Origin of the sequence: uncultured Granulicatella sp. (genome assembly GCF_963516875.1) — a bacterium.
Classification (GTDB): domain Bacteria; phylum Bacillota; class Bacilli; order Lactobacillales; family Aerococcaceae; genus Granulicatella.
In genome coordinates, this window is record NZ_CAUQCL010000012.1 from 1 (window position 1) to 53,729 (window position 53,729).

Here is a 53,729-nt window from a genome sequence, read left to right on the forward strand (position 1 = left end):
ACACTAAAATAGGGTTGGTAGATTTTCTCCATCAACCCTATAAATTATAGAACCACTTTTCTTATCAACTTTACTCGTAGGTGCTTACCTATGTACTTCTGCTCCAATTTTTGCTCAAGAAACAACTGATGCTAAACAAGAGTTAACGAGTAAGGTAGCAGTTTCTACTTCAACTATTAAAAATCAATGGAAACAAGTAGATGGTGCTTGGTACTACTACAATGAACAAGGCGAGAGCTTAAAACAAACATTCTGGAATTCCTACTACTTCCATAAAGACGGAAAAATGGCAAGTAGCGAATGGATTTTTGAAAATAATCATTGGTATTATGCAAAGTCTTCTGGAACTTTAGCTCAAAATGAATGGATGACGATTAACCAATATTGGTATATTTTTAATGCACAAGGAATTCTATTAACGAATCAATGGAAAGATGCGTACTATTTAAAACCTTCTGGTGCAATGGCAGAAAACGAATGGATTTTCGATGCTACCTATCAATCATGGTTCTACCTTACATCTAATGGACGTTTTGCTCAAAACACTTGGAAAGATGATTATTACTTAAAATCAGGTGGATACATGGCAAAAAATGAGTGGGTTTATGATTCTTCTTATCAAGCATGGTTCTATCTAGATAGAAATGGGCTATATGTAACAGGTTCTCATATCATTAATGGCGCTCTTCATAGCTTTAAAGAAAATGGTGAATGGATTCGAGAAATTAAAGAGAACACCGTTTCAAATGAATTACCATTTGCCACAAGTAACTATCAAAAAGTGATTTTCCTAGACCCTGGTCATGGTGGTAAAGATCCTGGCGCACAATATTTAGGATTAAAAGAGAAAGACTTAACCCTTCAAGTTTCTCAGCAATTAAAAACTAAACTTGAATCACTAGGTTATACAGTTATTATGAGCCGTTCAACAGATGTTTTTGTTGATTTCGTGACTGAACGTTCTAAAATGTCGAATGAAACAAATGCAGATATGTTTATTAGTATTCATTTTAATGCAACAGGTCATGGACTAGATAGTGGTGAAGATGGGATTCAAACATATACGTACTTACCAACTGGAAATATTCCTTCTATCATTAATAAAAAATGGCATGATAATCCTACTCGATTGAAATATAGTTATAAACTAGGTTCATATATTCATCAATCAGTTTTAGCAACGACTCAAGCAAAAGATGCTGGATTATTATCGAAGAGTTTTGCCGTATTACGTGAAACGAACAAACCTGCTGTTTTATTAGAATTAGGATACATGGACGATTCAAAAGAATCTCAAAAAATCCGTACAAAAGAATACCAACAAAAATTAGTAGACGGAATCGTTCAAGGAATCCAACAATATTATAGTAATTAAGAGAAAAACCCGAGAAAGCAATCAAGCATTCTCGGGTTTTATTGTTGTACGAGCAAAAAAAGCACCAGCTTTTTTTGCAGGGAAATTTGAAACCTTAGGCTCAAATTTTAGCCAAGAGACAGCATAGCTGGCTACTGGCGTCCTAGTACTATAGGAAACCCCATTCTTGTACGTACTTCCCTCCCTTCCCCCACGAAGATAAAAATAAACTTTCCCATAGTACGAGCAATAAAAGCCAATTGGCTTTTATTACAGGGAAAATCAAGACTCTAGGCTTGATTTTTAGCTATGAGACCCCACAGGGGACTGCTAGCGTCCTAGTACTATAGGAAAGTTAATTTTTATCTATCGTATTCAATCCACTCCGCCATGTCCTTCGCCAACGGAGCCTTCACACACATCTTCTCACCCGTCATCGGATGAACAAAATCTAACTGACTACAATGAAGCGCCTGCCTCACCAGTGGCTCAATCTTCTCTCCACCATATAAATCGTCCCCTAATAATGGACAACCTAACCAACTAAAATGTACACGAATCTGATGTGTACGCCCCGTATGCAAACGAATCTTCACCAATTGACTATGCTGATACGTCTCTTCTAACCAATACTCCGTTAAAGAAGGCTTCCCATCCGGTCTTACACAACGATTAATAATTGAATCATCCGTTCTTCCAATAGGCGCATCAATGAAATCATGTTCTTTCAAAACATCCTGTTTCGTTACAATTGCATGGTATGTTTTCTGAATTGTTTTATTCCGAAGCGATTGATCCATCCAAGCATGAACTACACGATGCTTGGCAAACATCATCACTCCTGTTGTATCCCGATCTAATCTCGTGACAACATGAGTCACACAATCTTGGGTTCTTGTTGATTGTAAATAACCTTTTACACGATTCGCCATGGATTGGTCTGGATGTAATTGTGACGGTATCGAAGCTGTTCCTTGTGGCTTGTTCACAATTAGTAAGTAGTCATCTTCAAATAAAATATCCAAAGGAATTTGACTTGGAACAACGGTTTCATGCTCTCCTTCAGGAGGTATGACCATTGTGAGTACATCACCAGGTACTAATGTCTTCAACACAATTTCTTCTCGACCATTGACAAGTAATTTCCCATTTCGTTTGACATGGGCTAAAAATGTTTTTGTAATTCCCTTTTCTTGTAAAAAACTACGCATCATCATAGGAGATGAATACGGATAAGTCCATGTTAAATTCAATGATTTCCCTCATTATCTTTCTTCTAATTCTATTTCTCTTGCTCCAATAAAGGAGTTTTCGACTCTATCCCAAAAATGAGTATGACGATAGCGTACAAATGAAACACGTTTTTTACTAATATGCAAATGTGCTTTGACAATATCATTCGCATCATATGTTAAATGATCCATCGATAACACCATTCCATTTTCACTATGTGGTAATAAAGTTAACACTTCTTCAGGTGCAAAAATCATCGGCGAACTTAATGTACGATACACTCGATTATTAATCGAAGCCATTTCTGTCATTTGCATCACTTCTGCTCTTGGATGAACAATAGCTCCTCCTAATGACTTATTCACTCCAGTTGAACCTGTTGGAGTTGAAACACATACGCCATCTCCTCTAAAGTTCTCAAATACTTCACCATTAATTAAAACTTCACATACAAGAGTGCCATTTACTTTACGTAAAGTTGCTTCATTTAAAGCAATATGATTCTCTACTGTTCCATCTTCTTTTTCCAAAGTCACATCTAATAAAGGATAGCTCACGCTTTCTCCTTGATCATGCTTCAAGCTTTCAATTAATTCTCCAGCTTGAAAATCACGCCAATCTGTATAAAAGCCTAAATGACCTGTATGAATCGCTGCAAAACGAATATGATCTAGTTGTGATTTGTAATGGTGGACAGCACCTAGTAAAGTTCCATCTCCCCCAATTGTAATCACAACATCTGGATTTTCATCATCTCGTTCAAATTCTTTTTGGCAACATAAATTTAAAAATTCTTCTGCTACTTTTTGGCTTTTTTCTGATTGATTATAAAATAACCCTACTTTCATCCAATCACCTCACCCTCTATTTATTTCCTAACAGCAACACTTATGATTTTCTTTTACGTTGATTTTCTTTATTTGTTGAGAAAATATATTGTGCTTCTTGAATTTCTTCTCGAATTTGCGACATTTCTTCATCTAATAAGAAGGCCGCTTCTGCTGCTCTTTCTAAACGTTCATGAATAATTTCTGGAAATTCTCCTTTATACTTATAGTTTAAAGAATGTTCAATCGTTGCCCAGAAATTCATCGCTAATGTACGAATTTGAATTTCAACTAAAATTTTTTCTTCCCCTTCAATTCTTTGAACAGGATATTCTAAAACGACATGGTATGAACGATAACCACTTGCTTTCTTTTGATGGATATAATCACGTTCAATAATAATTGTAAAGTCATTTCGTTGACGAAGTAATCGTACCACTTCAAAAATATCTTCTACGAATTGACACATAATTCGTAATCCAGCAATATCTTGAACTCCTTCTAAAAAGTCTTCTGTTAAAATTTTTCTCACTTGCATTTTTTCGCGAATACTTTCAGGAGTTTTCACACGTCCTGTTATAAATTCAATCGGTGCATGTTTTCCTTTTTGGCGATATTGAAGACGAATCCCTTTTAATTTAATTTTTAATTCTTCAATTGCTTGATTATACGGTGCTAAAAAAGCATCCCAATCTTCTACATTTGGTAAATATTTTTCTTCCATTTACTCACCTACTTTTTTCTCATCCTTACTATCATAGCATATTTTTTACTGAGTCTAAAAGAAATTTGAGTAATCTTAAAAAATCCTAAATGGTTTTTATTTGTAATTCTCAAAAATTTAAGCTAAAGTAAAAAAAGTTTTGGAATAGAAAGAGGTTGAATCATGCCCCATTTAGAAAAAGAATATAAAAATCTTCTAACAAGAGAACAATATGACGCTTTAAAAGAAGAATTTAAATCTATTTTCACAAAAGAGATTACACAAACGAATCAATATTATGATTGTCATCAACAATTAGAAAACAATCGTTCTGCACTTCGAATTCGTCTTATTGAAGGACAATCAACTGGCGAAATTACATTAAAAATCCCTCAATCAGACTGCGAAGTCATTGAAATTACAGAAGAATTACCAGCAGAACAATTACAATGGTGGATTGAAGAAGATATTTTCTTGCTTCCTACTAGCATTAAGTTAGCACTGGAAGAACAAGGAATTCATTTATCGAATATCTCACCTACAGCTACTCTAACAACTCATCGATTAGAAGGGAAATTAAACCCTGGCTGTTTACTTGTTCTAGATGAAAGTCATTACTCAGGTCAGACCGACTATGAAATTGAAATGGAAGTCGAAGATTTAGAAAAAGGAAGAGAGATCTTTTTAGAAATCTTGAATCGTCATGGAATTGAACCACTTAAACCTATCAGTAAAATTAGACGTGCTTTACGTGCGAGTGAAAAAAATTAGAAAATTCAAGGCTTTTTATTCATATTTTTTTCAAAATTCTGTTACAATAAGATTACAGTATAAAGAAAGGAGATTTAGTTCGAGGTGAAGACTAATGAGAATAGTGAACTGAGTCGTATTCATCCCACTTCTTCAACTGAGAGAATTTTTGATTGTTATCTTTTCATTAATCCACTTGGGAAACAATGTTATAAATGCGAACAAGAAGTTATGAAATTTATTAAACGGACTCCTCATAAAGTACATGTCCATTTCCTTCCTTTTCATAATTTCAAATCGGTTACTCAGTATATGAAGAATAATCAATTAAATGTTAAAAATATTGACTTACGAAACGAAATCTATACAAAAATCTATGACGCTTCGCTATCCTATAAGGCAGCTCTACTACAGGGAAAAAAATTAGGTAGAGCCTTTTTAATGGAATTGCAAACACAACTACATCTTCTTCATAAGGAATATACTCCTGAATTGTTACAGGAAATTATTCAAATTATTGGACTGGATGAAAAGATGTTTTACGAAGATAAAGCGAGTAAACTCGTTCATCAAGAGTATGAAAAAGATCAACAAATTGCTCAAGAAATGATGGTAGAAATGAATCCATCGCTCGTTATTTTTGACAATTTAAATCAACAATACGGTGTCATCTTACATCAAAATATTAATGCAGATATTATTGAACATGTCTGCGAAAACTTACATCATGACATAGGAGTATGTCCAAAAAAGACACAACGTCATCAAACATGTTGCGTCATCAAAATGGTACATTAATTTTTAAAAGAGGCTGACTTTTCAGTCTCTTTTTATTACTCGGAGGTTATTATGGCAACATCAGTATTATTATTAGACGAACAAACCATTCAACACTTAGGGGAAATTTATCACGAGGCTATCCATCAAATCCCTCCTCATGCAAATTATCAATTAAAACTTCCTTCTTTATCAGTTACAGCTTACAAATCCGGTAAAGTTGTTTTACAAGGAACAGCTGTAGATGAATTTATCCAAAAACATGATTTAACAGCTTTAACAAGTACGAAGAAAACAAACTATGATACAAAGGGACTTCCAGAAGGCTTTTCAAATTGGAGTGTCATTGGTAGTGACGAGGTTGGAACAGGAAGTTATTTTGGTCCATTAACCGTTGCTTGTGCATTTGTTCCAGAAAATCTTATTAAAGAATTACAACAACTAGGTGTTAAAGATTCAAAAAATTTAACCGATGCTCAAATCCAAGAAATCGTTCCGAAAATTAAAGAATTAATTCCTTACAAATTACTTACTTTATGGCCTGAAAAATATAACGAAGTACAACAAACAAAAAATTTAAATGAGATGAAAGCTCTTCTTCATAATCAAGCAATTAAATTACTATACCAACAAATCAATCCTGATTTGCTTCAAGCTATATTAATTGATGAATTTTGTTCTCCATCGAACTATTATCGTTATTTAGGAGATCAATCTGCTCCTCTTAAATCAATTACATATTTTAAAACAAAAGGTGAAAGCCATCATATTGCAGTAGCTGCAGCATCAATGATTGCTAGAGATGCATTTTTAGAAGGATTAAAAACATTGTCTAAAGAATATGGATATCCTCTACTATCTGGTGCTAACGCATCCGTAGATGAATTAGCTAGTAAGATTTTAGAATACGATGGTATGGAAATACTCAGTAAAGTTGCTAAATTACACTTTGCCAACACACAAAAAGCCATTGATTTAACAAAATAAAACCATAACGAATATAGGCGTACAATCAAGAGCAAACACCTGATTGTACGCCTGTTTTTATGTTCTCTAATATTTTTCTTTACATCGTAGTAAAGGAGTTTTTTACTATAGTAGTACTAAGACGCCAGTAGCCCCTTTCGGGTCTCTTGGCTAAAATTTGAGCCTGGAGTCTCAAATTTTCTTGTGATAGAATCTGTTATCACAGCTTCTATCACTCGTACTACTATAAAAACTCCTTCTTTTACTCTATCTAATAAGTATTCGTTAAAGTGAAAATAAGTTATTACGTAATTTCATGCATATCGTTTCAAAAAATTTTTTCCATTTCATAGTAGCACGACACATGAGACCGAAGGTCTGCTGCCGTCTTAGTACTACTATACAAGAAAATATTTTTTTAACGCACTCTCATACATATCGTTCCAAGTGGAAATGATATTTTATAGTAGTATGAGCAATAGAATCTATCACATAGATTCTATTGCAGGGTAATTTGAGACCTTAGGCTCAAATTTTAGCTATGAGACAGCAAAGCTGGCTGCTAGAGTCCTAATACTACTATACAAAAATATCAATTTCCACACCCTCTACTTCTTAATAAAACGTGATAACACGACACTTGCAATAACAATAACTGTCACAATAATCCCTAACACAATTCCCCAACCATGTGCAAGACCCGTTAAAGGAACCGTAATATTCATCCCAAAAAATCCCGTTACAATATTTGGAATCGTTAATAAAATTGAAATAATCGTTAATAATTTCATAGTATCGTTCAAATTATTATTCAACACATTATTATAAGTACCCGATAATTGTTGTAAAATCTGAAGATTAATCGAAGTCATTTCCACTAATTGCTTTGCTTCAATTAAACTATTTTCTAATTTTTCTTCTTCAGCGAACTCTAATTCCTTAAATAATACTTGAGTCTTTAATTGCTCTAACACAATCGCATTTTGCTTTGTTGCAGAAACTAAATAAACACTCCCAATCTCTAAATCAGACAATGCAAATAAATTTTTCTTCGTTGTTTTATGTCTTAATTTATGACTAAGAATTTCCTGTTCTCTTTTCAAACTTTCAATCTTAGGAAAATAATTTTCAGTAATCATCATTAAACTAGAAAATAAAAAAGTAAACACAGAAATATCCGGTCTCTCTTCCCATTCTTTCCTCATTGCCTCCACGATATAGGCATTATGTTGATTAGAAATCGTAATGATTTGATCTTTTCGAACGATAAAAGTCATTGGAACGGTCTCATACCGATTTTCTCTCTTAGTTTGTTTAATGACATTATAAATCACTACTAATGTTTCTTTTGGACGACAATATTCAATATGTGCTCTTTCGTTTTCATCTAGCGCATACTCTAACATTTCTTTATCAAGCTGATATGTATGATAAACAGAAGAAGCAGCACTAATTTCTTCTGAATTTATATTTATCCACGCACACGAGTTCCCAAAATTTTGTTCAACCATAACTATCCCCCTCCATTAATCTACGTAAGTGTATCATAAATGAAACAATCCCTAATCTAAAAATGCTCAAAAATAAGATAAAAAAATATAAAAAGACTTTCCATAGCAGTATGAGCAATAGAATCTGTCTAACAGATTCTATTGCAGGGAACTTCGAGACCAAGGCTCGAAGTTTAGGCATGAGACTCGCAAAAGCGAGGCTGCTGCCGTCCTAATACTGCTATATCAGGAAAGTCTATTTATATTATGTTACTCTTCGTTCAACAACCCTTCTAATTGTTCTAGTCGTTGTTCGAATACATTCATTGCATCATATAGATATTGAGTTTGCGTCATATCTACCCCAGCTTTTTTCATAACCTCAATCGGTTTGTCGCTACGACCAGCTCGTAAGTAATTCAAGTATGCCTCTAAATCCTCAGGAGTACCATGTAAAATCTTATCTGCCAAAGCAGTCGCAGCAGCCATACCAGTTGCATATTGATATACATAATAATTCATATAGAAGTGAGGAATACGAGTCCACTCATACGCAATCTCCTCATCTTGAATCACATTTGCATAATACTTTTTATTAATATTCGCATAAATCTCAGCCATTGCCGCTTGAGTTAATGGCTCACCATTTTGATCCGCCACATGAATTTGATGCTCAAACTCAGCAAATTGAGTTTGACGGAAAATAGTCGATTTAAAACGATTTAAATAATTATTTAAAATATAAATTTGACTCTCTTTATCCGTATGTTTCTTCAATAAGTAGTCTGTCAATAAGTTTTCATTCGTTGTAGAAGCAATTTCCGCTAAGAAAATTGAATAATCCCCATATTGGAATGGTTGAGTATGACGAGTGAAATAACTATGCGCACTATGTCCTAATTCATGAACTAATGTAAAGAAATTACTTAAATCATCATGCCAGTTTAATAAAATATATGGTGCTGTTGTATACGCACCTGATGAATAACCACCACTACGTTTCCCAATATTTTCTGCAACATCAATCCAACGTTGTTCATAGGCTTGTTTAAGAATATCTTGATATTCTTCCCCTAATGGTTTCAATGCTTCAAAAGTTGCTTTAGAAGCTTCTTCATAGTTGTATTTAATTGGCGCTTCACCTGTAATTGGAACATGCAAATCATACATATGTAATTCATCTAGTCCTAAAGCTTTTTGTTGTAAAGCGATATAACGATGTAATAATGGTAATTTTTCATTAACTACTGTCAATAATGCATCATATACTTCTTCAGGAACTTGGTTAGCAGATAAAGCTGCTTGACGACTTGATTCGTAGTTATGAGCCAACGCTTTAAAATTATGAGCTTTCACTTCTGAACCTAGAGTGCTTGCAAATGTATTTTTAAATTGAATATATGGTTTATATTTAGTTTCAAATACATTTTTACGAACTTCACGATTAGTTGACTCTAAGAATGTGATATAGTTTCCGTGAGTTAATTCCACTTCTTCTCCATTTTCATTCTTAATCGTACCAAATTTAAGATCCGCATTATTTAAGAAATTAAATGTTTTTGATGGTCCTGAGAATACTTCATTTGCTTTCGATAATAAAGCTTCTTCTTTATCCGATAAAACATGTCCTTTTAATACACGAGCTGCTTCTAATGCCACACGGTATTCTTCTAGACGTGGTTCTTCTTTAAAGAATTGTTCAAATTCTTCATCTGATTTTTCTAAAATCGCTGGTTCAAACCATGATGTTGCACCTGATACTTCAACATATACTGAAAATGCACGTTGATTTAACACTTGATTTTCATCATTTGTAGTATCTTGGTCAGCTTTTAAATGTGAATATACATAAGCTGTTTCGATTCTTTCTTCTACTTGATAAGATAATAATAAGTAGTTATATAAATCAGTCCCTGAATTCAAAGCTGTTTCTTTGCTAGCAGCAAGTACAGGAATTTTTTCTGATACGAAAGCTAAATCCGCTTCAAAACCAGAGTTGTCTGGATAGATTAATGTTAAGTCCCATGTTAATTCAACAGGAACTTCTGAACGAGTTAATGGTTTTTTATCACTCATTTGTTCTCCCACCTTTACTTTTAAGATATGAAACTATTCTACTATGAAAAGGTAAATTTATAAAGCAAAAATCCTTAAAAATTAAGACTTTCTTATCATCTTCTATTCTCATTTTACTAATTGAGAATGATTTTCACTCTCATCTAGTTTAGAATTATTCTAATCTAGAAAAATTTATGCTATGATGTATTCAACAAATAAAACATGAGGTGAATAAATGATGAACATTTTAGAACAAAAACAAATTCGATATACTATTACTTGCGGAACATTGATTATCTTAGGACTAGCTGCTAGCTTCCATGGATTGAATCTAGTATCTGTACTTTGCTACTTAGCAGCTTTCTTAGTGGGAGGATTCCACTCTGCTATTGAAGGCATTCAAGAAACTTTCCAAGAACAACATTTAAACGTTGACTTATTAATGGTATTAGCAGCCATTGGTGCTTCTATCATTGGTTACTGGTTAGAAGGAGCTTTATTAATTTTTATTTTCTCATTAAGTGGAGCTCTAGAAGAATATGCAATGGCAAAAAGTGAAAAATCAATGACAGAATTATTAAACTTACAACCAAAAACTGCTACTCGTATCCGTGATGGTCACTACGAAACAGTAGACGTTGAAGACTTAGCTATTAATGATGTAATTTTCATAAAAAAAGGGGAAGCTGTTCCAATGGACGCTATCCTAACAGATGGTGAAAGTTTATTCGATGAAAGTATGATTAATGGTGAGCCACTTCCAGCTAACAAAAAAGTTGGCGAAGAAATTTTTGCAGGAAGTATTAATTTACACCAATCTTGTACAGCTACTGTTCACAAAAATGCTGATGAAACGGTTATGGCTTCTATTATTCGTTTAGTAGAAGAAGCTCAAGAACAAGAAACAAAAACAAGTAGTTTCTTAAACAAAATTGAAGATCAATATGTAAAATTTGTATTAGTATTCGTACCATTAGCAATTGCTCTATTCTACTTTGGATTCCAATGGACTTGGCAAGAATCTTTCTATAGAGGAATGATTTTATTAACAGTAATGTCTCCATGTGCCTTAGTTGCATCTGCTAGCCCTGCGATTTTAGCAAGTTTATCCAATGCAGCAAAACAAGGGATCTTATTAAAAGGTGGAGAAGCTTTAGAACAATTATCTTCCATTGAATCAATTGTTTTAGATAAAACTGGTACATTAACAAAAGGAAAACCAACTGTTCAAAATGCGGTGATTGTAACTGAAAACGAAGAAGAAGTTCATGCTATGATGTATGAAATGGAAATTCGTTCAACTCACCCATTAGGAAAATCAATTACAGCGTATACACAAGCTTACAAAAATTCTGATCCAATAACATTTGACAGCTTTGAAGAAGTAATTGGAAATGGATTAGTTGCAACAGCTCAAGGTTCAACTTGGAAAATTGGTAAATTAGCTTGGATTGATCCAGAATGGAAACAACACACTGCGTTAGCAACTGAAATTGAAAAACACTTAGAAAAAGGTGAAATTGTTTTAGCAATCGAGAAAAATGGACAATTCATTGGTTTCTACGCCATTACAGATGAAATTAAAGAAAGTAGCCAATCTGTATTACACTACTTTAACAAAGAAAAAATTCAAACGATTATGATGACTGGTGATTCAGAATCAACTGCCGAAGCTGTAGCAAAACACTTAGAAATCTCTGATTATCAAGCAAACTGTTTACCTGAAGATAAAGCAACTTATGTTAAGAATTTATCTGATAAAGGTGTTTCTGTAGCCATGGTTGGGGATGGTATTAATGACGCTCCTGCTCTTGCAAATGCAACCGTTGGGATTGCTATTGGTGAAGGAACTGCTTTAGCAATTGAAGCAAGTGATATTGTGTTATTGAAAAATAATTTATCATTAATTAAATATGGTCACGAATTATCTAAAAAAATGAAGAGCATTATTTTACAAAATATTGTGTTCTCATTATCAGTCATTACGATTTTAATTTTAGCAAATGTTTTCCAATTCATTAACTTACCTTTAGGCGTTATCGGACACGAAGGAAGCACTATCTTAGTAATTTTAAATGGATTACGTTTACTAAAAAAACTGTAAAAAACATATGACTCATAATAGTAGCTAGGACGCAAGCAGCCAGCAAAGCTGTCTCATTGCTAAATTTCGAGCCTTGGTCTCGAAATTTCCTGTACTAGAAGCCACTCGGCTTCTAGTACTTTTGCTACTATTAGAAGTCATTTTTTATTTGGTCTATAAATTAATAATACACTTAGTAGTAAAGCATAAACTAAAGAAAATAAAAAAACTTTCCAATGTAGCGTTAGTATGAGACTCGCTTTGCGAAGCTGCTGGCGTCCTTCGCTACATTAGAAAGTCCTATATTATTTACTATTTATCCAAAACTTCGTATTCTACTTCTTCACCAAAGAATTCGTCATATAATGCTTGAATCGCACGTTGTTCGTACTCTTCTCTAATACCAAACATCATAGAAACTTCAGATACCCCTTGGTTGTACAATTCAATATTGATCTGTTCACGGGCTAATGTGCTAGCAACACGAGCAGTTGTACCGACCATGCTAACCATTCCTTCCCCAACTAACATGATTAAGCATAATCCACGTTCATAGTATGCTTCATCCGCATTTAGTTCTACTTTCAAACGATGTACAATACGATCTAATATTTCATCCGTAGCATCTTCTCCACGAATAATAATGGTTGCATCATCAATCCCTGTTGGAATATGTTCTACACTTACTCCTTCATCTTCGAATAATTGTAATGTTTTTCTTAAAAATCCAATTTCGTGGTTCATTAAATATTTTTGAATATAAATACTTACAAAACCTGATGAACTTGCAATACCAGAAATAATCGAAGGAGAATTTACTTTCCCTTTCATAATGTAAGTTCCTTTTGCAGAAGGATTATTCGTATTACATACATGAACCGGAATTCCTTTTTTAATGGCTGGTAATAAGGCTTCAGTATGAAACACTGAAAATCCTGCGTAAGACAACTCACGCATTTCTGTATAAGATAATACATCAATTCCAATTGGTTTATGAACTAATTTTGGACTTGCTACAAAGATTGCATCCACATCTGTAAAGTTTTCATACTCTTCAGCTGAAACTGCATTCGCTAGAATAGATCCCGTAATATCTGACCCACCACGAGAGAACGTTACAACTTTTCCATCTTTTGTTACTCCAAAGAAACCTGGGAATACAATAATCTCTTTTTCTAATTGTAAGTATTCTAATTCCTTATACGCTTCTTCCAATACTTGTGCATTTCCTGGAGTATCACTTACGAATAAATTCGCTTCTTTAGGGCTAATATATTTTGCTGGTAATCCTTCTTTTGTAAAGTAGTCTGCAATTAATTTTGCATTATTATCTTCCCCACTTGCTTTATATGCATCCATTAAATAAGCTGGTTCTAATTCACTCTCTTTTAATCTTGCAAAATGTTGACGAATGTTATCCATTACATCTGAATTTAATTGTAATTCATCATAAATTTCTTGATAACGTTCTAAAATCACTTCTAAAACTGCTTCATCATATTGTCCTTCAATATGAGAAGTTGCTAATTGGATTAATAAGTCCGTTACTTTCTCATCGTCTGAATGACGTTTCCCTGGAGCAGAAACAACAACAATTCTTCTTGTTTCATCTGCTTGAACAATTTTCAATACCTTTTTAATTTGTTGACTATTGGCTAATGAACTTCCGCCAAATTTAATTACTTTCACTTCGACACCTCATTTAGATGATTAACTCTATTTTCTTTTCATAATGGTAACAGAATAGCAAATTCTTTTTTGAACTGCAATTAATTTCACTCGATTTCCATCAAAAAGTGTATTTATTTTATAAACAAGTGTTTACATTTTGAGTTACACTCCCTTTCGTCCTAAGTTGTATATTTCTTGCATTAAAATCTATAATCCGTTATGCTAATAAGACAAAAACATCCAAAAGGAGAGAATACTATGTCAAAAATGTTGCACACATGTGTTCGTGTTAAAAACTTAGAAGAGAGTTTAGCTTTCTACCAAGAAGCATTTGGCTTTAAAGAAACTCGTCGTAAAGATTTCCCAGAACACAAATTTACAATCGTTTATTTAGCTTTTGAAGGTGATGATTATGAATTAGAATTAACGTATAATTACGGACATCCAGGATATGAAATCGGAGATGGTTACGGTCATATTGCAATTAGTAGCAATGATTTAGAAGGATGGCATGCTGAACACGTAGCAAAAGGCTATGATGTTACAGAATTAAAAGGACTTCCTGGAAATCCAGCAAACTACTATTTTGTTAAAGATCCCGATGGATACAAAATCGAAATTATTCGTCAAAAATAATCCCCATTAAGGAGTACATTTATGAAACCTGAAGAATTATATGTACATGCAAAAAAAGCATTGGAGTATTCTTATTGTCCCTACTCTAACTTCCCAGTAGGGTGTGCCATTTTATATAAAGATGGAACAGTGATTACTGGAGTTAACGTAGAAAATGTTTCTTTTGGAGCAACAAACTGCGCAGAACGTACAGCTTTATTTACCGGAGTAACAAAAGGCTATCAAAAAGAAGATGTGGAAATGCTTGTTGTGGCTGGTAAAACAGACTACTTCCTTCCTCCATGTTGCTTATGTCGCCAAGTTTTAGTAGAGCTATGCCCTGCTGATACTCCAATTTACCTTTCTAATAATAAAGGGGAATTAAAAGAAACCATTTTACGTGACTTAGTTCCACTAGCATTTACTGAAATGTAATCACCTAGCACCTTTTGGGGTGCTTTTTATATTACAAAAATTTTGGATATTTAGTGTTTTTACGTGACAGCTACTCTCTTGTCTGCTATAATACTATCTATGCGATGAGGCGACAAGCAGACAAAGAAGTCTGCTAAGTCAAGTGGAACAGATGTGCTTGCACACTACCGGATGTAGCTGTTTGTTCATGTGTGATGTGAACACCATGACACATATACTAGTATATGCCACTATAAAAGGATTAGAGATTTCTAGTCCTTTTTCTTTTGTCCACTTGCATTCTATGATACAATACAACAGAGAAAATCAATTCTGATTGATAAAGGAGAATTTACGTGAAAAATTGCCCATTCTGCCACGAATTAATTGAAGAGAAAGAACCACTATGTCCTTTTTGTGGCACTGTACAAGATGAACATTTAAATGAAAATTCAACAACAATCCAAACATCCTTATTTGATGAAGATAATAAAATTACTCAACCAAGTTCTGTAGAAAACAGGAGTGATCAAGAATATCGCATCAAAAATAACCAAGCGATTTATTCAAGCTTTTGGAGAAGTATTACTCGTTTCTTTAGCTTCTTCTTTGGAAAACTAATCCATCCAACCAATAATTATTCAAGAAAACGTCAAAATAGTCGATTATTTGGTTACATTATGATTTTTGTTTCAACCTTATTATCTTCTTATATTACAACGCATGGAATTCGTGCAGTTTTATCTCAATACCAATTACTGGCGGATATTTCTATCCTACCAAGTTTAACGGTTACTCCGAATTATATTTTAGTTTTCTTAAAACTATTATTATTCTATGCTGTATTTTATTTTGGATTCCCAGTCATTGCCTTTGGAGTAAAACATATTTTGTTGAAACGACAACATGTATTTCATTATTGGTTAACACAATATGAATCCATGAATGCATTAGCGATTATTTTATTATTTATTACAGCATTTATGACATTTGTATCTCCAATTGCTTTAATAGTCGTTATTTTATTCTTCTTTACATTACATTTGTTTACTTTTATCGTAACTTTTGTAATTTCAATTGCTCAAGAACAAAATGATACTCAATTAGATACTCCATACATCGCTTTAATTGGTTTATGTATTCAATTAATTATTGTTTTAAGTTTATTATTTATTTTATTTTAGACAGCAAAAAGTCCATAGATTCGCTCTATGGACTTTTTTGTTACTCACTATTTTGAACTAAAAATAGCATTGAATATTTCTTTAAAAAATGCCACGATTTTATCCAACCAACCTTCACGATTGGCTTGATCTACTAATTGACCAATTTTTCCTTTTACAGTATTGGATAATGAATTTAATTGTTCTAATACTTGTTTGGAATCAATCGCACTAGTTTGTTGATAACTTAAGGCAAACTGAATAATATTATTCACTTGAGTTGGACTAATGACTTTATCTAATCCATATTTTTTCAATGCCTCGTTTACAATTCTTTCAACATCTTCTTTTGTAGCTACTTGACCTTGTTTTTCTTTTATTTCTGCTAGAGATTTCTTAATATCAATCATTGCTTGATCTAATTTTGCAGCATCAAAACCTTTTTCTTTCGATTGTTCTTGAGCAATTTGATTCGTTAATTCTAGCTCTTTTTGAGCAACTGCTGTACGTTTTTCATCTAATACAATACCATTTGCTTCAAAAGCTTTATACACACCTGTTAAGGCAGATTCACCGGTAACTTTAGATACAGCTGCTACTTCAATTTCCGCATCCGCTACTCCTGCTGTAATCGCAGCATTGGCATATTGTTCAGAAGTAACAAGAGTAATATTTTTTGGAGTAGCAATATGAACCTTTACCCCTTCTCCTTTATTTCTCTTTTGAACCATCACCGATGAAATCATTACTGAAGTATTTGCTTCGCCAGCACCTAAGTATTTCACTAAGTCTTCTCCAGTAGCTTTTGTTGTTGTAACTGTATTTTCATCCTTAATTCCTAATAATTTAGATGTTTCTTTCATTTGTTGGTCATTTAAACCACCACCATATACAACGGTTGGTTTCCCCCATTTCTCATTAATGACTGTTGTATCAATTGCATATACTTGTTGAGAAACAAGTCCTACTAACATCATCGCAACAACTATAGGGCGAAAAAATTTTCTCATGTCATTAACCTCCTTTGACAATTTTATCTTACTCTATTTTTTTGAATAAATGTGGAGATTTTTATTAAGAATTTATAAAAATGCCACTACGCTTTTTACGTAGTGACACTTTTTTAACGATTAATTTGCATATGTTTTTCTTGTATTTCTTCTTTCATTGTAATGATATAAACAGCTATTAAAATAAAGATAATCCCTACCATATCAATCATTTGAAAGACTTCTCCTAATAATACAATCGAAAAGAATACTGAAGAAATCGGCTCAGCTGAAGCTAATAAACTTCCTTGTACAGGTCCAATTAATGCTACTCCTTCTAAATATAAAGTGTACGCTAGAATTGTACCTACTCCAATAATTCCAAAAAAAGCAAATAATGTATAAGGTTGCCATTGAACACTATATTGCCAACTCGCACTTCCGATATAAAATAAAATTCCACCAGATAATAGTCCTAAGCCTGTTACAATTAAACTTCCCCATTGCTGAATTAATTTACCTGGTAACAAAGTATATAATGCATAAGTAAATGCGGAAATAATCCCCCAAAACAATCCAGTCGAACTAATGGATAAGTTAAATGGATTCCCATGAGTTGCAATAATAAATGTACCTACTAACGCACAAAATATTGCGACAAATTCCATTACCGTTGGTACTGTTTTCTCTTTTAAACTTACATAAATGACAATTAAAATCGGACAAGTATATTGCAATACAGTCGCCGTTCCAGCATTCGAAGAATGAATCGCAAATAAATATGTCAATTGACATAACATCAATCCAAAAATTCCGAAAAATAACATTCTTCCCATTATTTTTGATGATTTCACTACTTTACGAAATTGCTTTGGTTGTTTCCAACATGCAAAAAGAGTTAAAAACAATCCCGCTATCATCATTCGAAGCGCTGTTAAATAGATTGGAGAAACTGAGGAATCATTCATCAAATATTGGCCACAAGCTCCAGATAATCCCCACGAAATGACTCCGATTAATGTATAAACTCTTCCCATTACTATTTTATTCAAAACGATTCCTCCTATTTTTCAGAAATGAAGAACGCTCCTAATGAAGTGGTAGAGAATAATAAAATCATAGGATAAATTTCTAAACGTCCTGCTATCATTCCTAAAGATAATAAAATCGTATTAAAATCAGAATACATAGAGAAATTACTTGTTGGTCCTACTTCTCCTAAACCAGGACCAATATTATTAAAGGTCGCAGCAACACTTGAGAATGCTGTTAAAAAGTCAGGGGCTTCAATCGAAACAGAAATTAACAATACTAAAAATACGGCTACGTACACTAATAAGTAATTTGCAATTCCACTCGACATTTTATCGTCAACTACTTTGCCATTAAATTTCGGCATAATCACTCGACGAGGTTGTCCCATCTTCTTAATTTCAGCAATGGCATTTTTGACATAAATCACTACACGAGAAACTTTAATTCCCCCAGCAGTCGAACCAGCACACCCACCTATGAACATTAATAGTAATAAGACTACTTGAGGAAATACACCCCACAACCCAAAATCTGCTGTAGAATATCCTGTTGTTGTAATAATAGATGAAACTGTGAAGAATACACTTCTGAATGGAACGTCTAATTGTGATTGAACGATACTTAATGAAGCGAAAATAGCGACAGATGTAAATGCAATAATTCCAATATAAGAACGTCCTTCTTCATCCGTCAATACTTCTCGAATCGATCCTAATAATAAGAAATAATATAAGTTAAAGTTCACTCCAAATAACATCATCCCAACACCGATAATCCACTCAACCATCTCAGGATTTTGATAAATGGCAAATCCAGCATTATTAATCGCAAATCCACCTGTTCCAGCAGTACCAAATGATAATAATAACGCATCAAATAATGGCACTTTAACAAGCATTAAAATAATGACTAAGATTGCAGTCATCACTAAATAAATCGCATATAAAATTCTAGCAGTTTTTGCTAGTTTAGAAACTAATTTTCCAAAAACTGGTCCTGGGACTTCCGCACGCATTAACTGAACGGAATCAGATCCCGTACTTGGTAAAATCGCTAATGCAAATACTAGAACTCCCATTCCTCCAACTAAGTGGGTAAAACTACGCCAAAATAAGGAAGAATACCCTAGAATAGACAAATCACTTAAAATACTAGAACCCGTTGTTGTAAAACCACTGGCTGTTTCAAAAAATGCATCTGCTACATTAGGAATCTCTCCTGTAAACACAAATGGAAGTCCTCCAAAAAATGAAAGTAATATCCAACTGAGAGCTACTGTTACAATCCCATCTTGTGGCATAATTTTCATATTTTTAGGCTTTGCTAATGTACAAAGTGACCCAATGAGCACTAATAAAGCAATCGTTCCAGCATAACTTAATAGTTGATGGTGACTTTCTCGATAAATCAAACTAACAAATAATGGTAGTAGTAATAATAAAGCTTCCACTTGTAAAATTTTCCCTACCAAATAACATACTGTTCTTCTTTGCAAAATCATCAACTCCTATTCCAAAATATCGATAATATCATCGAAGTTTTTCTGAGTTGTTACGACGATTACTCTATCATGTGGTTCCAATTGGTCATTCCCATCTGGATAAATTAATTTTTCCCCACGAACAATAAAGGCAATTAATAAGTTTGATTTTGTTTTTAATTTTGATAATGGAATGCCACAAACACGACTATTTCTTTCAATACGGAATTGTAATGCTTCTACTTGATTATCCGCTACACGATATAACGCTTCTACATTTGACCCCTTAGTATTGGCACGTGCACGTACAAATTGAACAATTTCATTCGCAACAATTTGTTTTGGTGTAATAATGGATTGAGGATCGACATTTTTTAATACTTTTAAAATACCCGTACGGCTCATTTTAGTAATAACTTTTCGAACTCCACGGTGTTTAGCAAATACAGATAAAATTAAGTTTTCTTCATCAATTCCTGTTAGTGAAACGAAGGCATCATAATTTGTTAACATTTCTTCTTCTAATACATCATGATCTGTTCCATCTGCATGAATGATTGTTGCATTTGGAAATTGTTCACTTAAGAATTTCGCACGTTCTTCATTGACTTCAATCACTTTTGGATGGATTTTAGTCGTTTTTAACATATCTAGTAAGTAGTAAGCAATTTTTCCTCCACCAACAATTAAACTAGAACGGACTTGTTTGGTAATATAATTGGTAATTTTTAAGAATGTAGAAATATCTTCATATGCTCCAGTAATATGGATACGGTCACCTTTTTGAATAAAAGAATCCCCACTTGGAATAAATACTTCCGAATCACGTTGAATCGCACAAACTAAAATAGTTCCGAATCGATTTCTAAAGTCTTTCAAACTTAATCCTATTAATGGTGAGTGTTCCTGAATTTCCAACTCGATTAAACTCACTCGATTGCTAGCAAAACTTTCCACACTTAAAGCAGATGGATATTTAAAAATTTTCAAAATATCTCGAGCAGCCGATAATTCCGGATTAATTAATAATGAAATCCCTAAACTTTCTCGAACAAAATTCAACTGTTGAGAATACTCTGGATTTCGAACACGAGCAACTGTATATTCCGCTCCAATTTTTTTAGCTAAAATGGCAGCAATAATATTGATTTCATCCATCTCTGAAACAGCTAGAAAAATATCTGCACTCGCTACTCCAGCTTCTTGTTGAATATCATAACTAGCGCCATTTCCAACAATACCCATGATATCAAATTTATTCATCATTCTTTCAATAATCAAAGGATTTTTATCAATTAAAACAATATCATTTGTTTCTGAAGTTAGTTCTCGGCAAAGTACTTCACCGACCTTTCCTCCTCCAACAATTACTATTTTCACACATTTTCCTCCATGTCTTTAAAATCGTCCGAGTGTCATTTTACTCTTATAATAGAATTACGTCAATGAATTGCAATAATCTCCTCTCTTATATTACAATGGTTACATTAAAATAAAGGAAGTAATAAAAATGGAAGAAATAGACTTACAACAATTATGCCAAGAAATTTCAAAGGAATACTTTCATAAAACTTTTCAACACCAGATTACGTATAACGGTCGACTAAAATCAAGTGGTGGACGTTATATTTTGAAAACAGGCAATATTGAAATTAATCCTAAAGTTGAAACGATTCTTGGAAAAGAAGTCTTAATCGGCGTTATAAAACATGAATTATGTCATTATCACTTACATCAAGAAGGAAAAGGTTATCGACACCAAGATAGAGATTTTAAAATGCTCTTACGAGAGGTTGAGGGAATCCGTTTTGTAGAACGAATGGAACCTTATCGATACGTTTATTCTTGTAAGTCTTGTGGAGCGACTTTTTATCGTATGAGAAAAATTGATACTAATAAATTTCGTTGTGGTCGTTGTCGTGGTAGTTTAATATTGGATTTTAGTTCTGAAGGATAAAAGTGTTAGCGATTGATAACACTTGCATTCTGAGCTAAACTTTGATACCATTACATACATTAAGCGGTCGTGGCGGAATGGCAGACGCGCTGTCTTGAGGGGGCAGTGGGTGTATACCTGTGCGGGTTCAAGTCCCGCCGGCCGCATAAAATAAAAAAGGGATAAAATCACGTTCTACGGAACCATGGTTTTATCCCTTTTATTTTGATGATTCTATTATAGGAAACATCCTTATGCTACTATAGACAAATCCATTCACATCTTAAACGTCCCTACATGTATGACCGAACCCCAAGGATTCTCATAGTAGCAAAAGTGATAAAATCTGCACTGTAGATTTTATCACAGGAAAAGTTGAGACCTTAGGCTCAACTTTTAGCAATGAGACACCGTTAGGTGGCTGCTTGCGTCCTAATGCTACTATATAGAATCCATTAATAAATAAATTCTTTCAGTTCCGATAAATGCCCAATCTGATACGTTGGCTCTATAGACAACAATTCCTCCGGTTCAGTTGGTCGTTCAGGGGTTTCCATATACCAACAAGTATCCATTCCAATACGACTTGCCCCATAAATATCCGCCTTAAAACTATCTCCAATCATTAAGGCATTCTCAATCGTCATTCCTTCTGTTTGATCTACTACAGCTTCAAAAAACTCTTTACTAGGCTTACGATATCCCACCACTTCAGAAATAAATAACTTTTCAAAAAAGTTTTCTAATCCAGCTATTTTCAAACGTAGTAATTGAGTTTCTTCAATTCCATTTGTAGCTGCAACCATGACAAAGTCTTTCTTTAATTCATGAATAATGTCTAATGCATCTGGCATCATCGTATTTGCTTCTGCTAAATAGTGACGGAATTTTTTCTCACAAACACTTCCATCTACCTGAATTCCATAATGTGCAAACCAACGAACAAATCTTTCTTCATTCAAATAAGTTTGAGAAATTTCTCCTTGTTCGTATTGTTCCCATAAACCTTTATTCATTGTACGGTAAACTTCTAAAACTTCTGGAGTAAACTCTAATCCATCTTCTTGGCAAATACGAGATAAAGCATAGTCTTCTGCTCCCCAAAAATCAAAAATTGTATTATCTAAATCAAAAATTAAATATTCGTATTTTTTCACTTCTTTTCCTCCTAAAATCTTATGACAGTTTATCATACACTCTGTGGTTTCATTCTTCAACTAATATCATTTCAACAAAATAAGGTCACTTTTCCTATTTAAAGTATTTCAAACTATTTTAAGAGCATGTCAAAATAACATGCTCCTATCATTTAAAATTTATTTTGTTGTCCCATAAAGAATTAATTCTACTTATTGAATAATTTAGCCCAATTTTGTTTGGAACTTAAAATTCTGGAAATATATACTTCATTTTTCTCAATATAATAAAAAGCAACATAATGCTCAATTGGCATATATCGATAACGTTTTCCATCATCTGTTAATTCGCCATAACCACGACTCGATACTAAAGGACAAATTTCTGGAAAAGTTTCTAACATTTCTAGTGCCGTTAGAATGAGATCAATCTTACTATCAGCAGATTGTTGGCTATAAAAATTTAACACAATATACTCGTGAATTCCTCTCAAATCTTTTTTAGCTTGATCTGTAAAAGAAATATGATAAGATTTATAATTATCCAAGTCCAAATTCCTTTCTCACGTCTGCTAAAGATGTTAACTTATCTTGCTCAATTTCTTGATGACCAATCAGTATTTCCTTTTTCAAATCTTCAAAAGCAACTTGATATTGTGTCTCCTGCAAATCACTAGTTACAAACTCTTGGGGATCAATTACACCCGTTGCAATTTTACGAAGTGCTGCATTGAAAACATCTGATAAGGATATCTTTTCATCTGCTAAAATTTCTTTTGTTTGTTGATAAAAAGCCACATCCGCTCTAAAATTAACAGGTTGAGTACTCGCCATATAAATCACCTCTTTGTAAATACGTTTCGTAAATACATTTTATCATATTTTATTCTTACACTCAATTCCTTTATTCTTCAACTAATATCATGTCAACAAAAAAGGATACCTTTGCCGAAACAAAAGCATCCTTATCTTTCAAATTCTCATTATCTCATTGTTACAAATTCTTCTGAAGCTGTTGGGTGGATTGCTACTGTCGCATCAAAATCTGCTTTTGTAGCTCCCATTTTAAGCGCAACTGCGAACCCTTGAATCATTTCATCAACGCCTTCACCAATTCCGTGTAAGCCAATAATTTTTTCTTCATCACCTAATGTAATTAATTTTAATTTTGTCATTTGACGGTGAACTGTAATGGCTGAATACATTCCTGCAAAGTTTGATTCATATACTTTAATATTTTCAGCACCATATTTTGCTTCCGCTTGTTCTTGACTTAAACCAATAGATCCAATCGCTGGATGAGAGAATACAACTGTTGGAATTAATTCATAATCCATTTTGATATCTGTTTTACCATTAAATAAACGTTCTGATAAAGTTCTACCTGCTTTAACCGCTACTGGTGTTAATTCTTTTTCACCAGAAACATCCCCTAGTGCATAAATACCAGGTGTTGTTGTATTTTGATATTCATCTACTTGAATAAATCCACGTTCATTCAAGGCAACTCCTGCTGCTTCTAAATTTAATTGGCTAACATTCGCTTTACGTCCAACTGCCCAAATAACTTTTTGACTTGTATGAGTTGTACCATCTTCAAAATGAATTTGAATATCGCCATTGTCTAATTTTTCTAATTTTTTAGGAACTTTATGTGTATGTAATGGTTGACCATTTTTCTTCATTTCTTCAACTAACACTTCAACAATGCCTTGGTCAAATCCTCTTAACGGACCACCTTTACGAACGAATAAATCCGTTTTTACTCCTAATCCATGTAGAACTCCTGCTAATTCAACTGCGATATACCCTGCACCAATAATCGATACAGATTCTGGTAACTCTTCCCATGCAAATACATCATCAGAAGTTCCCCCAAGTTCACTACCTGGAACATTTGGAATAAAAGCATATGAACCAGTCGCAATCACAATGTGTTTTGCACGAATGTGTTCTCCATTAACTTCTACTGTATTTTTATCTACGAAACGAGCATATCCTTCAATATAGTCTACTCCATTTCGATTAAAGTTATTTGAAAATGCTTGACGTGAACGTTCAATATAAGCTTGACGATTTTTTCTTAATTTTTTGAAATCAAATGAAGTTTCTCCAATTGTATATCCATAATCTGATGCATAATTTTTAAGTGTTTCTGAAACCAATGCTCCATACCACATTACCTTTTTAGGAACACACCCAACGTTTACACAAGTTCCTCCAATGATATTTCCTTCAATAACGGCTGCTTTTGCTCCATGCATGGCTGCACGATTCATTGTAGCACTACCGCCACTTCCTCCACCAATTGCAATAATATCGTATTCTCTCATCTTTGTTCCCTCTTTCGTTTTATTTAAAATATCTATACGATTTAATTTACAATTATCATATCATTATCATCAGTTTTTTGTCTTCTATGTTGCTCACGTGCCTATGTTTTTATGAGAAAAGTTATAATCTGCTAAAAAATCTTCCCCATTTCAATGAAAAATGGTAAAATGAGTCAGATATCATACCATTCATTTGAGAGTATTCTCATTTTAAGAAAGGAATTATTATGAAACTAATGTATATCCTTGATAAAATCAAGCGATTCCCAAACCAAGATTTGGCACTCTATTTAATGATTGTCAGCATCTTCTTGCCGTTTTACTTGTTTTTATCATTGTTCTTGTTTTATTTTATTCTGTTAATTTTCACAGGAAAAATGAAACATATTTTAAGACAACTACTGAATTATCCAGTGTTATTAACGTTTATTGCCTATAGCACAATTATCTCAGCAGTTAGTGGAAATTTACTAGGCGTTGCAGCTTCCATTTTATTTTTATGGTTTGCCATATTCTTTGTTTATTACCAGAAACGGATTAATCAAGACTTTTTCCACATTGTATTACAGACGATATTATTAGGAAGTATATTTGCAGCGCTATTTGCCTTTTTAGAACATTTTGAAATTGTTCATAAATTTAACTACGCATTTTTAGCACCAAATATGCAAGTCTGGCATCAAAATCGTGCTGAGGTTACATTCTTTAATCCAAATTATTACGGAATCATTTGTTGTTTCTGTATTATGATTGGTTTTTACCTTTTCACAACGACCAAAAATTGGAAATGGAAAGTCATCTGTATTATCGCTTGCTTTATTAATTTATTCGGTTTGAACTTTACTCAAAATAGAACAGCTTTCCCAGCAATTATTTGTGGAGCTATTATCTATTTATTTACAACGATTAAAAGTTCTCGAGCATTTTGGCTAAGTGTTGGCGTGTTTATTATTGGGCTATTCTTCCTATTTTCAAATGATATTGGAGTTCGAATGGGAACATTAGATTCGTCCATGGATGAACGTATTTCCATTTGGAATGCAGGATTTACACTTTTCAAACAAAATCCATTTTTCGGTGAAGGGCCATTAACGTATATGCATAGCTATCAACGAATTGGTGCTATTTATCATGAACATGCACATAGTATTTATATTGATACGATTTTAAGTTATGGATATATTGGGACTTTATTATTAGCGATTGCTAGTATCAAACCTATTCGTAGTTTGATTGAAATGAGTCGTCAACCTCAAAAACGTCCAATTGTTGGATTATATGTTTCATTTTTAGTCGTTGTTGCGGTTCACGGAATTTTCGACTTAGCACTATTCTGGATTCAATCAGCATTTATCTTCCTAGTTGTAATGTGCAGCATTCCAATGTGGGAAAGAAACGAAACGATTGACATACCGCATGAATAAAGAACTTTTCTTAATAGCAAACACAAAAAAATCCAGATAAAACTGGATTTTTTGTTTAGGAAAATTCGAGACCTAAACTCGAATTTTAGCCATGAGACTCGCTTTGCGAGGCTGCTGGCGTCCTTGCTATTCAGGAAAAGTTCTTTTATTCTGTAGCGTATTAACAACTTTTTATTTTTAAGACAAGTACGCAGTTAATTCTGATTCTGAAATATTTAACTGCTGAGCCCCATTTTCAATAGACAAAAGACCGTTCTTTATTAAACCGACAATGGTTGTGATGGCACCTTCTTCTCTACCTTCCATTCTTGCTAGTTGTTTTTCTTCTGCGACATACTCTAAATGTGCATAGTAGCCATCTAATTTTCTTGTTCGATCATCATACATCGTTTGTTCCTCCTCCGTCCAGCCAGTTCGATTCATAATCATGTCAGCTGTTTCTAAAATTGTCTCAGGATTTTGTGTATAAGGTTTGTTCCCAAAAAACTCAATCCATCGAACTTTCCTATAGTGTTTTATTTTAGTTGGATCATATTTATCTAATTCTAAAAATGCCATACGCATTAAGTTACGTTTTTCTTTGATTCCTTTAAAATATACTTTTAATTCTTCGTAGGATTCATCATCTCTTAAGCTAAATGAATGATACATACGATCATCTTCAAAATATCGTTCCTGTGTAATCGCAATGGCATATACTGGAATCATTTCTTTTGCGAGATGATAGGTTTGCGTACCATCTTTTTTATGCATATTCATATTTTTAGAAACTTGTTCACATAAATATAAACACAAACGCTTAATAAAGTCAATCTGTAAAGCTACTTGAATTTCAATAATAATTTGTGTGTGATCATCTAGTTCAGCCAACACGTCAATATGTGTTGAATAAGGAAATTCATCCAAATAAAACTCGTGTATCTGGGTACTTTCTAAAATTTTCACATGTTCTACAGGCAAATCAAATATATCACGTATAAATTGTGCTGTAATTTCCGTATTGCTAAATATCTTCTTTGCCATTAAATCCATCATTGGTCTTGCACCTTCAATTCTCTCTTTCATATAATTTCATCCTCTCTCTATTGTTTGGAAGTATCTTCCAGTGGCATTCACTAGAAATTACACTTCACTTATATATACGAAAAAAATGATGAAAAATATTTTTATATTTAAAGAAATTTAAAGATCTAACCAAGGAAAGTTTTTTTATTTTAAAGTTACAAGCGGAAGAATAAAAGAATTTTCTTCGTAGTAAAAGCAAAAAAAACCAGAAAATTCTGACTTTTTTTGTAGGGAAAATTCGAGACCGAGGCTCGAATTTTAGCCATGAGACTCGCAAAGCGAGGCTGCTGGCGACCTTACTAACAAAGAAAATTCTTTTATTCCGTAGCGACTTATCGAATGGTTACATCCTCTAATGCAACTAAGGCTGTTTGGATACGATCCATTGCTTGTTTAATTTCTTCCTCTTGTAAAGTAGCTTCTTTATTTAAGAAACGAATAGAATAAGCTAATGATTGGTAACCTTCTTGTACATGCTCTCCTTTATATACATCAAATAAAGTAACTGATTGTACATATTGACCAGCCTGTTCTTTAATGACTGCTTCTAATGTTGCATGCGCCATTGTTACAGGAACTAATAACGCAATATCACGTGTCATTGATGGGAATTTTGGTACAGCTTGAATCACACGTTCTTGTAATCCTTCTGCTAATAAAGGTTCCACTAATAATTCAAATACAAATGTATCTGATAAATCTAATTCTTTTTGAATCACTGGATGAATTTTCCCAATAAATCCAACTAACTCTTCACCTAAATAAATATAAGCTGTTTGCCCTGGATGTAATTGCCCAATCGCATCTGTTGCAACAAAACGAATACGATCACTACAGTTCAATTCTGCAAAGTAAGCTTCTAATACTCCTTTTAATGCGAAGAAATCAACAGGTTGTGCTGGTGATTGCCATGAAGCATGATCCCATTCTCCAGTCACAGCAGCTCCAATCACTTCTCTTTCTTGGAAATCTTCAGAACCATTTTTGCCAATGGAGAATACTTTCCCTACTTCGAATAAACGAACATTTTGTTGTGAACGAGCGACATTATATTGTAATGCTTCCAATAAACTTGGTAACATTGACTGTCTTAATTCACTTCTTTCTTCACTCATCGGTAAGTCTAAACGAATACTTGGTCTTTCTTCTACTGTAAACCAATGAGATTTTTCAGGAGTTGTTAATGCATAAGAGTACGCTTGAGATAAGCCTGCTCCTTGCATAAATTGACGAGTCCAACGAACAAAACGTTGTTTCTCAGTTAATCCACCTTGTGTACTTGCAGTTGTTGGTAATGTTGAAGGAATTTTATCATATCCATAAATACGTCCTACTTCTTCCACTAAATCTGCTTCAATCGAAATATCAAATCTCCATGCAGGAACTGTAACATGGAATACTCCTTGTTCTTCAACTGTTGGATAAGCTAATTGTTTAAATACTTGTAATACTTCTTCAGTTGTAAGTCTAGTTCCTAAAACATGATTTAAGCGTTCTAGTGAAATAGAAACAACTGGTAACTCTAATGTTAGTGATTGCACAGAAGCTACTCCATCAACTACTTCACCATCGCCTAATTCAGCAATTAATGCTGCAGCTCTCTTACCAGCTTGTAAAATTGTCGCTTTATTAATTCCTTTTTCAAAACGGCTACTTGATTCACTTCTTAAATTATGTTTTTGAGAAGCTAAACGAATCGATTTTGGCTCAAATAATGCTGATTCTAATGCAACAGTCGTTGTAGTTTCAATAATTTCTGAATCTAATCCACCCATTACACCAGCTAAGGCAACTGGTTTTTCTCCATCTGTAATAACAATTTCATTACTTAATGTACGTTCAACACCATCTAATGTTACTAATGTTTCTCCATCTTTTGCACGACGAACATGAATTTGTTTTGAATTTAAACGATCATAGTCAAATGCATGTAGCGGTTGTCCATATTCCATTAAAACATAGTTTGTAACGTCGACGATGTTATTAATTGGACGAACACCTGCAGCGATTAATCGATTTTGCATCCATTGTGGGCTTGGTTTTACAGTAACATTTTTAATAATTTGTAAGTGATAAGCTGGAGCATCTACTTCATCTTCAACTGATACTGTCATCCATGGATTTAATGAAGACGAATCACCTTCTAAAAATTCATCTGGTGTTAATGTATTTTCTAAATTATAAATTGCACCAATTTCATGAACAGAACCTCTCATACTTAAAGCATCTGCACGGTTTGCTGTAATGTCTAATTCCACAATCGCACTATCTAATGCTAAGGCTTTAACAGCATCCATTCCAACTTCAATAGCATCATCTTCAAATACATAAATGCCTTGTTCATATTCTTTTGGTACTAATGAAGAAGGTAATCCTAACTCTTGAAGAGAACAAATCATCCCTTGAGATTCTACTCCTCTTAATTTTCCACGTTTAATTTTATGACCACCAGCAATACGTGCTCCATGAGTTGCCACAATAATTTTTTGCCCTTTAGCAATATTTGGCGCACCACAAACAATTTGTAATGGTTCTTCCTCAGCAACATCTACTGTAACTACATGAAGATGATCTGAATCTGGATGATCTACCACTTCTAATGCACGACCTACAACTAATCCACTTAGTCCTTCTCCTGGAACAGATACACTATCTACTTCAATCCCAGTACGTGACATTTTTTCTCCTAATTCTTGAGGAGTAATTGAACTTAAATCTAAATATTCATTTAACCATTCATACGATAATTTCATATTCTCTTCTCCTTACTTCGTAAATTGATTTAAGAAACGAACATCATTCGTATAAAGTGAACGAATATCTTCGATTCCATATTTCAACATTGCAATACGGTCTTGTCCTAATCCAAAGGCAAATCCACCATAAACGCTTGAATCCACTCCAGCAGCTTCTAATACATTCGGGTGAACCATTCCAGAACCTAAAATTTCAATCCAACCTGTTCCTTTACAAATCGAACAACCTTGTCCACCACATTTGAAACAGCTAATATCTACTTCTAAAGAAGGCTCCGTAAATGGGAAGTAACTTGGACGTAGGCGAACTTCACGCTCTTGACCAAATAATTCTTTGGCAAATGCAGCTAATGTTCCTTTTAAGTCAGCCATTGTAATATGTTTATCAATTACTAATCCTTCGATTTGATAGAATTGATGTGAGTGAGTCGCATCATCATTATCACGTCTAAATACACGCCCTGGACTAATCATTTTTAATGGTCCTTTAGAAAAATCATGTTTTTCCATTGTTCTTGCTTGAACTGGTGAAGTTTGCGTACGTAATAAATACTCAGGTGTAATATAAAATGTATCTTGCATATCACGAGCAGGATGATCTTTTGGTAAGTTCATCATTTCGAAGTTATAGTGATCTGATTCTACTTCTGGCCCTTCTACTACTTGGTATCCTAATCCAATGAAGAAATCTTCCACTTCATCACTAACGTGACTTAATACGTGTTTTGTACCCACAGTCATTGGACGACCTGGCATAGTAACATCGATTGTTTCTTTACGTAAAGATTCTACTAATGCTTTTGCTTCTAAGTCTGCTTTAATACTAGAAATTTTTTCTTCAATCACACTACGTAATTCATTCGCTAACGCTCCTACTTGTGGACGTTCTTCAGGAACGATATTTTTAATATTTTTTAAAACTTCCGTAATAGGTCCTTTTTTTCCTAATTGTTGCACACGAATTTGTTCAACTTCTTTTAAAGTTTGAACGGTTTCTAATGCAGCTAATACATCTTGACGAATCGCATCAAATTGTTGTTTCATTTCTGCTAAATTCATTTTGTTTCCTCCTATAAATCATTTTAATAAACAAAAAGTCCCTTACAATTCCTAAAAATTGTAAGGGACGAACTTTATCGCGGTACCACCCTCATTCCTGCATTGCAGGCACTCGGCGTTATTAACGGTAACGAACCGATCCATTATTCATCTTATCGAATTCCAATGGCAACTTCGGAAGTGAAAAGTTGTAGATTTTCATGAAAGGCTTTCAGTCGCTGACCTTTCTCCCTAATAATGAAATTTTCTATAACCCTTTTCCATCAATGTCTTTAAATATATGTGTTATTTTATCAAAGCTCTTATGAATTGTCTAGCCTTAAATCATGTTCTAAATTAGAATCTAATATTTCCATCATTTTATAAGAAGATTTGAACTCCGATTGCTACAATAATCAGTACAATCATCGCAATCATCCAAATCGTTAAAAAGCGATTATATCTTTCTAAAAAAGGCTTTTTAGGAACTGGTGAATCATTCCATTCAATCTCTTCACTATTTTGAGACCTTTTTTGCTCTACTACATGTTCTCTCAAAGCTTTTCGTGTTAATAATGGTTCTTTCGACATATTTTCTCCTATTGATGCAATGCTGCATATTGAACAGCAATAATCGTTTTTGCATCAGTAATTTCTCCGTTATGGATTTTTTGAATCAGTTCTTCCACTGGAATCCACTCAATTGAAACAAATTCATCTTCATCTAATGGTGCAGCATTCTCTAAATGATGAATTCCCTTTGCTTCATACAAATGAATCTTTTCATTACAATATCCAGGAGTTGGTACTAAATCAACTACTTTTTTCCATTCATTTGCACTTAATTGCGCTTCTTCTTCTAACTCTCTTTTTGCGGCTTCTAATGGGCTTTCTCCATCGTGGTCTAATTTACCTGCTGGAATTTCTAATGTATGAGCTTCAATAGCTTTGCGATATTGACGTACTAATAAAATCTTTCCCACATGAACAACAAGAACTGCTACTGCTCCATTATGTAAAACAATATCTCTCGTTGATTGTTTACCATTTGGAAGAGATACTACATGGTGTTCAACTGTAAAAATACCACCTTGGTATTTCACTTCTTTTTGTACGGTTACTTCTGTAAAATCATTCATAAATAAGCCTCCTTAATACTATTATATCTTGTCTATTCAATTTAGCAATAAAAAAAGGCTTTTGAAAATTCAAAAGTCCTTTTTTACCATTATTGTCCTTGTCTTCTTACTGGAGCTACAGGAACAGTCGTATTTTGTTGTTGTCGTACTGTTGCAGCTTGAGTATTTTGTTGGACTTGTGCATTCGCTGCTTGTTGTGCTGGACGATTTCCTGCTTGAGTATTTGTTTGTCCATTAGCAGTTGTAGAATTTGTTGATGAAGTTGAACTTTCTTGGTGGAAGTATGCATCATACACTTGTTTTGTAATTCCAGCTGCAAAGTCTCCAGGAATTCCATTTGAAAAATATGGTGCAACTACTGATACAACAATTTCAGGATTATCAGAAGGAGCATAAGAAGCAAATGTAGAGTTCTCTACTTCCTTTTGTTTAAATTGTGGTAATGGTCCATCGTAGAACGCTTCTACTGTACCTGTTTTACCAGAAACAGAAGGCGTATAATTTCTAAATGTATAAGCTGAAGTTCCGTTTGCTCCATGCGTTACACGATATAATCCCTCTTTAATATGATCAATTAATCCTGCTTCTACTTGGAGAGAATTCATAATTTTTGTTGGAACAACTGTCTCTAAATCACCAATTCCTCCATCTTTACCTGTTGAATGAATTTCTTTTACTAAACGAGGTGCAATACGTGTTCCTCCATTGGCAATAGTAGCCATATATTGAGCTAATTGTAATGGCGTATATAAGTCAAACTGACCGAACGCAAAGTCCAGTGCAGAGAAGGCAGCACCTGTACCACCATTATATCCTTTTCCTTCATTAGGTAAGTCAATTCCTGTACGAACCCCTAAACCAAATTGGGCATAATACTCACGTAATTTATCAAATACGTTAAGATTAATATTTAATTTTCCACCTTTTTTATACTCATATTGTCCACCCATTCTCATGGCTAACTTAATCATATAAACGTTAGAAGAACGCTCAATCGCATCTAAATCTGTTACAGGAATACTACCATTACGGTTGAATACAGAACTTTTCGGTTTAGAAGCTTCAAACTCAATTGGTTCATCGACAATCGTATTATCTTCTCTTGTAATAACTCCATCCATATATCCAGAAATAACTGTTGCCGCTTTTACAGCTGACCCCATCCCAAAGGCACCATTAATAGCTCCTAAGGCATCATCTTCAATTCCAGTTACTTGATAATTTTCATTATATTTTTTCTTTTTACCAGTAATTCCTAAAACATCTCCGGATTTTGGATTCATTGCAACAACATACACTCGGTCTGCAGTGGCATCTGATAATCCTTCTACAGCTTTAGTAACAATATCTTCCAATTTCTTTTGAAAATCCGTATCAATTGTCATCACTAAATTGGTACCAGCTTTTCCACCATAACGTTCTTCGTGGTTAACCACTTCTCCACGATTATTCGTTTGGCTTTGAACCACTGTTTTTGTTCCACTTAAAACTGATTCATATTGTTCTTCTAAATAACTTGTACCTACACGATCATTTAATGAATACCCTAGAGTTAATAAAGAACTCACTCTATCAGAAGGTAAACCTGTTGTTTCAGAAGATACAGAACCTAGAATTGTCTTCAACATATCTCCCATTGGGTATTCACGATCCCAATCTGAATCAATGTCAATCCCTTTTAACTCTCCAAGACGTTCACTAATACGAGCAACTTCTTGTTCTGTTACAGAATCATTTTTAATCGTAACGGTTGATAAGGCATAGGCACTATTCATCTTCGTAAAAATAGCAATTGCTTGTTTTTCACTATCAGAATAATTGATTTGTTCTTCTGTAATATGATCTAACTGCATCTCATAAGTCTTACTATTCGATAAGCCTTCTTTGGATGCTTTCTTTTTCTCTTCTGCTGTTAATAGCTTACTAGCTTCCTCCGGATGAGTTGCAAACCAATAATCTTTTAAATCTCTCTCTCTTAATTTACTAGTATCTACTGTAATAAACTCCGTTAATTTTTTAGCGGTTTCCAACATACTTGCTGTTGTAGCATCTGACGAACGTGTATAGTTCACTGCTAATTTTGGTTTATTTCCTACTAAAACTTTTCCTTTACTATCATAAATAGAACCCCTTGGAACTGCTTTTTTTGCAGTAGAAGTTTCTGTACGTTTCACTAAGGCGATGAAATCATCCCCTTTGACTAATTGAACATACGCTAATCGTCCGATTAATGCCATAAAAGAAAAAAACACAATAAAAAATAATAAATTTAATCGAAATGGAATATGTGATTTTTTCTTTATAGGACGATTTTTTCTTTTGTTAATCATGTATTCACATCCATCTTTTAATATTTACTGCTCCATTATAGCATAATTTAGAATTGGTTTAATAATAAATCTATCAGATTTTAAAATAATTTAACGAAATAAAATGGATTTTTAATCACTCTCTTTTTAAGAAAGTTACAAATTTAAATGTTCCTGCATTCTATTTTGTGATATACTTTTCATAAAAAGTTTATTGGAGGATGTTATGAAAAAGTTACCTTTAGCCTTTTCTGGTTGCCTTCTTGGGTTAGCTGGCGCTGGAAATCTTATCTCAGACACCTTGCCTGAATTATCCCATGTATTTAGTGTACTCGGATTAGGATTATGGATTATCTTCTTAATCTCTCACTTAGTAGATTGGCAAAACACTGCAAAAGAATTAAAGAAACTACCTGTTTTATCTGGAATGGCTACTTTCCCTATGGCAGGAATGATTTTAGCTACTTATTTATTGCGTACAATTCCAAGTGTGCCTCTCTTCGCACAAGTTCTATGGTGGTTCTCATTCCTATTAGATATTGGACTAATTACTTATTTTACGATTCTATTATTGAAATCTAAAGAAAAAATTTACGCTACTCCATCTTGGACAGTATTATATGTCGGTATCGCAGTAGCAGCGCTCACTTATCCTGTTGTAGGAATCATTGAAGTTGCATATGCAACAATTATTTTTGGCTTTATCTTAACGTTTTATTTATATCCACGTATTTATCTAGATTTGAAGAAAAAGCCACTTCCAAATGAATTATTAGGACAAGAAGGAATTTATTGTGCTCCATTTTCATTGCTACTAGCTTCACTCGTACGTGTAGGGGGACATCAATTATTAACATACTCTATCATCATGATGATTATCTCATCTCAAATATTTTTCTTTTTAGTCTTAAGTCGCTTACCACACATTTTAAAACAAGGATTTCAACCCGCATTTTCAGCTTTAACATTCCCAACCATTGTTACAGCAACTTCCCTAAAAATGGCGCAAGGAATCCTCCAACATTCACTATTGAATGTATTCGTTAAGATTGAAACACTTATTAGCTTAACGATTTTAATTTTTGTCTTATTTAGTTATCTAATCTGGATGAAAAAATCATCATCTTAAAACAAGAAAAGAGGTAAACACTATTTTCAAGTGTCTACCTCTTATTTTTATTAATTAACGTAAAGCTCCTAATGTACGAGCAATTTCTTCAAAACTACTATTTGGTTGAATTTCAAATGTTCCTGCCAAAATATTTTCTGCAATATTATTTTCTAATAAATAATCTACAAATGCTTTCGAATCAGTGATTACTCCCGCTTCTTTTAATTTACGAGCAACATCACTTGAAACTTCACCACTTTCAACTGTAATAGAAATAGGCTTATCCGCAACTTTTGCAGTTTCTTTTGTCGTTGACTCCGTTGTTTTGGCAGCCACTGTTGTAGCTACTGTTGTTTCTTCGGTTGTTTTAACAGTGTCTGTTACTAATGGTAAATGAACACTATCTAAATGACTTTTTAAAGAATCTGGAACAAATGGCCAAGCTACAGTTGTTAAAGCTAAAATAATAGCTGATAAAAGAAACGCAACACCTAAAGAGCGAAATTTTGTTTTACTCATATTACCCCTCCTTAATGTGAATCCGATTCAAAATAGCTATCAATCACTAATTGAACTGTAGAAACTGGAACATTTAATTGTTCAGCAATTTCTTCATATGAACCACCATGACTAAATAGAGTCAAGATATGTTTACGAGTGATACTATGTAACTCTTCTTCCTCTTCTTCGTGTTGTGAAAAAGTTGGTTCAGTAAATGTTGGTGTTGGTTCAAATACTGGTTGAACTTCCTCTTCTTTTTCTTCAAATCTTGGAGTGAAAGTTGGTTCTGGCTCAACGACTGGTTGTGGAATAAATGTAAATTCTGGTTCAGGTTGAGGAGTATGCTCAACAGGAGCACGATAAATAGGTGTTCCTTCCAACTCTTGAATTTTTTTCTTTAAAGAATACACTTCTCGATTTAATTCTAATAAGCCTTCACTTAATTCATCTAATTCATCTTCATATTGATTGTCTTTTAAGAACAATGAAATGAATAAGAAAAATACTGCTAAAGCTAATAATGCTACTACTACGATCCAAACGTGCATTTTCTCACCTCATTAAAAATTTATTTACCTCTATTGTAATTAATGTTGGAAAAAATCGCAAGTTTATTTTATTACAAGCAGATTACATCTTTACTACTGAATCATAATTTAGCTTGAAACTCTAGAAAATATCTACCTTATTAATCTTGATGAATTTGTTTTTCTTTATGACTTAACACTAATAATTTTTGTCTTAAATCTTCTTCCATGTTCGTTAATTCAACTTCAGCTTTTCTTCTTCTTGCTCTACCTTCTTGTTGAATCTTCAATGTTTCTTCTAATGTTTCAATTAAATCTTTTTGAGTTTTTTGTAATGTTTCTAAATCAATAATCCCTCGTTCATTTTCACGAGCTGTTTCAATCGTAGAAATTTTCAACATTTCTGAATTTTTTTGAATTAATTGATTTGTTGTTTCTGAAACTTGTCTTTGTGCCGTTACAGCATCTTTTTGACGTAATAATGTCATCGCAATTGCAATTTGGTTTTTCCATAATGGAATCGTTGTTGTAATTGATGATTGAATTTTTTCAGCTAATGCTTGGTTTGTATTTTGAATTAAACGAATTTGTGGTGCTTGTTGAATCGTCATTTGTCTTGTTAATTTCAAGTCATGATTTCTTTTCTCTAGGCGGTCTAAAAATTGTTCTAAGTCATTGACGACTTGGACATCCATTTGGTCGCCTGTTACACGTGCTTTTTCTAAAGCTTCCGGAATTAATGTTTCTTGTAATTCTGCTAATTTTAATTCTCCAGCCGCAATATAAATATTTAAAGCATCAAAGAAATCTTTATTCCGTTGATATAATTGTTCCAATGATAAATTGTCGTTTAATAATCCATTTTTTTCATGGTCTAAACGAATCGCAATTTTATCGACTTGTGAGCCTACTTCTTGATATTTGGCTTGCATTTCATAAATGCTCTTCTTAATTTTTCCAAAGAATTTTTGGAAGAATCCTTGGTTTTCAGCTACTAAATCATTTGGGTCTGTTTCATTTAAACGCTCCATTAAGTCGTTTAAAATATCCCCAATTTCTCCAGTATCTTTTGCTTGTACATGAGAAAGCATTTGGTGAGAAAATTCCCCTAATTGTTTTTGAGCTGCAGCTCCGTAACTAATAATCGCTTGTAAATTTTTTTCATCAATTTGTTTGGCTAATGCACGAGCTTGTTCTTGATGTTTTTCATCCAATGTATCGATTAATTTCTTTGGACTTGCTTCTGTTTGTGTTGCTGGAAAATCGTGAGACACTTCTGATAATGGTGTTACACTCACTTGTTCCCCGAATGGATTTTGAATTAAATCTTCTACTGTTGAAGTTTTATCTGTCATCTATATTTCCTCCTAAAAGTCTTCAAACTCTTCTTTTTGAGATTGTTTTTGAAGATGTTCTCTTTCTAAATTTAAATCACTAAAATCTTGTGCTTGGAATTTTTGATAATCTGCTTCCACTTGAAGACAACAATCATCTAATAATTCCATTGTTTGATCTAACACTTGATAAGTTTCTTGAGTTTTAGAAATATGTTTTTCAATTTCAATATATTTTCCCATAATTTCTTCTAAACCTGGTAAATACGTATTTAAAAACTTATCAACGGCATGTAAGCGTTCCGGATGTTGCACAATTTCTTTAAAGTAATCTTTTAAAATTGTTAATAGTTGGTAACGATTGGCAATGGCTTCGATTTTATTGTTTTGTTTTGTATAAGCTTCGATTTGTTGAATTTGAGTTTTTGCTCGATTCATTTTTTCTCTAAAGAAGACAACATCACTTTCTGATAGACCTGCCTTTTCATAAATCTCTTGTTGCTTCTCTGATGGGCCTTGGAATTCTTTTTCCTTGTGTAAGTATTTTTTAAAATTTGGTGGATTCATTTCTTTGCGGAATAGTACATAGAAAAATATTCCATAACATAATAAAAGAAATAAAAACATTTCTGCAGAACTATGCATTCTTACAAAAACTCTTGAACTGACTGCCACAAAGAAAAATAGCTTAATAGCTTGAATAATATGTTTCTTCATAAGACTTCTCCTTTATTAACTCTCTTAGGGAAATTATAGCATATTCTCGTCCTACGACAATGGGACAAAAGTATGATTTCGTAATTTCTCTAAATAAATACTATAGAAAAAATTTTGTAGCTTGCAAAGGACACCAGCAGCTTCGCAAAGGCGAATCTCATGACTAGTACAAAATTTTTTCTATAGTATTTTTTATCGTTAGTAAACAATTTTCTGAAATCTTTCATTAAAACCGCTTTCAAATGATTAAATTTATAGTATAATGAACGTATAAAATAGTAAAGGAGTTGGTTTTAATGTGTAAGATTAAGTCTTTGACGAAAGATGATAAATTGTTTTCAATCCTTCTTGTTTTCAATTTACTATTGTCTTATTTTACTGGATATTCATTTCTGTGGATGCTCTATGAATTTTTCGTAGCAACAGGGATTTATTATTTATGTTTTAAATCGTCTCTAAGTGAAAAGTTTTCTAAAGTAACAAAAGCTTTTATAGGTTTCTGCCTTATTGCTCTTTTAATCGCTCCACCATTATTTATTTTTAAAAATAACGCTTGGATTTACCGAACAAGTGAATCTATTGAACAAACAATTTTTAACCGCCTATAAGTAAATATTAAAGAAAAAAATTTTGTAGCTTGCAAAGGACGCCAGTAGCCCCTTACGGGTCTCTTGGCTAAAATTTGAGCCTTGGTCTCAAATTTTCCTCTAATAAAATCTGATAAAACAGATTTTATTACTGCTAGTACAAAATTTTTTTCTTTAATATTTTTATCGTTAGTAAACAATTTTCTGTAACCTTACACTAAAACCGCTTTCAAAAAAATAAATTTATAGTATAATGTAAGTATAAAATAATAAAAGGAGTTGGTTTTAATGTGTAAGATTAAGGCTTTGACGAAAGATGATAAATTATTTTCAATCCTTCTTATTTGTTTTTTGCTATTTCATTATTTTATTAGTGGACATTCCTTACTTTGGATTCTCTATGAATTTGTCATAGCAACAGGAGCTTACTATTTAGTATCTAAATCACCTCTAAGTGATAAATTTTCTACTCTAACGAAGAACATAATAGGTGTTTGCTTAATGTTTCTTTTAATCGCTCCACCATTATTTATTTTTAAAAATAATTCTTGGATTTACCGAACAACTGAATATGTACAAGCCACACGTCATTTTGTTGAACTAGATAATACAAGAATTCAAGAAAATATGAAGGATCTAAAGAGACAACTTCGTTTTGTTTATGTTGGACGGGAAACTTGTTCTTATTGTAGGGAATTTGCTCCAAAATTAAAACAAGCCGCTAAAGAGACAAATAGTACCATTTACTATATTGATACGGAAAATAAGACAGATGAATTAGCAAAGTTTGCAGAACAATATCATATTGATTCTATCCCTACTTTATTAGTTTTTAAAGATGGTCAATTACAAGATACTTTATCAAACAGTAGCGATATCAGCCTAAACGACCTCAAAGAATTTTTAACCGCCTATAAGTAAATATTAAAGAAAAAGATTTTGTAGCTAGCAAAGGACGCCAGCAGCTTCGCAAAGCGAATCTCATGGCTAAAATTTGAGCCTTGGTCTCAAATTTCCCTCTAATAAAATCTGATATATCAGATTTTATTACTGCTAGTACAAAATTTTTTTCTTTAATATTTTTTCTCGTTACTAAACTATTTTTCGCTTAATAATATTTTCACCAAACATAAGAAACCTCTTTCAAAAATTAAAAAAAGTGCTATACTTTAATCATAAATTAGTAAAGGGTGTGGGGGAAATGTCTAAGATTAAATTTTTTACAAAGGGAGATTGTATATTCTTAATTATTCTTTTATGCTACATGATATTTAGTTATTTTGTTAGTGAGTTTTCAATTCTATGGCTCTCTTTTCAATACATTGTATCATCAGGATATTATTTTCTATTCATAAAAGATTATTTTTTTAAACCTTTGAGCCCACGAAAAAGATTTATAGTATCCTTCATTGCTCTGTTTTTCATGATGTCTATCATTAATCCTCGTGTTTACGTTTCAAATGACAATACTTTGGTATATCGTTCCAGTGAATATGTGCAAGCAACACGTCATTTTGTACAATTAGACAATTCGACTATTCAGAATGAAATGGATACTCAAAAGAAACAGATTCGTTTTATTTATGTTGGACGTGAAACTTGTCCGTATTGTAGGGAATTTGCTCCAAAATTAAGAAAAGCTGCAAGAAGTATTAATGCTACAATTTATTATATTGATACGGAAAATAAGACGGATGAATTAGCGAAGTTTGCAGAACAATATCATATTGATTCTATTCCTACTTTATTAGTCTTTAAAGATGGTCAATTACAAGATACTTTATCAAACAGTAGCGATATCAGCCTAAACGACCTCAAAGAATTTTTTAAGAGTCGCAAATAAAGAAAAGACTTATATTAGTAGCATACGTAAAAGAAGCCACAACGATTTGTGGCTTCTTTTACTGGAAACTTTGAGACCTAGGCTCAAAGTTTAGCCATGAGATTCGCTTTACGAAGCTGCTGGCGTCCATTGCTACATATATTAAAGTCTTATTCCAAAAATATTAAATCCACTTCTTGTAAATCAAACCAAGTAATACAATAAATGATACGATAGAAATTCCTACTCCTATCTTCCATCCTTCAGGTATGAAACTTAATTCAATTGTATGTTCCCCGTTCGTAATCGCAAAACCTAGTAGACTATTCCAAATCTTTCTTGTTTCAACGACTTTTCCATCAACTTTTACATTCCATCCTTTATCATATGGAATTGAAGTAAACATGACACTACTATCATCTGTAATTGTAACGGTTCCTTGAATATGAGAATTGTCCCAATGAGTCAGTTTCAATGCTTGACTTTGACGTTCTTGGATAAAACGATTGGAAACAGCACGATTTGATTTTGCTAATCGAACTCCACTAAAAGAATAATCTTCATCCGTGTTCACTTCGATTTTAAGTTCAATTGGCTTATCCATTGATTGCGAAGCAATATTGACGAATTGAGTCGCTTGATAATTATTCAAGAAATGATATTCTTCTCCATTCAGAAAAATTCGAATAAGATTTGTATCCGTTCTTGAAAAACGTGTTGGTAGCGTAACCCAATATTCTTCATTTGTTTGTGGCGTTAAATGATAGGTGATACTAGCTGGTTTAGTTGCATCAATTCTACGATATGTTTCTGTTCGATCGGTTGCTTGAAAATTATCCGTCGTAATATCATTTGCTGCTAACATTTCCAAGTATTTCTCTTGTTCTCCTAATTGTGCCATTGTAATTTTATTGTATGTTTGAATCGGTTGATTCATTCTTAATTCTAGTGAAGCTAATTTTTCATTCACTCCGAATGCTATCGGAAGAGTTTGTGGAATTTGAAATACTTCTGTACGCTCTTCTTCGTAAACAACTGGCGTGTTTTCTGTTAAATCTAAACGAGTTACATAGTTTCCAAATACATACATTTTACTTGTATCTGGATAATCCTTCGTGTAGACGGGCTTAGGTGTCATCCAATATTTCAAACTAAATAATGCATCACTTAAAGGTGTTCCATAATAATAAGTCGTCGCATTAATACCGGTATTACCTAATTGTTCAAATAAATCTCTTGTTGAATTTTCCAAATTAGAACTAAAAACAGACATTCCTGGATAATCCGCCATAAATGGATCATTTTTACTTAAATGGAAACTTCCTTGAATACGATAAAATTCCTTATCATTTGGTCGAATTGGAGCTACTGCTGTTTGTAATTGTTTCACTGCATCTTGATATTTATACGCATCTGTATAACCTACTCTCGATTGGACAATCGTTGCATTCATCATTAATTCAATCGCTGTGACTGCTGCCAAAAATGCCCATCTTTTATTGATTTGAGGCCATACTAAAATCGATAACATCACAAATATTAATGCCATTGTCGCAATTTTTTGTGGAACAATTAGGAAAGAATATTGTCTACTCATTACGATAGCAAAAATTCCTAATGTCGCTCCTGCAATAACAATGGACGGTTTCCAATGTAATTGGTCGACTTCTCGTAATGCTAAATACGCTAAATAAACGAAGAAAAATGCCATAATCCAAGAGAAACGATAGAAAAATCCTGCCGGATTTTGTCCCATATGCCATAATTTACTTGTAAATTCATGAACACAAGATAGGATAAAAACAATTAAGACACCTAAAGAAGCCATTTTTTCTCTTTTTTGAATGTTAGAACTTAAGAAATAATAAACTGTTCCTATCATTCCTAGCGTTCCCACATAAATATTCGGTAAATTTGGGCCTGCTGGCCAAGAAGAATTATCAAATGCTCCTAAAAATAATTTAGAAAAAATATCAAAAGGATCAATTTGTAATTTCCATTCAAATAATAATTTACTTTCAAGTCCACCTTTAGTAGAAACTAAGCTCATCAAAATTGGAACAATAATAAAGGCTACTAAACCAACTGCCAAAATAGAATATAAGCCTAGTTGAAGCAATTGAATAAACCCTTGTTTAAACGTTCTATCTTTTGATTTGAATAAATAAAACAATGCATAGATGACTACAAAAATACAAATCATATATCCCATGTAAAAATGCAGTAATAAAGCTAAAGCTAACAATAGGATATAGCGTTTGGCACCTGTTCTATCCAAAACTTCTTCTACACCCATTAATACAAGTGGTAACATAATCATCCCATCATAAAAAATAGGATTCATTTGATAACTAACATTAAAACCATTCAAAGCATATAAACTTCCAAAAAGGGGTAGAAATTCAGGATTTTTGTCTAAACCATTATATCGCTTCACAAAAAAATGTGTCCAAGTAAGCCCCATTACTCCATATCGAAGACCAATGGTTAACATTACAGCCCATTGAAAATTCTGTTCTGAAAAGAAGAAATACAATACATTAAACGGACTAATTAAATTAAATCCCCAAATGCCCAGCATTCCTCCACCAATGGATTTTGAAAAGGAATAGAAAAAGCTATTCCAATCCCCGTTTAAGAAGAAATGTTTCAAATAAGCATATAGACCAATATATTGCGCATTAAAATCTACTGCCATTAGTGATTTTGCACCAAATGGGAAAAATCCATTAATAATCCACGAAACAAGCATAATGCCAATTGGTAGGAAGAAGCTCGCTAAGTAAACAATTTTCTTTTTACTCATCTTTCTCCTCCTCAAAATTTGTTTGATCCACTAAATAGTGAGGACGTTTTTTAACTTCATAATAAATTTTCCCAATATATTCTCCTAATACTCCAATCGAGATTAACTGAATTCCTCCTAGTAAGACAACTGTAAAAATCGTTGTGAAATATCCACTTACTAAAGAAGTTGGATCAATGAGATATTTAATGAACATCCACACAATATAGAGCACAGATAATAATAAACACCCTAATCCTAAATTAATACACGCACGTAACGGCTTGTCATTAAACGATAAAATCCCTTGAATGGCATAATTCCATGAGAATTTTAACGAATATTTTGTTTCTCCAATTTCTCGAACATGGTTTTCATATTCAATGACTTTTTCCTTGAAACCAATCCATGAAAATAGCCCTTTTGAAAAGCGGTTATATTCATTCAATGATAAAATTGCTCGTACTGCTTTTCTACTAAATAAGCGAAATTCAGAAATCCCATCCGTTAATGGTGTATCCATTAATCGGTTCGCTAATTTATAAAAACGATTCGCTAGAAAAGTACGAAATTGACTTTCACCTGTTCTAGTTCTACGACCACTCACTACATCGTACCCTTCACGGTAAGCTTCAATCATTTCAGGAACAAGTGCCGGCGGATGTTGTAAATCTCCATCCATTAATATCACTGCTTCACCGGTTGCATATTGTAATCCAGCAATTGTTCCCGCTTCTTTTCCAAAATTACGACTAAAGCTTAAATAACGAACTCTTTCATCTCTCTCAGCAATTTCTAATATTTTTTCAAAAGTTTTATCTTTACTACCATCATCAATTAAAATTATTTCAAAATCTTCTTTTGTTTGTTGATTTAATACATGAACTAATTCACTGTACATTTTTTCAATCATTCTTTCCTCATTATAAAAAGGAATCACCACAGATATTTTCATACTTTCTCCTCGCTAACTATTCTCTCCTCGTTATCATACCATGTTTTAATTTTTTTGAGTATGACAAAAGTGTAAAAGAAGTGTAAAAAAATATCTACCGCTTAAAGTCACCTCTAAACGATAGATAATCTCAAAATTTTATAGTTTTATTTACATCTGTTCCTGCTTTCGAATCCATCTCAGAATCCCCATAATTCCAAAGACAAGCCATAGAAATACGATTAAAAAACAAATCATAAAAAATTCTTCTGGTAATACTTCGATAATTGGATCTAATCGTGGATCAAAAATCCATGCGGAATTGTGAAAAAATAATTCGTGGAATTTTACAAAAATAACATCGAAAAAGCTCACTAAACAGACAACAAATAATAGTGAAGCATATAATATCCCTTTTAATGGAGTGAGTAATAGGAATAATTTTCTTTCTCTTTTAAACCTTCTTATCAAAACAAGTGAAACAATCGTAGAAATAGCTGCAATGACAAAATTAATCATGAATAATCGTTTCACTTCTTCAAAATGAAATAATCCTTGAGGAGAACTTGGAAAATCTGGCATCACTAATTCCTTAATCCATGGTCTTGTTAAATAAGAAATTAAGACATGATAATTCTCCATTAATGTTGCTGTAGAAATTCCACTATGCTGTTCTAAGCCAAATAGTGCAATCACTCCTCGAAATAATGGTTCGAAAAAGATGACAAAGGTAATCGCTGTACTTAATAAGAACAGTGCTAAAACGATAGAAAAACTCCATCTTCTAATGGTTGTAGACATTCTTATACCTTCCACTCACTTAAATTGTTCACTAGATGTGTAGGTTGTGCTACACCTTCTAAATCTTCTCTTGTAGAGAAACCTGTTAAAACCATTAATGTATCCATTCCATATTGGATTCCAGCTTGAATATCTGTTTGGTAGTTATCTCCCACCATTGCAATATCTTCTTTTGTAAAGTGTTGTTCTGGATATTGTTGATTTAAATAATTCAAAGCGAATTCCATAATAATGCTACTAGGTTTCCCCATCACAACTGGCTCTTGTTGTGTAGACATTTTTAAAAATGCTGTAATAGATCCAGATCCTGGAATAAATCCTTTTTCACTTGGAAGATTAGAGTCGATATTTGTTACAACAAATTTTGCTCCCGCACGAATCGCTAAAGTAGCAGCTTCTAATTCAGCGTAAGTTGTATCACGATTTAGTGACTGTAATACAACGTCTGGATTTTCTGCTACAAGTTCATATCCTCGTTCCACTGCTTGAGTTTTCAGTGCCTCTTCTCCGACAATCATTAATTTTTTGCCAAAGTTTTGACTTTCTAAAAAGTCCATGGCAGCAACTCCACTTGTATATACTTCATTTTTAGTCACTTCTACCCCATAATTTTCTCTCAAATTATCAGCAACTTGTTGTGGTGTTTTTGTAGCATTATTCGTTACAAATAAAAATGGAATATTGGCTGCTTGTAAGCGACGAATAAAGTCTTCTGCAGTTGGAATACGTTCTTTTCCTTTGTACATTGTTCCATCTAAATCAATAAAATATGCTTTATACATACTAATTCCCTCTTTTTTGTGGTTTTTCTCGAATATCAAATCTCTTATTAGGATGATTATTTTTTTGCTTCATTGGTGCATTTTTTTGAAATTTTGTTTGATCGACTTCCTTCATTGAAAAATTACGATTTTGACGTTTATTTTTCATTGGTTGTAGTGAAGATTGACTCTCTAGATGTAAACTTTCTTTATGCGTCATTTCTTTCAAACCAAAATCTTGTTTTGGTGCTTCTTTCACATCAAAATTACGTTTTTTAGAATTAAAACGATTATTTTTTTGTGAGTTTCCTTTAAAGTTCTTGTCTTCCACTCGTTCATTATTAAAACGCTTCGTATTTCGTTTTTGTTGTTTGTTTTTTGGACGTTTCGGTATTCCTTCTTCTTCTACCGCAACTGGTTTTACATTTGGATCTCTTTGAAGTACAAAATAACGACATCCAAAATTACAAAATTCGTATAAATACTCTTGTAAACAAGCAATATCCTTATCCGGAGTGGCTAGTCGATTTTTTGATGCATAAAATCCTTTTAGACGTAATTTTTCATGTCCCCAATCGCCAACAATGTATTCATACTTATCAAAAATATCTTGATAACGGGCATTAAAGGCGTCTAATTCAAATCCTTCACGATAATCCTCAACAATTTCATAATGGACTTCTTTAATTTTGACATGAGTTTCGTCTACCCAAAATACGACACGTTCCACTTCCTGTTCTTGTGGTGCAACGATTTCTTCTAAAACTTCATTTAGTTCAGTCATTGTTGTTTCTTCTTTTACTTCGCTCATATAAAATCCTTTCTTCGATTAATTTTCTAGATTATCAAACCATTCAGCTCTCGTTAGCTGTTGTAAATCTTGTGGTTTTAATTCCATTTGTATTCCTCTCTTACCTGCAGAAACTCGAATTGTCTCTTGTTCTTTAGCACGTAAGTCAATATAAGTTGGAAAACTTTTCTTCATTCCGACAGGTGAACATCCCCCTCGAATGTATCCAGTCAAACTTTCTAATTGAGCTACTGGGATTAGCTCTACTTTTTTATTGTTAGAAGCTTTTGCTAAAGCTTTCAAATTCAATTCATGGTCAGCTGCAACACAGGCTACTAAATACCCCGTTTTATCGCCATGTAAAACAATTGTTTTGTAGACTTGATCTACTGAAATGCCCATTTGTTCACTCACATGAACGGCATCTAAATGTTCTTCATCCCATTCATATTCAAAAATTTGATACTGAACTTTTTGACGTTCTACCATACGAATGGCATTTGTTTTAATATTTGCTTTCTTTTTCATAATCTCCAACTCCTACTGCATTAGTGTATCATATTTTCGCTTGAAAATCAGTTAGATTTCCCTAAAACATTCCTTACACAAAAGAAAACCGTAAAGAAAGAAACATTGTAGTTCTTCCTCTACGGCAGTTTTAAATTAGAATAATGATTTTAATTCAATCGATGGATGTTTATCTTTAAACCAATTCAAGGCAAATTGATTTTCGAATAAGAATACTGGCTGATCAAATCTGTCTCGACATAATAAGTTACGACTTGAAGACATATTTGGATCTAAGTCTGCTTCATCAATCCAACGAGCAATTTTGCTACCAATTGGAGTCATTACAACTTCCGCATTATATTCATTCATTAAACGATATTGGAATACTTCAAATTGTAATTGACCAACAGCTCCAAGAATATATTCTCCTGTATGGTAAGTTTTATATAATTGGATAGCTCCTTCTTGAACTAACTGCTCAATTCCTTTATGGAATGATTTTTGCTTCATTACATTTTTAGCAGCTACTTTATTGAATAATTCCGGTGTAAATTGTGGAAGTGGTTCAAATTGAATCGCTTGTTTACCACTATAAATCGTATCTCCAATTTGGAAATTCCCTGTATCATATAACCCGATAATATCCCCAGCAACCGCAGCTTTTACCGTTTCACGAGCATCTGCCATAAATTGCGTTGTATGAGATAATTTCATTTTCTTTTGAGAACGATTCACGGTAATATCCATTCCCGGTGTAAATTCTCCAGAACAAATTCGAACAAATGCAATACGATCTCGGTGAGCTGGATTCATATTTGCTTGAATTTTGAAAATAAATCCACTAAATTGTTCTTCTAATGGTTCAACTTTTTCACCAGATTCTGTTTTCTTAGCTGAAGGACTTGGTGCAAAATCTACAAAGGCATCTAAAAATGTTTGTACTCCAAACCCTGTTAAGGCTGAACCAAAGAATACTGGTGTTAATTTTCCATTTGCAATCGCTTCTTCACTAAAATCATTTCCTGCTTCTAATAATAATTGAGCATCTTCAATGGCTTGTTCATATAAAGTTGATTGTTTGAACGCATAATCCCCTTCCACTTCTCCATCTTCATTCAATGGTAAGAAGTCATTGTCTCCATTTTCTTCAGGATGCATTAATTCTACACGCTTATTATAAATATCATATAGCCCTAAAAATGTTTTCCCCATCCCCATTGGCCAGTTCATTGGATAAGCATCAATGCCTAATACTTCTTCTAATTCTGCAATCAACTCTAATGGTTCACGTCCATCACGGTCTAATTTATTAATAAAGGTAAAAATTGGAATACCACGCATACTACAAACTTCGAATAATTTCTTCGTTTGAGGCTCAATCCCTTTCGCACTGTCAATAACCATGACCGCACTGTCTACCGCCATTAATGTACGATACGTATCTTCAGAAAAGTCCTCGTGTCCTGGTGTATCTACGATATTAATATGATTCCCATCATATTCCACTTGCATTACAGAACTTGTTACAGAAATCCCACGTTGTTTTTCAATTTCCATCCAGTCTGATTTTGCGAATTTACCAGTTTTTTTCCCTTTAACCGTACCTGCTTGACGAATCGCTCCACCATATAATAATAATTGTTCAGTAATCGTTGTTTTCCCCGCATCCGGGTGAGAAATAATGGCAAAAGTCTTACGAGAAGAAACTTCTGCAGCTAATTGATTTGACATGTATTTATCTCCACTTCTATATTTTTTTTAATCGTTTTTGAGTATTATAGCTGATTTTACATGTTTTTAACTCCACTTCTATATTTTCCAAACGTTTCTATAGTATTATAGCCGATTTTACAGCTTTTGAAAAGCAAGGTCTTATGCATTTTCTCATTTCTAATATTCAAGAAACTCCATTGTTTTTTTAGTTATTTATGCTATGATAGTACAAAAGGGAGGGATTTTATGACTCAATCATTATCCATTGCATATATTAGCTTAACAGGCAATACTCATAGTTTTGTTACAAAATTAGTGGAGTATTTTAAATTTCAACAATCCTCTTTACACATCCAATTAATCAATGTTAAAGATATCATTCGGGATCGTATAGAATTTTTTGAAATAGAACATCCTACCATTGCTTTCCTTCCAACTTATTTAGAAGGTGGAAATGGTGTAGATACAGGCTATACTGAAATTCTAACCAATCCTCTTGGAGATTTCCTTGCCTACCATGATAATTACAAAAAATGCTTCGGCATTGTCGGTAGTGGAAATCGAAACTTTAACAAACAATTTTGTTTAACCGCTCGTCAATATTCTGAACGATTCAACTTCCCTGTACTAGATGAATTTGAATTACGAGGAAGTCAAAGAGATGTTGAACGAATTGGGCAAATGATACTTGAAAAATTAAATACTATATAGAAAAGAGACGATTTTACTCGTCTCTTTTGTTATTAGCTCCAAAGTCTTATGAAAATCATTGATTCGCATTTTTATCTCCTTCTTTTCCAAAACAAAATTTGAAAGCATATAACATTCATAATATCCGATATCTATCTGCCTTACCAGTTCACGATGAGTTAAATTCTCTTTAATCGCTAAGTTAATGTAAAATTCTCTTTCTTCTTTACTTTTAGATCCAGACATTATTTTCAAATGATTAGACCAGCTCAATTGTGTCAACAGTGTTGACACTTTTTTATCGTCACTGTACAACTCATAGAATTGTTTCATTCTGTATAGTCCTCTACAGTTAAATCCCTTTAATTCAGGATAGTTAATGGAGAAAAATTCAGTCATATTAGTATTTTGACTTCAAAAAAGATAACTCTCCGTACTATCACACACGTTTTACGTATTGGTATTACTACATCTTATAGCTCTATCAATCCAATCTGTAGACTTTCCCTAATTCTCTTTGATGTTTCTCCTGCAAGGTATTCTCTAATTAATATGTTATCTCTCTTTCTTCTTAGAACTGAATGCCTACCATAAGTATTTTTTTATGTAATTATCACCCCACTTCACAATTTACTCTTTCATACTATTTCATCCATCTCTATTTATTTAAGCATCTTCTAGTGATATTTCACTTTATATACGCAAAAAAGGGGAAAATATTTTTATTATAATTACGCAATCAATTCTAATTCAAAATTACATTGCAATCTCTATTAAAGTATTTAGACTATCTATAATCTCACTAAACTCAATTCCTTTTGCATATGGATTTTTATTTTGATATCTTTTCCATCTCTCAATAACTAAAGAATCCTTATTAATATGACTAACAATCACTTTTGCTTTATCCTTTGAAACTTCTGTTTTTCTATAACTAAATGTCATAGAGACTGCTACTTTAAGTTCCTTTATATTTATAACTTCGAATTTATTCTTCAAGATAGCATAGATATCATAAAAATCTTTACTTCTACTATTATTTTCTGCTCGAGTAAGTATTGTTTGAAGTTTTTCTGATAATACTGTTTCTAATGGATACATATTTAATTCAATAACATCACCCAAAATCGTACTATATCTTTCTAACCTTGGTAAAGGATAAATCGGATCTCCCGTAGCAATATCAATACTGAATGGAATTCTAATATTTTCTAAGTGCCCAATCACATGAAATCTAATGCCACCGTATTTATCTTCCGCTCTAATTTCATTGGCAGTATCATTTATTTCAAACCATATATCTTTTTTGTTAGTATCTCCCAATATTTCCTCTAAAATTTTTTTCAATTTTACTGTTTCTATAGGAAATCCCTTAACTAAAAAATCAATATCTTGTGTAGATCTATTTTGAACACCCAAAGAAAAAGTTAATAACATACCACCTTTAAGCATAAAATTTTCTCTATGAACACTAACAGAAATTATCTTTAAAAATTCATCAAAGAAAAATTTACTTAATACTAAATTATAATTTAAATCTAGTTCTTTTGCTTTATTCCTTAGTTTTTGAGTGATACTATCTTTATTCATATACAATCACCTCAAGTATTTCCTCTATTTTTTTTGCTATTCCAAAATCTTTTGCATATTTTCTCAGTTTCCATATATCTTTAGAATCTTTCTTAATGTACAAATTCCAAGCTTTTGAAAATATCTCTGGATCTTGATTTTTTCTATCTCTCACTAAGTCGCAAATCGTTCTCTCCATATCATATGCACACACAATATTTCCCATATCCGTTTTAATTTCAGCTTTACCTAATTCATACCATTCTTTTTTTACTTGATGGACAATAACCGAATCTTTAATACGCCATGCATTATAGCCTTGTTTTACTGTTACTTCGTTAACAAAAGGCAGTCTATCTGTTAATCTATGCAAATATAGTGCTGTTTGATAAGAATAAATGCAAGCCTTATTTTGAAGTTGAAAGAAGTAAAGTTCATCATAATTATCAAAATTTGGATCAAAATAAACACCTCTTACTACTCTTTCAAGCTCTCCTTTTTTCACCAAATTCGTAAGATACCATGAGTCAATTTTATTATCTGATACTTCCTTTGCTGTTATTATACCATTATTTTGTTTTATAATTTCTCTCATTTTATCTTTGTTCACCGTCAACACTTCCTTTTGTGCTTTATTATATTTTAAATAACGCACAAAAACAAGAATTTGTATATCTTATGTTTTCATTTAATTTACCTTAGTATAGAGAACATTTTGCAGATTATTTAATTATATTCGTTCTTTCATATTATTTCATCCCTCTCTATTATTTTGAAAGTATCTTCTAGTAGCAATCACTAGAAATTACACTTCACTTATATATACGAAAAAAAGTCAGAAAAATATTTTTTATTTACAAAAATTTCTATTAGATAAAAAGCACCTGCTGTAATATCTATTCTAGTTGTTTTTTCCCCATTGTATCTTAAAGGATATATTCTAAATTTCCTTTTTTAATTATTAGGATATGCGTATGTTTCTTTTTGTTGTTTTTTGATGAATGTTTAGTGGCACAATTTTTCTTCTCATTTTACTTCTTCCATTTCTACTTCTACTCGTGCTATAGAGGTAGTTCACATTGGATAACAGATACTCCCGTTATTGGACGCTTACTTTTTATACAAAAAATCCTGTCAGTGATTTCTCACCAACAGGATTTATCGAATCGTTATAGAACTTTTATTCTAATATTACTCTTCTTCTTTTTTCTTTGATGTAGCTACAAGACCTAGACTTGCTAACACAGTCATTGCTGCTGAACCAAAGATTGAAATTTCGTTACCCGTACCAGTATTTGGTAATACTTTTTGATTTGAACCTTTTGATTCTTGAGATGTATTTGAAGGATTTTCTTTTACATCTTCAGTTTGAGTTACAGTAGGTTGTTCTGAATTATTAGAAGGTACTACTGTCGGTTTTGAATCTTCTTGAGTATTATTTTGTTGTTTATCCTCTTTAGAGCTTTCAACAACTTCAACTGGAACAAATACTGTTGTTTCTTTTCCATCTGCTAATCTTAACGTTACTTTAGCAAATTTTCTACCTAATGTAGTTGTATCAGGTAATTCAATATTCATCACCGTAACAGTTTCTGGTAAGTTTAGTTTAGCAATGATATCAGCTTGAGTAATTGCTTTTCCAAGTTCAACTTGTACGACCCCAGTAACAGATGCTTGTAATGAACCTTCAAAAGCTAATGCTCCTTCTTTAGCACCTAGTGGATTGATTTTCGCAATATTTTCTTTACCATCTTCTAACACTTTGTTGATATCTTCTGATGTTGTTGCCTTATCAATTGCATTTTTCGCTGCTTCTGCTTCTTCTCTCGCTGC

Annotated in this window: 49 protein-coding genes, 1 tRNA gene and 1 pseudogene; 16 read left to right on the plus strand and 35 right to left on the minus strand. The window is 32.9% G+C overall.

Translation table 11 applies throughout. From position 1 onward, the window contains the following. Positions 1–175: 175 nt before the first annotated feature. Positions 176–235 (plus strand): annotated as a pseudogene (locus tag RWM24_RS08360) (hypothetical protein); the annotation flags it as partial. Between the two features lie 51 nt (positions 236–286). Further along, complete coding sequence (locus RWM24_RS05705) at positions 287–1,375, plus strand: N-acetylmuramoyl-L-alanine amidase (RefSeq protein ID WP_399539425.1); 1,089 nt, start codon at positions 287–289, stop codon at positions 1,373–1,375. A 341-nt stretch (positions 1,376–1,716) separates the two neighbouring features. Here RWM24_RS05705 and RWM24_RS05710 read toward each other — a convergent pair whose 3' ends face one another. The 3 genes from RWM24_RS05710 to RWM24_RS05720 are packed head-to-tail and all read right to left on the minus strand — an operon-like array spanning position 1,717 to position 4,138. Further along, a complete protein-coding gene (locus RWM24_RS05710) occupies positions 1,717–2,607 on the minus strand; it encodes an RluA family pseudouridine synthase (RefSeq protein ID WP_314112391.1) in 891 nt (296 codons plus the stop codon). Positions 2,608–2,619: 12 nt separating this feature from the next. Then, positions 2,620–3,435: an NAD kinase gene (locus tag RWM24_RS05715; RefSeq protein WP_314112393.1), complete on the minus strand. Its 816-nt coding sequence runs from the start codon at positions 3,433–3,435 to the stop codon at positions 2,620–2,622. Between the two features lie 40 nt (positions 3,436–3,475). Continuing rightward, entirely contained in the window at positions 3,476–4,138 is a 663-nt protein-coding gene (locus RWM24_RS05720) for a GTP pyrophosphokinase family protein (protein ID WP_314112395.1), read from the minus strand. 162 nt (positions 4,139–4,300) lie between these two features. On the opposite strand from RWM24_RS05720, the gene RWM24_RS05725 reads away from it, so the two are divergent. The 3 genes from RWM24_RS05725 (at position 4,301) to rnhC (ending at position 6,631) form a co-directional block, all read left to right on the plus strand. Then, entirely contained in the window at positions 4,301–4,888 is a 588-nt protein-coding gene (locus tag RWM24_RS05725) for a CYTH domain-containing protein (protein ID WP_314112397.1), read from the plus strand. Between the two features lie 84 nt (positions 4,889–4,972). Then, positions 4,973–5,665, plus strand: a complete 693-nt coding sequence (locus RWM24_RS05730; protein ID WP_314112399.1) for a DsbA family protein — start codon at positions 4,973–4,975, stop codon at positions 5,663–5,665. Positions 5,666–5,716: 51 nt separating this feature from the next. Further along, positions 5,717–6,631: a ribonuclease HIII gene (rnhC, locus tag RWM24_RS05735; protein WP_314112401.1), complete on the plus strand. Its 915-nt coding sequence runs from the start codon at positions 5,717–5,719 to the stop codon at positions 6,629–6,631. A 587-nt stretch (positions 6,632–7,218) separates the two neighbouring features. On the opposite strand, the gene RWM24_RS05740 is transcribed toward rnhC, so the two are convergent. Continuing rightward, positions 7,219–8,121, minus strand: coding sequence for a magnesium transporter CorA family protein (locus RWM24_RS05740; RefSeq protein WP_314112403.1), 903 nt, complete (start codon positions 8,119–8,121; stop codon positions 7,219–7,221). Positions 8,122–8,370: 249 nt separating this feature from the next. Then, positions 8,371–10,176: an oligoendopeptidase F gene (gene pepF / locus RWM24_RS05745; RefSeq protein WP_314112405.1), complete on the minus strand. Its 1,806-nt coding sequence runs from the start codon at positions 10,174–10,176 to the stop codon at positions 8,371–8,373. A 217-nt stretch (positions 10,177–10,393) separates the two neighbouring features. On the opposite strand from pepF, the gene RWM24_RS05750 reads away from it, so the two are divergent. Next, positions 10,394–12,262, plus strand: a complete 1,869-nt coding sequence (locus RWM24_RS05750) for a heavy metal translocating P-type ATPase (RefSeq protein ID WP_314112407.1) — start codon at positions 10,394–10,396, stop codon at positions 12,260–12,262. A 291-nt stretch (positions 12,263–12,553) separates the two neighbouring features. Here the strand turns inward: RWM24_RS05750 and RWM24_RS05755 are convergent, their stop codons facing one another. Further along, the gene (locus RWM24_RS05755) at positions 12,554–13,930 is read right to left on the minus strand and encodes an aspartate kinase (protein ID WP_314112409.1); all 1,377 of its coding nucleotides are present in this window, start codon (positions 13,928–13,930) and stop codon (positions 12,554–12,556) included. A gap of 240 nt (positions 13,931–14,170) precedes the next feature. Here RWM24_RS05755 and RWM24_RS05760 point away from each other — a divergent pair, with 240 nt between their 5' ends. The 3 genes from RWM24_RS05760 to RWM24_RS05770 all read left to right on the plus strand — a co-directional run bounded on the left by RWM24_RS05760 (position 14,171) and on the right by RWM24_RS05770 (position 16,125). Next, positions 14,171–14,548: a VOC family protein gene (locus RWM24_RS05760; RefSeq protein ID WP_314112411.1), complete on the plus strand. Its 378-nt coding sequence runs from the start codon at positions 14,171–14,173 to the stop codon at positions 14,546–14,548. Positions 14,549–14,569: 21 nt separating this feature from the next. Further along, positions 14,570–14,962, plus strand: coding sequence for a cytidine deaminase (gene cdd / locus RWM24_RS05765; RefSeq protein WP_314112412.1), 393 nt, complete (start codon positions 14,570–14,572; stop codon positions 14,960–14,962). A 335-nt stretch (positions 14,963–15,297) separates the two neighbouring features. Then, positions 15,298–16,125, plus strand: a complete 828-nt coding sequence (locus RWM24_RS05770; protein WP_314112413.1) for a zinc ribbon domain-containing protein — start codon at positions 15,298–15,300, stop codon at positions 16,123–16,125. Between the two features lie 47 nt (positions 16,126–16,172). Here RWM24_RS05770 and RWM24_RS05775 read toward each other — a convergent pair whose 3' ends face one another. The 4 genes from RWM24_RS05775 to trkA all read right to left on the minus strand — a co-directional run bounded on the left by RWM24_RS05775 (position 16,173) and on the right by trkA (position 20,988). After that, positions 16,173–17,114, minus strand: a complete 942-nt coding sequence (locus RWM24_RS05775; RefSeq protein ID WP_314112415.1) for a DUF1002 domain-containing protein — start codon at positions 17,112–17,114, stop codon at positions 16,173–16,175. A 113-nt stretch (positions 17,115–17,227) separates the two neighbouring features. Then, positions 17,228–18,145 (minus strand): EamA family transporter, encoded by a 918-nt coding sequence (locus tag RWM24_RS05780; RefSeq protein WP_314112417.1) that lies wholly within the window; start codon positions 18,143–18,145, stop codon positions 17,228–17,230. 11 nt (positions 18,146–18,156) lie between these two features. Continuing rightward, positions 18,157–19,623, minus strand: a complete 1,467-nt coding sequence (locus RWM24_RS05785) for a TrkH family potassium uptake protein (protein ID WP_314112419.1) — start codon at positions 19,621–19,623, stop codon at positions 18,157–18,159. Positions 19,624–19,635: 12 nt separating this feature from the next. Next, positions 19,636–20,988 (minus strand): Trk system potassium transporter TrkA, encoded by a 1,353-nt coding sequence (trkA, locus tag RWM24_RS05790; RefSeq protein WP_314112421.1) that lies wholly within the window; start codon positions 20,986–20,988, stop codon positions 19,636–19,638. Positions 20,989–21,118: 130 nt separating this feature from the next. On the opposite strand from trkA, the gene RWM24_RS05795 reads away from it, so the two are divergent. Together RWM24_RS05795 and RWM24_RS05800 are read left to right on the plus strand one after the other, a co-directional pair. Further along, positions 21,119–21,565, plus strand: coding sequence for a SprT family protein (locus RWM24_RS05795; RefSeq protein WP_314112423.1), 447 nt, complete (start codon positions 21,119–21,121; stop codon positions 21,563–21,565). A gap of 63 nt (positions 21,566–21,628) precedes the next feature. Next, a tRNA-Leu gene (locus RWM24_RS05800) sits at positions 21,629–21,711 on the plus strand. A gap of 288 nt (positions 21,712–21,999) precedes the next feature. Here RWM24_RS05800 and RWM24_RS05805 read toward each other — a convergent pair. The 4 genes from RWM24_RS05805 to gorA all read right to left on the minus strand — a co-directional run bounded on the left by RWM24_RS05805 (position 22,000) and on the right by gorA (position 25,013). After that, positions 22,000–22,701 (minus strand): YjjG family noncanonical pyrimidine nucleotidase, encoded by a 702-nt coding sequence (locus tag RWM24_RS05805; RefSeq protein WP_314112425.1) that lies wholly within the window; start codon positions 22,699–22,701, stop codon positions 22,000–22,002. A 188-nt stretch (positions 22,702–22,889) separates the two neighbouring features. Further along, the gene (locus tag RWM24_RS05810; RefSeq protein WP_314112427.1) at positions 22,890–23,228 is read right to left on the minus strand and encodes a type II toxin-antitoxin system RelE/ParE family toxin; all 339 of its coding nucleotides are present in this window, start codon (positions 23,226–23,228) and stop codon (positions 22,890–22,892) included. Further along, positions 23,221–23,514 carry an antitoxin gene (locus tag RWM24_RS05815; protein ID WP_314112429.1) on the minus strand — a complete coding sequence of 98 codons (294 nt, stop codon included), beginning with the start codon at positions 23,512–23,514 and terminating at the stop codon, positions 23,221–23,223. Before RWM24_RS05815 ends, RWM24_RS05810 begins: the two co-directional genes overlap by 8 nt. A gap of 149 nt (positions 23,515–23,663) precedes the next feature. Then, positions 23,664–25,013: a glutathione-disulfide reductase gene (gene gorA / locus RWM24_RS05820; RefSeq protein ID WP_314112431.1), complete on the minus strand. Its 1,350-nt coding sequence runs from the start codon at positions 25,011–25,013 to the stop codon at positions 23,664–23,666. A 227-nt stretch (positions 25,014–25,240) separates the two neighbouring features. On the opposite strand from gorA, the gene RWM24_RS05825 reads away from it, so the two are divergent. After that, the gene (locus RWM24_RS05825) at positions 25,241–26,437 is read left to right on the plus strand and encodes an O-antigen ligase (protein ID WP_314112433.1); all 1,197 of its coding nucleotides are present in this window, start codon (positions 25,241–25,243) and stop codon (positions 26,435–26,437) included. A 177-nt stretch (positions 26,438–26,614) separates the two neighbouring features. Here RWM24_RS05825 and RWM24_RS05830 read toward each other — a convergent pair whose 3' ends face one another. The 6 genes from RWM24_RS05830 to RWM24_RS05855 form a co-directional block, all read right to left on the minus strand. Further along, positions 26,615–27,502: an Rpn family recombination-promoting nuclease/putative transposase gene (locus RWM24_RS05830; RefSeq protein WP_314112435.1), complete on the minus strand. Its 888-nt coding sequence runs from the start codon at positions 27,500–27,502 to the stop codon at positions 26,615–26,617. Positions 27,503–27,834: 332 nt separating this feature from the next. After that, entirely contained in the window at positions 27,835–30,255 is a 2,421-nt protein-coding gene (pheT, locus tag RWM24_RS05835; RefSeq protein ID WP_314112437.1) for a phenylalanine--tRNA ligase subunit beta, read from the minus strand. Positions 30,256–30,267: 12 nt separating this feature from the next. Next, positions 30,268–31,317 (minus strand): phenylalanine--tRNA ligase subunit alpha, encoded by a 1,050-nt coding sequence (gene pheS, locus RWM24_RS05840; RefSeq protein ID WP_314112439.1) that lies wholly within the window; start codon positions 31,315–31,317, stop codon positions 30,268–30,270. Between the two features lie 360 nt (positions 31,318–31,677). Then, the gene (locus RWM24_RS05845; protein WP_006702989.1) at positions 31,678–31,887 is read right to left on the minus strand and encodes a hypothetical protein; all 210 of its coding nucleotides are present in this window, start codon (positions 31,885–31,887) and stop codon (positions 31,678–31,680) included. Positions 31,888–31,895: 8 nt separating this feature from the next. Then, positions 31,896–32,435: an NUDIX hydrolase gene (locus tag RWM24_RS05850; RefSeq protein ID WP_314112441.1), complete on the minus strand. Its 540-nt coding sequence runs from the start codon at positions 32,433–32,435 to the stop codon at positions 31,896–31,898. 89 nt (positions 32,436–32,524) lie between these two features. Then, positions 32,525–34,765, minus strand: a complete 2,241-nt coding sequence (locus RWM24_RS05855; protein ID WP_314112443.1) for a penicillin-binding protein 2 — start codon at positions 34,763–34,765, stop codon at positions 32,525–32,527. A 205-nt stretch (positions 34,766–34,970) separates the two neighbouring features. On the opposite strand from RWM24_RS05855, the gene RWM24_RS05860 reads away from it, so the two are divergent. Then, positions 34,971–35,873 (plus strand): TDT family transporter, encoded by a 903-nt coding sequence (locus RWM24_RS05860; RefSeq protein ID WP_314112444.1) that lies wholly within the window; start codon positions 34,971–34,973, stop codon positions 35,871–35,873. Positions 35,874–35,927: 54 nt separating this feature from the next. Here the strand turns inward: RWM24_RS05860 and RWM24_RS05865 are convergent, their stop codons facing one another. The 4 genes from RWM24_RS05865 to RWM24_RS05880 all read right to left on the minus strand — a co-directional run bounded on the left by RWM24_RS05865 (position 35,928) and on the right by RWM24_RS05880 (position 38,934). Beyond that, positions 35,928–36,374: a hypothetical protein gene (locus RWM24_RS05865; protein ID WP_314112446.1), complete on the minus strand. Its 447-nt coding sequence runs from the start codon at positions 36,372–36,374 to the stop codon at positions 35,928–35,930. An 11-nt stretch (positions 36,375–36,385) separates the two neighbouring features. Beyond that, a complete protein-coding gene (locus RWM24_RS05870) occupies positions 36,386–36,904 on the minus strand; it encodes a DUF6115 domain-containing protein (protein WP_314112448.1) in 519 nt (172 codons plus the stop codon). Positions 36,905–37,044: 140 nt separating this feature from the next. Continuing rightward, a complete protein-coding gene (locus RWM24_RS05875; RefSeq protein ID WP_314112450.1) occupies positions 37,045–38,238 on the minus strand; it encodes a toxic anion resistance protein in 1,194 nt (397 codons plus the stop codon). 12 nt (positions 38,239–38,250) lie between these two features. Then, positions 38,251–38,934, minus strand: a complete 684-nt coding sequence (locus RWM24_RS05880) for a 5-bromo-4-chloroindolyl phosphate hydrolysis family protein (protein WP_314112451.1) — start codon at positions 38,932–38,934, stop codon at positions 38,251–38,253. 875 nt (positions 38,935–39,809) lie between these two features. Between RWM24_RS05880 and RWM24_RS05885 the strand changes: the two genes are divergently transcribed. Together RWM24_RS05885 and RWM24_RS05890 are read left to right on the plus strand one after the other, a co-directional pair. Further along, positions 39,810–40,442: a thioredoxin family protein gene (locus tag RWM24_RS05885; RefSeq protein WP_314112453.1), complete on the plus strand. Its 633-nt coding sequence runs from the start codon at positions 39,810–39,812 to the stop codon at positions 40,440–40,442. Between the two features lie 505 nt (positions 40,443–40,947). Further along, positions 40,948–41,364 carry a thioredoxin family protein gene (locus RWM24_RS05890; protein WP_314112455.1) on the plus strand — a complete coding sequence of 139 codons (417 nt, stop codon included), beginning with the start codon at positions 40,948–40,950 and terminating at the stop codon, positions 41,362–41,364. A 163-nt stretch (positions 41,365–41,527) separates the two neighbouring features. On the opposite strand, the gene RWM24_RS05895 is transcribed toward RWM24_RS05890, so the two are convergent. The 7 genes from RWM24_RS05895 to RWM24_RS05925 all read right to left on the minus strand — a co-directional run bounded on the left by RWM24_RS05895 (position 41,528) and on the right by RWM24_RS05925 (position 49,655). Further along, positions 41,528–44,149, minus strand: a complete 2,622-nt coding sequence (locus RWM24_RS05895) for a YfhO family protein (RefSeq protein WP_314112456.1) — start codon at positions 44,147–44,149, stop codon at positions 41,528–41,530. Then, a complete protein-coding gene (gene pgfS, locus RWM24_RS05900) occupies positions 44,142–45,083 on the minus strand; it encodes a glycosyltransferase PgfS (protein WP_314112458.1) in 942 nt (313 codons plus the stop codon). The genes RWM24_RS05895 and pgfS overlap by 8 nt, the downstream gene beginning before the upstream one ends. 150 nt (positions 45,084–45,233) lie before the next feature. Continuing rightward, positions 45,234–45,863, minus strand: a complete 630-nt coding sequence (locus RWM24_RS05905) for a TIGR01906 family membrane protein (RefSeq protein WP_314112460.1) — start codon at positions 45,861–45,863, stop codon at positions 45,234–45,236. 2 nt (positions 45,864–45,865) lie between these two features. Beyond that, the gene (locus tag RWM24_RS05910) at positions 45,866–46,645 is read right to left on the minus strand and encodes a TIGR01457 family HAD-type hydrolase (protein ID WP_314112462.1); all 780 of its coding nucleotides are present in this window, start codon (positions 46,643–46,645) and stop codon (positions 45,866–45,868) included. 1 nt (position 46,646) lies between these two features. Continuing rightward, complete coding sequence (locus RWM24_RS05915; RefSeq protein ID WP_314112464.1) at positions 46,647–47,435, minus strand: YutD family protein; 789 nt, start codon at positions 47,433–47,435, stop codon at positions 46,647–46,649. A gap of 18 nt (positions 47,436–47,453) precedes the next feature. Beyond that, on the minus strand, positions 47,454–47,942 hold the full coding sequence (gene ybaK, locus RWM24_RS05920) for a Cys-tRNA(Pro) deacylase (protein WP_314112466.1): 489 nt from the start codon (positions 47,940–47,942) through the stop codon (positions 47,454–47,456). A 135-nt stretch (positions 47,943–48,077) separates the two neighbouring features. Further along, a complete protein-coding gene (locus tag RWM24_RS05925) occupies positions 48,078–49,655 on the minus strand; it encodes a peptide chain release factor 3 (protein ID WP_314077848.1) in 1,578 nt (525 codons plus the stop codon). Between the two features lie 228 nt (positions 49,656–49,883). Between RWM24_RS05925 and nrdI the strand changes: the two genes are divergently transcribed. Further along, complete coding sequence (gene nrdI, locus RWM24_RS05930) at positions 49,884–50,348, plus strand: class Ib ribonucleoside-diphosphate reductase assembly flavoprotein NrdI (RefSeq protein ID WP_314112468.1); 465 nt, start codon at positions 49,884–49,886, stop codon at positions 50,346–50,348. On the opposite strand, the gene RWM24_RS05935 is transcribed toward nrdI, so the two are convergent. The 4 genes from RWM24_RS05935 to RWM24_RS05950 all read right to left on the minus strand — a co-directional run. Continuing rightward, positions 50,334–50,726, minus strand: coding sequence for a DUF1016 N-terminal domain-containing protein (locus RWM24_RS05935; protein ID WP_314112470.1), 393 nt, complete (start codon positions 50,724–50,726; stop codon positions 50,334–50,336). The genes nrdI and RWM24_RS05935 overlap by 15 nt on opposite strands. A gap of 357 nt (positions 50,727–51,083) precedes the next feature. Next, positions 51,084–51,917, minus strand: coding sequence for a nucleotidyl transferase AbiEii/AbiGii toxin family protein (locus RWM24_RS05940; protein ID WP_314112472.1), 834 nt, complete (start codon positions 51,915–51,917; stop codon positions 51,084–51,086). Beyond that, complete coding sequence (locus tag RWM24_RS05945) at positions 51,910–52,506, minus strand: type IV toxin-antitoxin system AbiEi family antitoxin domain-containing protein (protein ID WP_314112474.1); 597 nt, start codon at positions 52,504–52,506, stop codon at positions 51,910–51,912. The genes RWM24_RS05940 and RWM24_RS05945 overlap by 8 nt, the downstream gene beginning before the upstream one ends. Positions 52,507–53,087: 581 nt before the next feature. After that, a partial coding sequence (locus RWM24_RS05950) for an LPXTG cell wall anchor domain-containing protein (protein WP_314112476.1) occupies positions 53,088–53,729 on the minus strand: 642 nt, incomplete at its 5' end.

Bases quoted from the DNA above. Each gene is read 5' to 3' on its own strand.
- RWM24_RS05705 (WP_399539425.1), top strand. From the start codon at position 287: ATGGCAAGTAGCGAATGGATTTTTGAAAATAATCATTGGTATTATGCA.
- RWM24_RS05715 (WP_314112393.1), bottom strand. From the start codon at position 3,435: ATGAAAGTAGGGTTATTTTATAATCAATCAGAAAAAAGCCAAAAAGTA.
- RWM24_RS05720 (WP_314112395.1), bottom strand. From the start codon at position 4,138: ATGGAAGAAAAATATTTACCAAATGTAGAAGATTGGGATGCTTTTTTA.
- RWM24_RS05725 (WP_314112397.1), top strand. From the start codon at position 4,301: ATGCCCCATTTAGAAAAAGAATATAAAAATCTTCTAACAAGAGAACAA.
- rnhC (WP_314112401.1), top strand. From the start codon at position 5,717: ATGGCAACATCAGTATTATTATTAGACGAACAAACCATTCAACACTTA.
- RWM24_RS05740 (WP_314112403.1), bottom strand. From the start codon at position 8,121: ATGGTTGAACAAAATTTTGGGAACTCGTGTGCGTGGATAAATATAAAT.
- pepF (WP_314112405.1), bottom strand. From the start codon at position 10,176: ATGAGTGATAAAAAACCATTAACTCGTTCAGAAGTTCCTGTTGAATTA.
- RWM24_RS05750 (WP_314112407.1), top strand. From the start codon at position 10,394: ATGATGAACATTTTAGAACAAAAACAAATTCGATATACTATTACTTGC.
- RWM24_RS05760 (WP_314112411.1), top strand. From the start codon at position 14,171: ATGTCAAAAATGTTGCACACATGTGTTCGTGTTAAAAACTTAGAAGAG.
- cdd (WP_314112412.1), top strand. From the start codon at position 14,570: ATGAAACCTGAAGAATTATATGTACATGCAAAAAAAGCATTGGAGTAT.
- RWM24_RS05775 (WP_314112415.1), bottom strand. From the start codon at position 17,114: ATGAGAAAATTTTTTCGCCCTATAGTTGTTGCGATGATGTTAGTAGGA.
- RWM24_RS05795 (WP_314112423.1), top strand. From the start codon at position 21,119: ATGGAAGAAATAGACTTACAACAATTATGCCAAGAAATTTCAAAGGAA.
- RWM24_RS05815 (WP_314112429.1), bottom strand. From the start codon at position 23,514: ATGGCGAGTACTCAACCTGTTAATTTTAGAGCGGATGTGGCTTTTTAT.
- gorA (WP_314112431.1), bottom strand. From the start codon at position 25,013: ATGAGAGAATACGATATTATTGCAATTGGTGGAGGAAGTGGCGGTAGT.
- RWM24_RS05825 (WP_314112433.1), top strand. From the start codon at position 25,241: ATGAAACTAATGTATATCCTTGATAAAATCAAGCGATTCCCAAACCAA.
- RWM24_RS05830 (WP_314112435.1), bottom strand. From the start codon at position 27,502: ATGAAAGAGAGAATTGAAGGTGCAAGACCAATGATGGATTTAATGGCA.
- pheT (WP_314112437.1), bottom strand. From the start codon at position 30,255: ATGAAATTATCGTATGAATGGTTAAATGAATATTTAGATTTAAGTTCA.
- pheS (WP_314112439.1), bottom strand. From the start codon at position 31,317: ATGAATTTAGCAGAAATGAAACAACAATTTGATGCGATTCGTCAAGAT.
- RWM24_RS05845 (WP_006702989.1), bottom strand. From the start codon at position 31,887: ATGTCGAAAGAACCATTATTAACACGAAAAGCTTTGAGAGAACATGTA.
- RWM24_RS05850 (WP_314112441.1), bottom strand. From the start codon at position 32,435: ATGAATGATTTTACAGAAGTAACCGTACAAAAAGAAGTGAAATACCAA.
- RWM24_RS05855 (WP_314112443.1), bottom strand. From the start codon at position 34,765: ATGATTAACAAAAGAAAAAATCGTCCTATAAAGAAAAAATCACATATT.
- RWM24_RS05860 (WP_314112444.1), top strand. From the start codon at position 34,971: ATGAAAAAGTTACCTTTAGCCTTTTCTGGTTGCCTTCTTGGGTTAGCT.
- RWM24_RS05865 (WP_314112446.1), bottom strand. From the start codon at position 36,374: ATGAGTAAAACAAAATTTCGCTCTTTAGGTGTTGCGTTTCTTTTATCA.
- RWM24_RS05870 (WP_314112448.1), bottom strand. From the start codon at position 36,904: ATGCACGTTTGGATCGTAGTAGTAGCATTATTAGCTTTAGCAGTATTT.
- RWM24_RS05875 (WP_314112450.1), bottom strand. From the start codon at position 38,238: ATGACAGATAAAACTTCAACAGTAGAAGATTTAATTCAAAATCCATTC.
- RWM24_RS05880 (WP_314112451.1), bottom strand. From the start codon at position 38,934: ATGAAGAAACATATTATTCAAGCTATTAAGCTATTTTTCTTTGTGGCA.
- RWM24_RS05885 (WP_314112453.1), top strand. From the start codon at position 39,810: ATGTGTAAGATTAAGGCTTTGACGAAAGATGATAAATTATTTTCAATC.
- RWM24_RS05890 (WP_314112455.1), top strand. From the start codon at position 40,948: ATGTCTATCATTAATCCTCGTGTTTACGTTTCAAATGACAATACTTTG.
- RWM24_RS05895 (WP_314112456.1), bottom strand. From the start codon at position 44,149: ATGAGTAAAAAGAAAATTGTTTACTTAGCGAGCTTCTTCCTACCAATT.
- pgfS (WP_314112458.1), bottom strand. From the start codon at position 45,083: ATGAAAATATCTGTGGTGATTCCTTTTTATAATGAGGAAAGAATGATT.
- RWM24_RS05905 (WP_314112460.1), bottom strand. From the start codon at position 45,863: ATGTCTACAACCATTAGAAGATGGAGTTTTTCTATCGTTTTAGCACTG.
- RWM24_RS05910 (WP_314112462.1), bottom strand. From the start codon at position 46,645: ATGTATAAAGCATATTTTATTGATTTAGATGGAACAATGTACAAAGGA.
- RWM24_RS05915 (WP_314112464.1), bottom strand. From the start codon at position 47,435: ATGAGCGAAGTAAAAGAAGAAACAACAATGACTGAACTAAATGAAGTT.
- ybaK (WP_314112466.1), bottom strand. From the start codon at position 47,942: ATGAAAAAGAAAGCAAATATTAAAACAAATGCCATTCGTATGGTAGAA.
- RWM24_RS05925 (WP_314077848.1), bottom strand. From the start codon at position 49,655: ATGTCAAATCAATTAGCTGCAGAAGTTTCTTCTCGTAAGACTTTTGCC.
- nrdI (WP_314112468.1), top strand. From the start codon at position 49,884: ATGACTCAATCATTATCCATTGCATATATTAGCTTAACAGGCAATACT.
- RWM24_RS05935 (WP_314112470.1), bottom strand. From the start codon at position 50,726: ATGACTGAATTTTTCTCCATTAACTATCCTGAATTAAAGGGATTTAAC.
- RWM24_RS05940 (WP_314112472.1), bottom strand. From the start codon at position 51,917: ATGAATAAAGATAGTATCACTCAAAAACTAAGGAATAAAGCAAAAGAA.